Below are 57,671 nucleotides of genomic sequence, written 5' to 3' on the forward strand. Positions count from 1 at the left end.
ACTTTAAAACGATATCCTTGTGCGCCTGAAATATTTGTAGCATACATAGAAGTTGATAATCCTGATACTGTTGTTCCACATTGTGCCGCTGGCAAAGTAGAAACTATAGGTGTACATCCACCAGGTAAACCAACATTATCAACGATTCCATTACAGTCATTATCGATTCCATCGTAACAAACATCAACTGCGCCCGGATTGATTGAAGCATTAGCATCGTTGCAGTCTGTATCATTTGAAACACCACATGCTACTAATGTTGTTGAACCAAATCCGTCATTATCATTATCTAAATATTGAAGTTGATTGTCATTACAATCTGAATTATTAATTGGACCACTTGCTGCCAAAACATTGGATCCAAATCCATCAGCATCAGCATCAACGTAAGTTAACAAATTATCATTGGAATCTGAATTATTTGTTACTCCACAAGCAACTAATGTTGTTGAACCAAATCCGTCATTATCATTATCTAAATATTGAAGTTGATTGTCATTACAATCTGAATTATTACTTGGACCACTTGCTGCCAAAACATTGGATCCAAATCCATCAGCATCAGCATCAACATAGGTTAACAAATTATCATTGGAATCTGAATTATTTGTAACATAACCTATTGGCGCACCAGAACAACTAACTTGCGTTACGTTTACATTCCCAAAACCATCACCATCTAAATCTCTATAATAGGTAACATTTGGGTTTACTACAACAGTAACATTTTTGCCAGAAAAATTTGTTGAACAACTTGTGGAAGAAACAGATCCACTTACAATTGTTATAATTGCACCATTAGCAGCTAAAGGCAGTGGAGGTGTATTGAATGAGAAAGTACCTGAAGCACTTGAAGTCCCACTCACTGAATATTGTAATGGACCAGTCATTGAATTCGTGTAAAAGAAAGTTCCCGAAGTACTAGGCAATAATCCTGTCATAGTTACTGATGAAGTACCATTTTCACAAGCTGCTGTAGCTATTACAGTATTTAAAGTTGGAATCGCATTAACTGTAAAAGTGGCTTTGTAGTTAGCTCCACCATTACTTGCAAACTGAGTACCTGAACATGATGTTGATTGATCAGAATATACCTCTAGAGTGTAATTTCCGGCAGAAAGTCCAGAAAGTAAATTAACATTGTATGAAGAAGAACTCCATCGTTGATCTTTTCCTCCACAACCATTATTAAAATCTGAAGTAAAACCAATATTATTTACCACAAATGAACCAGAAGGAGATCCAGTTTGATAAATACGATAATTAATTCTTGTGCTTGAAATATCACATCCGTTACATTTATAGTTATTATGTTCAGCACCTTTAAATACAAGGCCTGTTGAACCTTGACAAAATGAACCTAGGTTTGCTCCATTAAAATCTGCATTAGCTGTACTAGCTTGAAGATCATAAAATGTATTACCTCCACCATTTACAGACAAGATTATAAAAGTTGAATTAAACCCTGCACTTTGAGAAAAAGTTGCAGATGAATAAAATAATAACATTAATAAAAATGAAATAAGACTAACTTTTTGTAATTGTTTTTTCATAATTTAATTTTAGATTTATCGTAAAATTATATAAAAAAAGTTATTTATTTTATTATCAATAAACTATAACGTTTTCGTGTTGATAAATTATCATTATTTTAGCATAAAAAAATCAATTAAGCATAAAAAACTCCTCAATTTCTTGAGGAGTTTTTTAATATTTATCTTCGGCTATTAAGCTTGACCACCTGAACCAAAATTTAATGGTATGTGTGGTTGCTCAGAATCTTTTATTTCACCGTGAGCAACTTCAAATCTATGTATATTTTCTCCAATAGCTTTAAGTAATCTTTTAGCATGTTGAGGAGTTAATATAATTCTTGATTTAACTTTAGATTTAGGAACACCAGGCATGATGGTCACAAAATCCAAAACAAATTCAGATGGAGAATGATTGATAATTGCTAAATTAGAATAAATTCCTTCAGCAGTTTTTTCATCAAGCTCAATATTTATTTGTCCTTGTTGTTGATTGTTATCGCTCATAATTAATAGATGTATTCTTCTTTATTAGCCATCATTTCGTTATAGTCATCTTTAGAACCTACAATAGTATGATCATAATCTCTCATACCTGTACCTGCAGGAATTCTATGTCCAACGATAACATTTTCTTTTAATCCTTCTAATGTATCAACTTTACCAGCTACAGCTGCTTCATTCAATACTTTAGTTGTTTCCTGGAATGATGCTGCAGAAATGAATGATTTAGTTTGAAGCGATGCTCTTGTAATACCTTGTAATACAGGAGTTGCAGTAGCAGTAATAACATCACGAGCTACAACTAAATTTTTATCATTACGTTTCAACAATGAATTTTCATCTCTCAATTCTCTTGGTGAAATGATTTGTCCTGGTTTAAGATTATCAGAATCACCAGCATCTTCAACAACTTTCATTCCATATAATTTATCATTTTCATAGATAAAATCACTTGTATGGATTAATTGTTCTTCTAAGAATAAAGTATCTCCTGGATCTTCAACTCTAACTTTTCTCATCATTTGACGAATAACAACTTCGAAGTGTTTATCATTAATTTTTACACCTTGAAGACGATAAACTTCTTGAATTTCATTAACCAAATACTGTTGAACAGCAGATGGACCTTGAATTCTTAAAATATCATCAGGAGTAATTGCACCATCAGATAAAGGAACTCCAGCTTTCACGAAGTCATTTTCTTGAACAAGAATTTGGCTTGATAATTTTACTAGATATTTCTTAATCTCACCAAATTTAGATTCGATGATGATTTCACGATTACCTCTTTTAATTTTTCCAAATGAAACAACCCCATCAATTTCAGAAACTACAGCAGGATTTGAAGGATTACGAGCTTCTAACAACTCAGTAATTCTTGGTAAACCTCCTGTAATATCACCAGCTTTAGAAGAACGACGAGGAATTTTCACAAGAATTTTACCTGCTTTAATTTTTTCTCCATCTTCTACCATAAGGTGAGCTCCAACTGGTAAGTTATAAGAACGGATTAATTCTCCATCTTTTCCATAAACCAATAATGTTGGGATTAATTTTTTATTTCTTCCTTCTGAAATTACTTTTTCTTGGAAACCTGTTTGTTCGTCGATTTCAACTTGGTATGATTGACCTTGCTCTAAATCTTCGTAAGCAATTTTTCCAGTAAATTCAGAAACAATTACTCCATTATATGGATCCCATTTACAAATAGCAGCACCTTTTTCAACTACATCACCATCTTTAACATTAATGATAGATCCGTAAGGAATGTAATGTGTACTTAAAAGGATGCCTGTTTTAACATCAATTAATTTTAATTCTGTTGAACGAGATACAACAATATCTACTTTATTACCATCTGCGTCTTCACCAATAACAGTTTTTAAATCTTCAATTTCAAGTTTACCACCAAATCTTGCAACAATACTTGATTCTTCAGAAACACCTCCTGCAACTCCACCAACGTGGAATGTACGTAAAGTTAACTGTGTTCCTGGTTCTCCAATAGACTGAGCAGCGATAACTCCAACTGCTTCACCTTTTTGAGTCATTTTTCCTGTTGCTAAATTTCTTCCATAACATTTAGCACAAATTCCTTTTTTAGCTTCACAAGTTAAAGGCGAACGAACCTCAATTTTTTCAACTGGAGACTCTTCAATTGCTTTAACAATAGCTTCAGTAATTTGCTCACCAGCGTGAACTAAAATATCAGAAGTTAAAGGATTGATTACATCTTGCAACGCAACACGTCCTAAAATTCTTTCTCCTAAAGTTTCTACAATCTCTTCATTTTTCTTTAAAGCAGAAACTTCAATTCCTCTTAAAGTACCACAATCAACAGAGTTTACAATAACATCTTGAGAAACATCATGTAATCTTCTTGTTAAATATCCAGCATCAGCTGTTTTAAGAGCGGTATCCGCAAGACCTTTACGTGCTCCGTGAGTAGAAATAAAGTACTCAAGGATAGAAAGACCTTCTTTAAAGTTAGAAAGGATAGGGTTTTCAATAATTTCACCACCACCAGCAGTTGATTTTTTTGGTTTTGCCATCAAACCACGCATACCAGTTAACTGACGAATTTGTTCTTTAGATCCACGCGCTCCAGAATCAAGCATCATGTATACTGAGTTAAAACCTTGTTGGTCTTCTCTAATATTTTTCATTGCTAATTCTGTCAATTGAGCATTTGCAGAAGTCCAAATATCAATAACTTGGTTATAACGTTCGTTATTGGTAATAAGACCCATGTTATAGTTCAATGAAATTCCTTCAACTTGTTCTCTTGCATCTGCAATTAACTTAGTTTTTTGCTCAGGAATTCTAATATCACCTAATGAGAATGACAATCCACCTTTGAAGGCAAATTTATAACCCATATCTTTCATATTATCAAGGAAAGCTGCCGTTGTAGGAACATCTGTAACTGCAAGGATTTTTCCAATAATATCACGTAAAGATTTTTTAGTTAATACTTCATTGATATATCCTGCTGCTTGAGGAACTACTTCATTAAAAAGTACTCTACCCGCAGTAGTTTGAATAATTTTATAAACTAATTCTCCATTTTCATTAAAATCTTTTGCTCTAATTTTTACACGAGCATTCAATTCTAATCTGCCTTCATTCAATGCAATATTTACTTCCTCAGCTGAGTAGAAAGTTAAATCTTGACCTAGAATTGGATGTTCAGGAGTTGACAAACGTTCTTTGGTCATGTAATAAAGACCAAGTACCATGTCTTGAGATGGAACCGTAATTGGTGCACCATTCGCTGGATTCAAGATATTATGAGAAGCTAGCATTAATAATTGTGCTTCAAGAATAGCTTCTGGTCCAAGTGGCAAGTGAACCGCCATCTGGTCACCATCAAAATCCGCGTTGAAAGCCGTACATACTAATGGGTGCAATTGTATAGCTTTTCCTTCAATTAATTTTGGTTGGAAAGCTTGAATACCAAGTCTGTGTAACGTAGGAGCACGGTTCAGTAATACTGGATGTCCTTTAATTACATTTTCAAGAATATCCCAAACTACAGGCTCTTTTTTGTCAATTATTTTCTTAGCTGATTTAACTGTTTTAACAATTCCTCTTTCGATTAATTTACGAATAACGAATGGTTTGTATAGTTCAGCAGCCATATCTTTAGGAAGACCACATTCGAACAATTTCATTTCTGGACCAACAACAATTACCGAACGAGCTGAATAATCCACACGTTTTCCAAGTAAGTTTTGACGGAAACGACCTTGTTTACCTTTTAACGAGTCTGATAAAGATTTTAATGGTCTGTTTGATTCTGTTTTAACAGCAGAAGCTTTACGAGTGTTATCAAATAATGAATCTACTGATTCTTGTAACATACGTTTTTCGTTTCTTAAGATAACTTCTGGAGCTTTAATTTCCATTAATCTTTTTAAACGATTGTTTCTGATGATAACTCTTCTATATAAGTCATTCAAATCTGAAGTTGCAAAACGACCTCCATCAAGAGGCACTAAAGGACGCAATTCTGGTGGAATAACTGGAATTACTTTAAGAATCATCCACTCTGGGCGATTTTCTCTATTCAAGTTTGAATCACGGAATGACTCAACCACTTGAAGTCTTTTTAATGCTTCAGTTTTTCTTTGTTTAGAAGTTTCATTGTTTGCACTATGTCTTAACTCGTAAGAAAGTGCATCTAAATCAGTTCTAGCTAATAAGTCCATAATACATTCAGCACCCATTTTGGCAATGAATTTATTAGGATCATTATCATCTAAATATTGATTTTCCATTGGAAGTGTATCTAAAATATTTAAATACTCTTCTTCTGTTAAGAAATCTAATCTTTGTAACGATTCGCCATCAAGATTTTTTGCGATACCTGCTTGAATAACTACATATCTTTCATAGTAGATAATCATATCTAACTTTTTAGAAGGTAGTCCAAGAATGTATCCAATTTTATTAGGAAGTGAACGGAAATACCAAATATGAGCAATAGGCACAACTAAATTAATGTGTCCCACTCTATCACGACGTACTTTTTTCTCTGTTACTTCTACACCACAACGGTCACAAACGATTCCTTTGTAGCGAATTCTTTTATATTTTCCACAAGCACACTCAAAATCCTTCACAGGACCAAAAATTCTTTCACAAAACAAACCATCACGTTCAGGTTTGTGAGTTCTATAATTGATAGTTTCTGGTTTCAAAACCTCACCACGAGATTCTGCTAAAATTGATTCTGGTGAAGCAAGTCCAATAGTGATTTTATTAAATCTTTTAATGGTGTTTTGCTTGTTGTCTTTGTTGTTTCTATTATTCATCATAGTTTTTACTATTGATTTACTACTATTAATTGAACTTAGATTTATAGTTTGAAAGTGATTAGTGAATAGTGATTAGTAATTAGTTTTTTTTTATTTTTAAATGAATTACAAATCGACAATTCATTTACAATTTTCATTTCGCTAGTTACTATTTACTCTTTACTAATTACTAAAAAACCATTAAGTTACTACCTCGAATTACTTCTCTAAACCTCAAACGTAAAATTTTGAAGTGCTAGTTATAAATAAAATTTATAAAAAATCGGAACGGTTTACGGGTATAAATCTTTAAAAACTTATTAATAATTTGTTTCAAATTCCAAGTTTCAGGTTTACGACTTTAAACCTGAAACCTGAAACAAAAAACTATTCTTCTAATCTAATATCTAATCCAAGACCTTTCAATTCATGCATTAATACATTGAATGATTCTGGTAATCCTGGTTCAGGCATAGTTTCACCCTTAACGATTGCCTCGTAAGTTTTAGCTCTACCAATTACGTCATCTGATTTAACAGTTAAGATCTCACGAAGTGTACTTGACGCTCCATAAGCTTCAAGTGCCCAAACCTCCATCTCTCCAAAACGTTGACCTCCAAATTGAGCTTTACCTCCAAGTGGTTGTTGCGTAATAAGTGAGTATGGTCCGATTGAACGTGCGTGCATCTTATCGTCAACCATGTGTCCAAGTTTTAACATATAGATAACTCCTACTGTTGCTGCTTGGTGGAAACGTTCACCTGTTCCTCCATCATATAAATATGTATGTCCAAATCTTGGTATTCCTGCTTCATCAGTCAATTCATTAATTTGGTCTAAAGTTGCTCCATCAAAAATTGGTGTAGCGAATTTTTTACCTAATTTTTGACCTGCCCATCCAAGAACAGTTTCATAAATTTGACCAATGTTCATACGAGAAGGTACACCAAGTGGATTCAATACAATATCAACTGGAGTTCCGTCTTCAAGGAAAGGCATATCTTCATGACGAACAATACGAGCAACAATACCTTTGTTACCGTGACGTCCTGCCATTTTATCACCCACTTTTAGTTTACGTTTTTTAGCGATATAAACTTTTGCTAATTTCAAGATTCCTGCTGGAAGTTCATCTCCAACAGTAATTGTGAATTTTTCTCTACGTAAAGCACCTTGCAAGTCGTTTAATTTGATTTTGTAGTTGTGAATTAAATCATTAACCAAACTGTTAGTGTCATCATCAGCAACCCATTGACCTTTAGTTAAGTGAGCAAAATCCTCAACAGATTGAAGCATTTTTTTAGAATATTTTTTGCCTTTTGGTAAAACTTCTTCACCTAGATCATTCATAACTCCTTGTGATGTTTTTCCATCAACGATTACAAATAGTTTCTCGATTAATTTGTCTTTTAATTCAACAAATTTTGTTTCGAATTCCATTTCTAATGATGTTAAAGCATCTTTATCTTGAGTTCTTTTACGTTTATCTTTTACAGCTCTAGCAAATAATTTTTTATCTAAAACTACACCATGTAATGAAGGAGAAGCTTTTAGTGAAGCATCTTTTACATCACCAGCTTTATCACCGAAGATAGCTCTTAAAAGTTTTTCTTCTGGAGTTGGATCTGATTCTCCTTTTGGTGTAATTTTCCCGATTAAGATGTCGCCAGGTTTTACTTCAGCTCCAATTCTAATCATTCCATTTTCATCTAAATCTTTAGTAGCTTCTTCAGAAACGTTAGGAATATCATTAGTTAACTCTTCGTTACCTAATTTAGTATCTCTAACTTCTAATGAATAATCATCTACGTGGATTGATGTAAATATATCATCACGCACTACTTTTTCAGAGATTACAATTGCATCCTCGAAATTATAACCTTTCCATGGCATAAATGCAACTTTAAGGTTTCTACCGATAGCTAATTCTCCGTTTTGAGTTGCGTAACCTTCACAAAGTACTTGACCTTTTGTAACTCTATCTCCTTTTCTTACGATTGGTTTTAGGTTAATAGATGTACTTTGATTTGTTTTTCTAAATTTGATTAATTGATATGTTTTTTCGTCTGTGTCAAAACTTACCATTCTTTCTTCTTCAGTTCTGTCGTATTTGATAGTAATCATGTTAGCATCAACATATTCGACAGTTCCGTTACCTTCAGCATTAATCAATACTCTTGAATCAGAAGCTACTTGTCTTTCAAGACCTGTACCCACAATTGGAGCTTCAGGACGTAATAATGGAACTGCTTGACGCATCATGTTTGATCCCATCAATGCACGGTTCGCATCATCATGTTCTAAGAAAGGAATTAATGAAGCTGAAATAGAAGCAATTTGATTAGGAGCAACGTCAGTATAATGAACTGCAGAAGGATCGACAACAGGGAAATCGCCTTCTTCACGGGCAATAACTTTATCAGCTGTAATGTTTCCTTTAGCATCCATTTCGATGTTTGCTTGAGCAATCATTTTACCTTCTTCTTCTTCAGCACTTAAATAAATTGGTTCAGAAGTTAAATCAACTTGTCCGTTAGTTACTTTACGGTAAGGAGTTTCAATGAATCCCATTCCGTTAACTTTAGCATACACACCTAGAGATGAAATCAATCCAATATTTGGCCCTTCTGGAGTTTCAATTGGACAAAGTCTTCCATAGTGCGTATAGTGAACGTCACGAACCTCGAAACCTGCTCTTTCACGAGAAAGTCCACCTGGTCCAAGTGCTGATAATCTTCTTTTATGAGTAATCTCAGCTAATGGATTTGTTTGATCCATAAATTGAGACAACTGATTAGTTCCAAAGAAAGAGTTGATAACTGAAGATAATGTTTTAGCATTAATCAAATCAATTGGTGTAAACACCTCGTTATCTCTAACGTTCATTCTCTCACGAATAGTTCTAGCCATACGTGCTAAACCAACACCAAATTGTTGAGAAAGTTGTTCACCAACTGTTCTAACACGACGATTTGATAAGTGATCAATATCATCAATATCTGCTTTCGCATTAATTAATTCAATCAAATATTTAATGATAGTAATGATATCTTCTTTAGTTAAAACTTGTTTTTCCATAGGAATATCAAGGTTCAACTTTTTGTTCATTCTGTAACGACCTACTTCACCTAAATTGTAACGTTGATCAGAGAAAAACAATTTATCAATAATACCACGAGCCGTTTCTTCATCAGGCGGTTCAGCATTACGTAATTGTCTATATATGTGTTCAACAGCCTCTTTTTCAGAGTTTGTTGGATCTTTTTGTAATGTATTATGGATAATTGCATAATCAACTTGATTGTTATCCTCTTTATGTAATAAAATTACTTTTACATCAGCGTCAAGAATTTCTTCAACATTATCTTTATCTAGGATAGTGTCACGATCTAAAATAATTTCGTTACGCTCAATAGAAACAACCTCTCCAGTATCCTCATCCACGAAATCTTCGTGCCAAGTATTTAATACTCTCGCTGCTAATTTTCTACCAACATATTTTTTAAGACCTGTTTTTGAAACTTTGATTTCCTCTGCAAGGTCAAAAATTTCAAGAATATCTTTATCTCTTTCAAATCCAATAGCACGTAAAAGAGTTGTTACAGGTAATTTTTTCTTTCTATCAATGTACGCATACATCACGTTATTGATATCTGTAGCAAATTCTATCCATGAACCTTTGAAAGGAATTACTCTGGCAGAATACAATTTAGTACCATTTGCATGGAATGATTGACCAAAGAAAACTCCTGGTGAACGGTGTAATTGCGATACCACAACACGCTCAGCTCCATTTATAACAAATGTACCGCTTGGAGTCATATATGGAATCGTTCCTAAATAAACGTCTTGAACTATAGTTTCAAAATCCTCATGTTCAGGATCAGTACAATATAATTTAAGGCGTGCTTTAAGAGGCACACTGTAAGTTAAACCTCTTTCGATACACTCTTGAATAGTGTAACGTGGTGGGTCAACAAAATAATCTAGGAATTCTAATACAAATTGGTTTCTTGTATCTGTAATTGGAAAATTTTCCATGAAGGTATTGTAAAGCCCTTCGTTGCCTCTTTCGTCAGATTTTGTTTCCAATTGGAAAAAATCTTTAAACGACTTAACCTGAACATCAAGAAAATCTGGATATTGAGGAATATTTTTAGTAGAGGCAAAATTCAATCTTTCAGTCTGATTTGTTATCATCAATGGACAAAATTTTGATTTAAAAAAGTAATTTTTTGTGTAAATACACTGTTTAATCTATACTTTTCCTTATTTTTAATCAGCACATCTTTAAAAATAAACCAGGAAAATTTAGTTCATTTCTTTCATCGTAATGATTAAAATTTTTATTCTCGTAAGTTATACAGTTTTATAATAAAACTTTATATAATATATTATACGAAAAATGGTTTAGGTCATTGAGCGATTAAACTCAAGACCTAAACCTTGTTCTAAAACTATGTTAGAGTTATTTTAACTCAACAACAGCTCCAGCTTCTTCTAAAGATTTTTTCAAACCTTCAGCTTCAGCTTTAGTAACTCCTTCTTTAATATTTGCAGGAGCACCATCTACCATATCTTTAGCCTCTTTCAATCCTAAACCAGTTAACTCTTTAACCGCTTTAACAACTGCTAATTTAGAAGCACCAGCATCTTTTAATACTACTGTGAATTCTGTTTGCTCTTCTGCAGCGCCACCGTCTCCAGCACCACCAGCAGCAACTACTACAGCAGCAGCAGCAGGCTCGATACCATACTCATCTTTTAATATTGTAGCTAAATCGTTAACTTCTTTTACTGTTAAGTTAACTAATTGTTCTGCGAATTGTTTCAAATCTGCCATTTTTTCTATCGTTTAAAATGTTTTTAAATTTATTTTTGTTTACTTGTGCGCTAATTATTCAGCTGCTTCACCTTTTTGTTCTGCATTGTTTAACAAAGCAGAAATGATTCGTTTAGCAGGAGATTGAAGTAATCCAATGATTTCTCCAATAACTTCTTCTTTAGATTTAAGTGATGCTAAACTATCTAAAAGATTTTCTCCAATATATATTTCATTATTGATGAAAGCTCCTTTAAATTGAGGCTTATCAGATTTTTTTCTAAAGTCTTTAATTATTTTTGCTGGTGCATTAGCAACATCAGAAATAAAAATTGATGAATTTCCTTTAAGAATTGAAGGTAAATCTCCAAATTCTTTATCAGAAGCTTCCATAGCTTTTTCTAATAGAGTGTTTTTAACAACTTCTAGTTTAATTCCTGCTTTAAAACAAGCTCTTCTTAAATTTGAAGTAGTGTCTGCATCTAATCCTGAAGTATCAGCAATGTATACTATGTTTGCTTCAGCCAACTTTGCAGTTAAATCCTCTATTGCGATTGATTTTTCTTCTCTAGTCATAATAAAAATTGTTTAACTACCAATTATACTGCTTTAGGATCTAAAGCGATAGCAGGACTCATAGTACTAGACAAGTGAATAGACTTGATATAAGTACCTTTAGCTGCAGTTGGTTTTAATTTAATTAATGTTTGAATAATTTCGTGAGCGTTATCTACAATTTTATCAGCTTCGAAAGAAATTCTTCCAATACCTGCATGTACGATACCTGTTTTATCAACTTTGAAATCAATTTTACCAGCTTTTACCTCAGCAACAGCTTTACCAATTTCCATAGTTACAGTTCCAGTTTTAGGATTCGGCATTAAACCTCTTGGTCCTAACACACGTCCTAATGGACCTAATTTACCCATGATAGCTGGCATAGTAATAATTACATCTACATCTGTCCAACCATCTTTAATTTTTTGAAGGTAGTCATCTAAACCTACATAGTCAGCTCCAGCAGCTTTCGCTTCAGCTTCTTTATCAGGAGTAACTAAAGCTAATACCTTAGTATCTTTTCCTGTACCATGAGGAAGAGTTACAACTCCTCTAACCATTTGATTTGCTTTTCTAGGATCAACTCCAAGCTTAACAGCAATATCTACAGACTCGTCAAATTTTGCTGAAGCAACAACTTTCAATAAAGATGAAGCATCTTTTAAAGAATAAAGTTTGTTTTTTTCAATTTTTGAAGCAGCCTCTTTTTGTTTTTTTGTCAATTTTGCCATTTCTTACCTTAATTTAGAGGAGAATCTCCAGTTACAGTTATACCCATAGATCTAGCTGTTCCAGCAATCATGCTCATCGCTTTTTCAATTGTGAAAGCATTTAAATCAACCATCTTATCTTCAGCAATAGCCTTAATTTGATCCCAAGTTACATTTGCAACTTTTTTTCTATTAGGCTGGCCTGAACCAGATTTCAATTTAGCAGCATCCAATAATTGAATTGCAGCAGGTGGAGTTTTTACAACAAAATCGAATGATTTGTCTTTATACACAGTAATTTGTACTGGTAAAACTTTGCCAGGTTGATCTTGTGTTCTAGCATTAAATTGCTTACAGAACTCCATGATGTTAACTCCAGCAGCTCCCAAAGCAGGTCCAACCGGTGGCGACGGGTTCGCAGCACCTCCCTTAACTTGTAGTTTAACTACTTTACTAATTTCTTTAGCCATTTCTTAAAATTTTTACATCTCTCAATTGGAAGCGATTGATGCGGTTTAATATATATGTAACAAAAAATTATACTTTTTCAACTTGCATAAAACTTAATTCTAATGGAGTTCTTCTTCCGAAAATTTTCACCATAACTTCAAGTTTACGCTTTTCTTCATTGATTTTTTCAATGGTCCCATTAAAACCATTAAAAGGTCCATCAATAACCTTTACAGTTTCATTAACTTTGAATGGGATAGATTGAGAATCAACATTAACAGCTAATTCATCAACTTTACCTAACATTCTATTAACTTCAGACAATCTTAAAGGAACAGGATCACCACCTTTAACTTCTCCTAAAAAACCGATTACACCAGTGATAGACTTAATAATGTGAGGTATTTCCCCTACAAGATTAGCTTCAATCATAACATAACCTGGAAAATAAACTTTATCCTTAGAGATTTTTTTACCATCTCGAACTTGTACTACCTTTTCTGTTGGCACTAAAACCTGAGAAATATAGTCATTCATTCCAAGACGATTAATTTCAGTTTCGATATAAGCTTTTACCTTATTTTCCTGTCCACTAACAGCTCTTACAACATACCACTTTTTCAAACTATTATCAGCCATAGCTTAATTATTTAATCCAATTAAAGAAACCAGCTATTGCTTTTGTAAAAAGCTCATCAACACCCCATGTTGCTAAAGCAAAAACTACTGAAAAAACAGCTACAACAATTGTATATTTTTGAACTTCAGCCCACTCTGGCCAAGTAACATTTGATTTTAATTCTTCAAACGCTTCTGAAAAATAATTAAAAACTTTTGACATATTTATATCTTTTTTTTGCACGGGCGGAGGGATTCGAACCCCCATCAACGGTTTTGGAGACCGCTATTCTACCCTTGAACTACGCCCGTATTATTAAAAACCAGTGTCGCCAAAACGACACTGGTTAAATTTATTTATTGAAATTATTCAACAATTTCTGTTACTTGACCAGCACCAACTGTTCTACCACCTTCACGGATAGCGAAACGTAAACCTACATTCATTGCGATTGGGCTTAATAAAGCTACATCAATAGTTAAGTTATCACCTGGCATTACCATCTCTACACCTGCTGGTAAAGAAATAACTCCTGTTACGTCAGTTGTACGAACGTAGAACTGTGGACGATAGTTATTATGGAATGGAGTGTGACGACCACCTTCTTCTTTTTTCAAGATATAAACCTCTGCTTTAAATTTAGCGTGTGGTTTTACAGATCCTGGCTTAACAATAACCATTCCTCTTTTGATATCCTCTTTAGCAACACCTCTTAACAAGATACCTGCATTATCTCCTGCCTCACCTCTATCAAGGATTTGACGGAACATTTCGATACCTGTAATAGTTGAAGTTAATTTTTCAGCACCCATACCAATGATTTCAACAGGATCACCTGTATTACAAACACCAGTTTCGATACGACCTGTAGCAACAGTTCCACGACCTGTAATTGTAAATACATCTTCAACTGGCATCAAGAATGGTTTTTCAGTATCACGAATCGGCTCTTCAATCCAGTTATCAACCGCTTCCATTAATTCAATAATTTTTGGAACCCAGTTTGGATCGTTATTCAATCCTCCTAAAGCTGAACCTTGAACAACAGGACCATTATCTCCATCATACTCATAGAAAGATAATAAATCTCTGATTTCCATTTCAACTAATTCTAATAATTCCGCATCATCAACCATATCCACTTTATTCATGAATACAACAATTCTTGGAATACCTACTTGACGTCCTAAAAGGATGTGCTCACGTGTTTGTGGCATAGGTCCGTCAGTTGCAGCAACAACAAGGATAGCACCATCCATTTGAGCAGCTCCTGTAACCATGTTCTTTACGTAATCCGCGTGACCAGGACAGTCAACGTGTGCGTAGTGACGATTAGCAGTTTCATATTCTACGTGAGACGTATTAATTGTAATACCTCTTTCTTTTTCTTCTGGAGCATTATCAATTTGATCAAATGATTTTGCTTGACAGTAACCTGCATCAGACAATACTTTAGTAATTGCTGCTGTTAAAGTTGTTTTACCGTGATCCACGTGTCCGATCGTACCAATATTTAAGTGTGGTTTCGAACGGTTAAAGGTTTCTTTTGCCATTTTACTTAATTTTTAATCTTAGTTATATATTTATTAGTGTTCAAATTTTCAATTTTGAGCCAACTACGGGAATTGAACCCGTGACCTCTTCCTTACCAAGGAAGCACTCTACCCCTGAGCTAAGTCGGCAGAGAATTCAATTTTAAATAAAAATAAATTTTTATTTAAAATAGTGGGGAGAGCAGGATTCGAACCTGCGAAGTTTTCACAGCAGATTTACAGTCTGCCCTCGTTGGCCGCTTGAGTATCTCCCCTAACCATTATACAATAAAAAAAGAGCCGGCGGAGGGACTCGAACCCACGACCTGCTGATTACAAATCAGCTGCTCTAGCCAACTGAGCTACGCTGGCAATATCAATAAAAAAAGTCCGCTATTTCTAACGGACTGCAAATGTAGGCATTTTATTTTTTAATCAAAATATTTTTTATAAAAAATTTAATTAAATATGAGTTCTTGTTTTTTCTTTTCTTTTTACCAACAATCTTTCTAACGATTCAGCAGATAATTCAACAGCTTCTTCAAATGTTTTACACTGTTTTTTAACTAATAAATCATCTCCTGGAACATGAATTTTAATTTCAACAATCTTATTTTCTTTGTCACTTGTGTTTTCAACTTTCAAAAAAACGTCGGATGAAACAATTTTGTCGTAATATTTCTCTAATTTATCCATTCTAAACTGAATGAAATCTACAAGTTTTCTATCAACTGTAAAATTTACTGCATTTACTTTTACCTTCATAATCAAAATACTTTAAGTTATACTTAGTTTAAATCATTTTTGACTTCTTGGATGAGCATTTCCATATACCTTTTTTAGTTCAGAAAGACTATTATGGGTATAAACTTGAGTTGATGCCAAACTAGAATGTCCTAATAATTCTTTAACAGAATTTAAATCTGCCCCATTATTTAGCATGTGAGTTGCAAACGTGTGACGTAAGATATGCGGACTCTTTTTTACCTTTTCTGAGACATTACTAAAGTAGTAATTAATTATACGATATACAAACGAATCATTCATTTTAACTCCTTTTAACATTAAAAATAAATAATCAAAATCTTTAACATTCTCTATCTGAGCCCTTTCAGACAAATAACTCTTTATTTGATTTGAAATAATTGGTAATATTGGAATAATTCTTTCTTTATTTCTCTTTCCGAGAACTTTTAACGTATTACTCGATAAATCAAGGTTTTGAAGTTTTAAATTAATTAACTCTGCCCTTCTTATTCCTGTTGTATAAAACAAATCAATTATTAACTTATCTCGAATTCCTTCGAATCCTTCTGCGTATTTTATGCAATTCAATACATTATTTAATTCTTTTTCAGAAAATGGAATTTGTATTTTTTTTGGAGTTTTTAGCGACTTATGCTTCAACAAAGGACTGAATTCAATTTTTTTGATTTTTAGGAGAAATTTATAGAAAGCCTTTAGCGATGATATTTTGCGATTAACCGAATTGTTAGAAATTCCATTATCAACCATGGATACAATCCAACTTCTAATCATACTATAGTTAACTTCAATCAAATCATCATGTTCAAACTCCGATTTAAGAAACTCCTGAAAAAAAAGCAAGTCATTTACATATGCATTAACAGTATGCAAGGAATAGTTTTTTTCCAACTTTAGATAATCACTAAAAGAATTAATTGTATTCATCGGTACAGAAAATATTGGATAAAAAAAACCGCTAGCAACAAAGTTAACAAACTTTATTTACTGGCGGTTATAATTTAATTCTAAAAAACTAATTAACTTTCTAATGAGTCTTTTAAGTTTTGAATATACGCTGCTTTTTGAACTTGTGCTCTTTTAACAACAGAAGGCTTTATGAAAGCTTGACGCGCACGCAACTGACGAACAGTTCCTGTTTTATCAAATTTTCTTTTATAGCGCTTTAATGCTCTATCGATATTTTCTCCGTCTTTAATTGGTATAATTAACATAATATAGACACCTCCTCTCGTTAAGGGCGCAAAAGTAGTGATTATTTTTTATTAAACTATAATTATTTTGTTTTTTTGCTATTTTACATTTTCAACAATAATCTTTTGATTGAAAGTTTTATTGTTTGCATCTTTTAAAGACACAATATATACACCATCACTTATAGAATTTGTGGAAAATTCATAATTAGTTTCAGTTTCTAAATTATTTTCATTAAATATCAATTTACCAGAAACATCAAAAAGCATTATTGATTTGAGATTAAGTAAATTTGGATTTGAAATAGATAAAGTTTGAATTGTATTATTTTGAACGATTGCAAATGTATTTTTTAAATTATTATCATTTGACAGTGCTTGATCTGTAAAAGTAACTTCAAATCTATTTTCATAAATACCTACAGGAAGAGTGATTTCAAAAAAATTATTTTTTATATCATGATAAATCCCTGTTAGACCATCATATAAATAGATTTCATTTGAACCTATAAAATTGATTATATTACCAACATTAATTTTGAACGTTGAAGTTCCTCCAGACTTTATTGTGAAAGGAACTCTTTTGCTTACATCAAAAGGAAGTGTCGTGATCACAAACGGATTATTATTTCCTGTAATAGAAAAATAAGCATCGTTTGGCAAACTTGAACCATTTGATACCGCATCCATTGCAACATCAAAACCATCAGTAGTATTTGGGTTAAAAGCAAGAATTACTTCTCTTGTATATTGATTATTCAATATGGTATGAATTTTAATTTGCGGAACCTCTAATTTAGAAAAAAGAGTATAATCCACACCAGCAACATTTGGTATTTCATTCCAATTATTAACATCTACAACATTAGAAACAGAAGAAACTCTTTCAAATTCAGAATTATTTAATACATCCTCTTTAACAAATGCTCTATACTTATTTCGCATAACAGCATTTCCATTTGCAAAACCCTGAACCATAAATCCTTGACCTATTGGCGTAAACATTCTTTTATACAGATTTGTTCCTGATGAAGTTCCAGACACATTAACAGAACCGTCTAAAGTATAAGTATTCCAAGGTGCATTTGCATATGTTCCAGGACTGTTTGCATTTACATTATTTGGAGCATAAATCCCATAACCTCCTACATATCCTGCTAGATTATGTGTAGTTGCAGGTTTTTGATGTTCCCAAAAGTAAGCATTACCATTAATTACATGATTTGAACCGCCCGATGAAACAACACCTGTCGTATAATTAATAGTATAACCACTATTTTCTAGTAAAAAATAATTTAAATTTATTGCTGAAGGATAAGGATTTCCTGTTAATGTACTATTAGGATATTGCGTTCCAACTGTTGGTGCTAAAACCTCAATATTTATATCACCATCATTGGGCTTACCTCTAAAATCATATCGTTGATCATCAAACAATGGTCTATTATTGAAAGTTGCTTCGCCAATTCCTGTTGTAGTATCATCACCTTCAATTCCTTTCATTGTAAAACCCAAACCAGGCTCGACAAAACCAGTAGTTCCAACATGTTCCCATGAAGAATAACTTTCTAATGCTTTATACTTGTAAATCCAGAAGCTTGAAATTTGAAGTTCCGAATTATCTGTATAACCATCATATCCTGAAACAAATGAAGGTGTTTGAAAAGCTGTTTTCGAAATTGGTCTTTTAATAACACCACTCACACCATTTACATGAAAATTATTATTGACTGAAGATGAAGAAACAGGAACACCTACAGGAGAACACCAGTAATTATATCCAAAATTATTTGCTGTACCTTCTTGAAAAACCGACAACGTACCTTGTCCTTTATTTGAACCATTCAACACAGTTCCTCCTTGCAATAATTGCGCTTCATTCCTCAAGTAAATATTACTATTTGATTGTAATTCAACATCTTGATTCACAAAAAGCAATGCTCCTTCATTATAAACATAACTATTAGAGCTAACAAACAATTGAGCATTCGCAAAATTTATTATTAAACAAAACGAAAAAACAAGCATTAAAAAAAACTTTCTCATTATCAAACATTTACAATAAACAAAAATAACAAAAAACAATTAATTCAAATAAATAAATATATTATTTTTCACAACAAATAACAAAATTTATAAAGAAAATATTATTTTGTAGAATTTTATCTACATTATTAACAATTAGAATTAAAATTTAATTTTTATTTGACATTTTTTTTATATTTTTGATAATGTTTCCAATTAATTACTGATTAAAAAATGTTTTTATATGAAAAACAATTACACAAAATCTATTTTTTATTTACAGTTAGTAATCTATTCATTTTTTTCTATACATTTAAGTTATTCTCAATGTACAGTTACAGCACCAATAGATTCAACAATTAATTGTGGTTCATCTACAACATTAAGCGCTACAACTAGTGCTGTAACCTATAGTGTAACACCAACAACTTGTACTACAATACCAATATCAGGAGCAACAGCATTTCCTGTAAATTGCGACGATTGCGTTACAGGACAAATTCCAATAGGTTTTCCATTTAATTTTTATGGCAATATTTACACAACAGCAGTTATTCAATCAAATGGAATATTAGGTTTTGGCCCATTTACATTTACTGGCTTTAGTTCATTTTCAATTCCAGCTTTAGGAACTCCTAACAATTATATTGCTGGTTTTTTTGCAGATATAGACATACGATACGGAGGCACAATTACTTATCAAAGTATTGGCACAGCACCAAATAGACAATTTGTAGTTAGTTATGATAATGTAGTTCCTTATAATTTTGGAACAGCTGCTGGAACTGGAACAGCTTCATTTCAAATAGTATTAAATGAAAACGGTTCTTTTAATGTAATAATTTCCCAATTATCAGCTGATTGGTATGCTTTTGGAACCTCACTTGAATTAGCAACATCAGGAGCTGAAAACGACACAGGAACTTATGCTTTTCCAGTACCAGGTAGAAATGCAACGGATTGGCCTGGCATTACACCAGCTGAACAAGATTGTCATCTTTTCAATCCTATTCCTTGCATATTTCAGAGATGGCAACAAGGAGCAACAGTCTTGTCAACTAACCCTAACTTGACAATTTCACCAACATCAACAACAACTTATACTGCATATTGGAACTGTGGAGGATCAATATGTACAGATGATACTGTGGTGAATATAAATTCTCCAACGATAACTAACGGAACGACAACAAATAACACCAATTGTACTACTCCAAATGGATCAATACCTTTAAACTTTAATGGATTTGCGTCAGGAACTTACACACTAAATTATTTGTTAAATGGAATTCCACAAACACAAACCGTAACTATTGGTAGCACATCAACTATAACTCAAGGTTCAGTATTCAATAGCGGTACTCTCTCTTCTACAGATTTAACATGGTTTAGAAATACTGGAGGAACAACTTGCAATGGATCGGCAGGAACATCTGAGTATTTAGATTATGTTTCCTTCACTCCTTCAACATCAGGAAGCTATACATTTAACATGTGTACACCAGGAACAGATTGGGATGGACATGCATCATTATATCAAGGTGCTTTTAACCAAGCAAATCCTTGCGGTATTCCTGGAAACTTTATAATTGCTGATGACGATTCAAATACAGGTGGAAATTGTGAAAATGATGCGTCTTTGACAGCTATCTTAACATCAGGTGTTACTTATTACTTAGTAACTACGTCATTTTCTTCGGGCGTTACAGGTAATTATGAATGGACATATACTGGACCAATTAGTGCAACAATAGCTGTTTCAAATCCAAGCAATTTTACAATTTCAAATATCAATAACGGTACTTTTAGCAATTTTTCAATGGGTTCAGGTCCATGCGGAATTGGAACATTATCTGGACCTATAACTATAACAAGTCCTAGCACATTAACAACTACAGGAGTTACTGTTTGCACAGGTGGCACTGGAACCATTTCAGCTTCACCAGCTTGCGGAACTTCTGGATCAACAATCAATCAAGGTTCTATTTTTAATTCTGGAAATTTAACAACAATAGACCCAACTTGGTATAGAAATTCTACAGGAACTATTTGCGACGCTACGGCATCTGGAAGTTATTATTATGATGTTGCCTCATTCACTGTTTCTGTTTCTGGAAGTTACTCACTAGCAATGTGCACACCAACTGCAATAGCTCCAAACTGGGATGGACACGCTTCTTTATATCAAAACGCTTTTAACCCGTCAAATCCCTGCGATGTAACAAGCAATTTCATTATCGCTGATGATGATGGAAATTCTGGAGGCGGAGGATGTAATAATGATGCATTAATTACTGCAACACTATCAACTGGTGTAACCTATTACTTAGTTACAACATCTTTTTCGACAGGAACAACAGGATATTACGAATGGTCATTTACAGGTCCAGCAAGTGCAACTATTAATTTTGGGGCAACAGGTGGAACTCTTCAATGGTACACAACTGCTACAGGTGGAAGTTCAATTAGTTCAGCAAGTCCTTTTAATCCGGTTGGCGTTAGTGGCTCTGGATTAACAAATACAAATACTCCAGGAACTTATGTTTATTATGCAGCTTGTTCGACAAATCCAACATGCAGAACAGCAACAAGTTTTATAATTTCCTCAGGTCCAACTGCTACAATCTCAGGTAGTGGAACTATTTGTAATACAAGTACAACAATAAGCGTGGCTTTAACAGGAACACAACCATGGAGTATAACTTATACAAACGGATCGACACCAACAACAGTTACAGGAATAACTTCATCTCCATACACTTTTACCGTTTCACCAACCACAACAACAACTTATACACTGACTGCAGCATCAGATAGCTCATGTTCTGCGATTCCAGCAGCATTAAGTGGTTCTGTAACTATTAGTGGCAAAATTTGGCTTGGCGGAAGTAGCAACTGGAATACTGCAACAAATTGGAGTGGAGGAATCATCCCAAACAATAGCGATTGTGTAATTATTCCTGTCACTGCAAACAATCCAATAATTTCAGGCGTTAGTTATAACGGTTTAGCAGGAACTTTAACCGTAAATAATGGAGCAACATTAACTGTTAACTCAGGAAATAATTTATCAGTTACTAATGGTATAACAATTATTACTGGTGGAAATTTAATCATTCAAGACGATGCAAATTTAATCCAAGTTACAAATACTGGAATAACAAATACTGGAAACATAACTTTTCAAAGAACAACAACAATTCGCGAATTAGATTATGTGTATTGGTCAGCGCCTGTAAAATTAACAAACACTCCAACCTACTTTCCTGTTGCGCAAATTTCTCCTGCAACACCTTTGAGTGTTATTTGGAAATGGAATCCAACTCATAATGGAAATGATTATGGCATATGGGAAAATGCTAATGAAGGAATGTTAATTGGAAAAGGATACATAGTTCGTGGACCAAACGGATATCCTGCAACAGTTCCAACAGATTATACTGCAACGTTTGTTGGAATACCAAATAATGGTTTAACAACTACCAATGTTTCAAGAGGCACAAGAACTAACTCATATGCTTCACCTGGCGGAACAGCAACAGCTGATGATGACAATTGGAATTTAATTGGAAATCCATATCCTTCCTCCATTGATGCATTGGCATTTTTAAGTTCATCGGTAAATCCAAATCTTGATGGAAGTGTAAGATTATGGACTCATGGATTACTTCCAAGTGCTGCCTATCCTGATCCATTTTATCAAGATTTTATTTATAATTATTCAGTAAATGATTATGTAAATTTCAATTCTCTTGGTTCAACTCCTCCAGGATTTTTAGGGAAAATTGCAGCTGGGCAATCATTTTTTGTATTATTAAATCATAGTGCATCAACTCCTGGAACTGTCACTTTTAACAACAACATGAGATATAATGCTTCTTTTGTTCCTTATAGCAATAATCAATTCTACAGAAGTAATTCAACTAGCCATTCTACTTCAACAGAAACTGAACCTGATATTGAAAAACATAGAATTTGGATAAACATAACCGACTCGAATGGTATTGCCTCAAACACATTAATTGGATATACAACTGGAGCAACTTTAGAAAAAGATCGAAATTTCGACGCAATACATAAAGTAACAAATCAACTTGGTTTGTATTCATTAATCGATGATAAACAATATATTATTCAAGGAAGACCTGTACCATTTAATCAAAACGACATTGTACCATTAGGAGTTTCTATTCCTGCAAATGGAACTTATAATATTGCTATTAATATGGTAGATGGATTATTTAACAATGCAGGACAAAATATCTTTTTAGAGGATACACTGCTTGGAATCATTCACAACATTAAAGAATTACCATATACATTTACAACTGTAGCAGGAATTGATGAAAACAGATTCTTTGTAAGATACTTAAATCCTTCCTTAAACACTAATGATTTGAATTCTGAAAATACAACTAAAGTAATTACCAATGAATTCATATCATTAAATTCAACAAACAACATTATGGATTCAATACTTGTATATGATGTATTAGGAAGATTGCTAGCAAACTATAAAAATGTAGATTCAAATAATTTTACGATAAAAGAATTGCAAAAAAACAATGCTCCTTTACTACTAAAAATCAAACTTGATAATGGAGTTGAAAAAATTCAAAAAGTTATTTATTAATTTTTGATATACTTTAAAAACATCCAAAAAGACCTTTGCTCTAAATAGTTAAGGTCTTTTTCATTAGCATAAGCTTCTCTTTCAAAAGAAATGTTATAATAAGCTTTCTTTCTATTTTTATATTGAATTAATCGAAGCAAATATTCTGTAAAATACCATAGATAAAAAGGTAAAATAAGTAATTCTATCTGTTGTCTAATATGGATTCGTTCATGATTAATAAATACTTTATTCAACTTATCATCCTTATCTGCAAGAAATACAAACGGATAAAATGTCAAACCTCGAAATCCTCTTGGCGTTAAATATTTAAAAACTATTAGAATCATATGATGCAAAGTTGCTAAATTTCTTCTTTTAAATTATATTTTGCCAAAGGAAAGAAGTAATCTTGATTAAAAATATTTAATTTTGAAGAAAATTAAAAATAAAATATTTTTAAGTCGATTTGTACTTATGAATGAAGAATTAAATCCAAATAATTTAAAAGAAGGAGAAGATTATTACATCACACCTGAAGGCTATCGCTGTTTTACCGAAAAATACCATTTAAAACGCGGTTACTGTTGCAAAAGTGGATGCCGACATTGCCCTTACGGATTTGATAAAAAAACGGGAACAATTAAAAAATAAACAGTATTCATTTTGTCACACTGAGCGCAGTCGAAGTGCTATAAATTAAAAACAAACTACAAACCATAAACTCAAAATGACTTTTCAAGAACAAATACTACAAGGAATTCCATCGGTTTTACCGAATCCAAAACCTTATGAAGCAGAAATAAATCACGCTCCAAAACGAAAAGAAATTCTTTCAGATGACGAAAAAAAGTTAGCCTTGAAAAATGCTTTGCGCTATTTTGAGCCAAAACATCATGCCGAACTACTTCCTGAATTCAAAGCCGAATTAGAAACCTACGGAAGAATTTACATGTACCGTTTGCGTCCTGATTACAAAATGTATGCACGGCCAATTTCGGAATATCCGGGAAAATCGGAACAAGCAAAAGCCATTATGCTAATGATTCAAAATAATTTGGATTACGCAGTAGCACAACATCCACATGAATTAATTACCTATGGAGGAAATGGAGCTGTTTTTCAAAATTGGGCACAATATTTATTGACCATGAAATATTTGGCAGAAATGACCGATGAGCAAACTCTAGCTATGTATTCTGGTCATCCAATGGGATTATTTCCATCTCATAAAGAAGCACCAAGAGTAGTTGTTACTAACGGAATGGTTATTCCAAATTATTCCAAACCAGATGATTGGGAAAAAATGAATGCTTTAGGCGTTTCACAATACGGACAAATGACTGCTGGAAGTTATATGTACATTGGTCCGCAAGGAATTGTTCACGGAACCACAATCACTGTTTTAAATGGTTTCAGAAAAATTAAAAAATCTCCAAAAGGCGGATTATTTGTAACCTCAGGACTTGGCGGAATGTCTGGCGCACAACCAAAAGCAGGAAATATCGCAGGTTGCGTTACCGTTTGTGCCGAAGTAAATCCTAAAATTACACACATTCGTCATTCACAAGGTTGGATAAATGAAGTAATTGAAAATATTGATGAATTAGTTCCAAGAGTTAAAAACGCATTATCAAATAACGAAGTCGTTTCTATTGCTTATCTCGGAAATGTAGTTGATGTTTGGGAACGTTTCGACCAAGAGAATTTGCATATCGATTTAGGTTCTGATCAAACTTCACTACACAATCCTTGGGCTGGAGGTTATTATCCAATTGGTTATACTTTCGAAGAATCTAACGATTTAATGGCTAATAATCCTGAAAAATTCAAGGAAGAAGTTCAAAAAACATTGCGTCGTCATGCGAACGCAATCAACAAACATACCGAAAAAGGAACGTATTTCTTCGATTATGGAAATGCCTTTTTACTAGAAGCTTCTCGAGCTGGAGCCGATGTTTTTGCAGAAAATCACATCGATTTCAAATACAACAGTTACGTTCAAGATATTATGGGACCAATGTGTTTCGATTACGGATTTGGACCATTCCGTTGGGTTTGTGCTTCTGGAAATCCGGAAGATTTAGCAAAAACTGATAAAATTGCCTGTGATGTTCTTGAAGAAATGATGAAAAATTCTCCAGAAGAAATCCAACAACAAATGGCAGATAATATCCAATGGATAAAAGGCGCGCAAGAAAATAAATTGGTAGTAGGTTCGCAAGCTAGAATACTTTATGCTGATGCTGAAGGTAGAATCAAAATCGCAGAAGCTTTCAATCAAGCGATTGCAAAAGGAGAAATTGGATATGTAATTTTAGGACGTGATCATCACGATGTTTCCGGAACAGATTCACCCTATAGAGAAACTTCTAATATTTATGATGGTTCTCGATTTACTGCCGATATGGCCATCCAAAACGTAATTGGTGACAGTTTCCGTGGTGCAACTTGGGTTTCCATTCATAATGGTGGAGGCGTTGGTTGGGGCGAAGTAATTAATGGTGGTTTTGGTATGGTTCTTGATGGAACTAAAGAAGCATCAAAACGTTTAGAATCAATGCTTTTTTGGGATGTAAACAACGGAATTTCAAGAAGAAGTTGGGCAAGAAACGAAGGCGCAATTTTTGCAATAAAAAGAGCGATGGAGACGCAACCTTTATTGAAAGTTACCATCCCTAATATAGTGGACGAAAATTTACTTTAAAGTTCGAAGCTGGGAGAAGGAAGTTTGAAGATTGAAGCAAATTAAAATCACGTTTTGTCACACTGTCCCGAAACTTCGGGAGTTCGAAGTGTTTTTTCAATAATTACATTAAATAAAATTGATATGAAAACAACAAAATTTTTACCGTTACTCCTACTCTTCGTTCTTGCTTCGTGCGGTTCAGTAAGAGTATATTCTGATTACGACAAAAAAGCCAATTTCGAAAGCTACAAAACCTATGCGTATTCAAAAAGCGCCATAGATAAAGTAGAAATCTCCGATTTGGATAAAAAACGAATTTTACGTTCCATTGATGAAGCGTTAGCTGCAAAAGGTTTTTCTAAAAGCGAAACTCCCGATTTGCTAATTAGTATTTTCACTAAAGAAACAGAGCGTATTGACGTATACAACAACAACGGTTTTGGTTGGGGTTGGAATCCATATTGGGGAATGGGATTGACTTATACTAACATTTCAAGAACTCCAGAAGGCACTTTATTCATTGACTTAATCGATGCTAAAACAAAAGAATTAGTTTGGCAAGGCGAAGGAAATGGTTATTTAACAAAAGACGCCGAAAAGAAAGACGCAAGAATCAAAGAATTTGTAGATAAAATTCTAGCGCAATATCCACCGCAAAAGAAGTAAACAGTGATCTGTTTTTCATTCTGACGAAGGAAGAATCTCATCAACCACAACGATAATGTTGTGGTTTTTTTTATGATTTATGCTGATGAAAATCAGTAGCGAATAGCTTCTGTATTCTTGGCTTCCATTTTCCTGCTCTCGTCAGTCGCTTTGCCTTGTTATCAAAAGACAAGAGCTCCAACAATGACGAGATCAGGGCTAGATTGGTTTTTGTATGGAATAGAGGTAGAATTTTTAATAAACTATATTTATAAAGCACTATCCTGCAAGGTTTAATCAAATATTATAATAACTAAATACTCTAGCCCAGATTGCAGAGGAAATCCTTTTAAGACCTGACAGGTTTCAAAAACCTGTCAGGTCTTAAAAGATTGCAACGGAAAGCTGGAAATAGCTCCAAAAACTAGCGGCAACTCATGAAATAAATTCTAAGTTACCGCTAGTTTTTTTTTAATTATTGTCTAAACAATTTCGACGTGGAATTTTATTGCTGGAGTTCCATCACTTCGAAGTAATTTGTTGTTTTCGTTACCCGATAACAATCCGCTGTGGCCTTTTACTTCAACTTCAACATTGCTAGATAAACTTTCTAATCCGCCTTTCAATTGGTAATTTTCAGAAATTGGTAATTTGAAAAAAGCTTTGGCTTCAATGTGTGTTTGACAATTTGCGCAGTATTTAGAATTCCATCTGCTAAGCACGGCTTCAGTTCCTAAATGCTGACGTTTTCCATCAATTACAGCATAAGCAGAAATCATAAACGAACCTCTGATTGGCGCACGATTAATATGTGAAACTTTAATTACTTTAGACTCAACATCGTCTTGCGCAAGTAATAATTTTGAATCAAAATCATCTAACGAACCTTTGCTGTAAGTGTATCCTAATTGGCGTTCAATATTGATGGAATCCATTGATGTATAAGTTCTTTGCGCTCCATTTTCTTCTAATGTAAATGGATTTAAAGGACTTTCAAGTGTTAGCCATGTATTTGGTGCCATTCCTGGTGTTGGTCCTTGATTATCAACAGTATTTGTTCCTGGATATTCTGGAATAATTTCTAAATAATCTGTGCAATTGTTCTTTTTTTGCCACAACCAAAAAACTCGGTCTATATTACAATGGTGAAAAAAGAAAATTGGATCTAATCCTGCGGTATCATTTTCGCCCATATCACCATTAGCGCCATCAATTGGTGAGCGATCGTAAGTTGGCAAGTCGCATCCGCCAACAGCAAGGTGAATACTGTTATGTGGTGACTCTAAAGCTACAACTGGATTTTCACCTGGATTTAAATTAATGTTCCATTCAGCTGCCGAAGTTGTATTTGAAAAAACAGTATAATTTGGTGCATCTAAACAATCTTTGAACTTTTGATGCACATTGGTTGGAATTACTTTTCCATTAACTACAATCTGTGAGTTTAGCCAATTGTTGATATTGTCGTTTAAAATCTTGACATTTTCGTCGTAATTTGGATATTTTTCATTGTGAGCTTTTGTTGCAGCAATAGCTTCGTCATTTCCAACTAAACCTGAAAGCGGATATCTAACTGTTTCATAACCTTTTGGTTTTGTATATAAATTATTATCTCCTTGTACATTATCTTGAATGTTTACTGGAAAAACAAAAGAACGTAATGGATTATCAATTTGAACTCCATCTAATGTAAAATATTGATTGGTTAACGACCACGGAATTCCGTTTGTTAATGAATCTTGGCTGGTTTCATCCCAATAAGGCAACATAACATCGCTGCAACCTTCAATACTTTGTAATGCTAATTCTAATTTATATAAATATACTCTGTGCCATGTTGGAAATAAAACATTTCCGTGGTTGCAATATCCGCCCCAATAAGCATTGCTTCCCCAACCTGCACCTCTAAAAGGTTCGCCGTGAAATCCTCCTAATTTAAAAAATGAATTAGGATCACTTGCTGGTAATTCTTTAATTCCTTTCCAAGCGCGCATTAAATCTTCTAAAGGTTTTTTATTTCCAGATGTGTATGCATCTTGTAAATCTATTATAGAAACTCTGGTTTTTACTTGATTTGTTGTCATAATTTTAAAATATTAGTTAGTGTGTTTTTGTTTTAAGATTGGAAATTGAAATGATGAAAAGCTAGAAATTAACGATCCCGAAATAATAAAAAGCATTCCTAAAATGATTATTTTGTTGTTTTCAGGAAGAAAAGAACGTCCGATAAGTAGAAAAATTACTCCAATGGTGCTTACATAAAAAGGTGTGAAATTGTGGTTTTTTTTACTTTTTTTAAATTGCATAAAAAGATGAAGTCCTAAAAACCCAAGTAATATTGGAAACAACCAACCCATGTATGGAAGTTGTGATAAACCTAAACTGCCAAACATACTCATGTAAACTGCCCAACAAACGGGACACTTTGGAAAAAAAGCTATTAGAATACTTAAAACTGAAGTTCTAATTATTTTAAAAGTTGAATTGAGTTTTGAGTTTTCTTCTTTCTTTTGTGGCTGATTATTTTCTTTGCAGCAACAACAATCTTGTGTTTGTGAATTTGAATTGCTCATAGTTTTATTTTTTAAGGTTGTTGTACAGCATAAAACGAACAAACAACACCTGCAGGACTTGTTCCTCCTTGTCCATCGGGATGCGAAATTGCTCTTGTGACTGTTCCAACTAATGTTGGAATTTGATTTTCACCATTTGGAATAAAAGGCGTGACATAACATAAGTAATCGTATATCCACAGCGAACCATTTACGATTCCTTTACCTTCAAACCAAAGTGTTGCTGGATTTCCATTTTGGATTGATCCTTTCAAAACAAGTTCCCAACCGGTATCGTAGATTTTACCAGTTAATGAACCATCTGAATGAGTTTCGATACTGAGATTTCCTCTTCCAAATTCGAGTGAATTGAAATCAACTGTTAAATCGGGAGAATTAAGTAAACTCCTGTAAGTCCATATACCCGAACCAAGGTTTTTAGCATTTTGTTTCATATAAATTTGGGTTTTAATTATACTAATTTTTCAACAGCTTGAACCATCACTTGAGTGTATTCCATTCCAGATTCAGTAAGTTCTTTTGTAATATTTTCGGGCGCATGAGCTGGATCACCAGAATTTGTTGATGGTTTTGGTTGGTATTGAATGAAAAGCTGAGTCATTTCGGCCACTTCTTTTCCTTTGATTTTCCGAACAATTTCCAATGATAAATCTATAGAAGATGAAATTCCTCCTCCAGTGAAAATTTTATTTTTATCATCAAATAAAAAACGTGGATAACCTTCTGGAATTTTTAAATTATAGGATGAAGCCAACAGTTTTAATGTTGGAATTTGCGACCAATAAGTAGTTGCTAAAGAGTTTTTTAAAATTCCGGCTGCTGCTAAAATAAAAGCACCAGTACAAACAGAACCATTCCACAAAGTTGTTTTAGAAGTTTTGAAAATAAAGTCTAATAATTCTTTATTTTGCATTGCTGCAGGAACACCATCTAAAGTTGAATTTAAGGAAGATTGAGCGCTTCCGCCAGGAATAAAAAGAATGTCAACTGGAGGACAATTTTTAAAATTGTAGTTAGGAATTACAGTAACACCTTCACTAGTTACAATTTTTTCTTCGTTAGAAATCCAAATAGGTTGAAATCCAAATGGTGCACCAAAGACCTGAGTTGCTCCGGCAAAATCCATCAATGTACATTGTTGATATAACGGAATACCTACAATTAAGTTTGCTTCTGATGACATAATTACTTTATAATTACTTGAATCTTAGTTGATTTCAATAAAACAAAGTAAATTATTCTGTCTTGAATGGTTTAGCGTAAATATACCTGATTTTGTAAAAAAACTAATTTATCGATGAACTACATCATTTGAACAAAAAGAAGTATCATCCATGAAAAAAGCAAGTTTAACTAATCAAAAGATTAAATAGTTAAACTTGCTTTTCAATAAAGATTAGTATCTAATAAATTAAAAATTTGATTTATTTCTAATAATTCAAAAGTTCCTCCATCTTAGCTTTCACTTTATCCACATTCGGAATCATTGTAAACTCCAATGTACTATTCAATGGAATTGCTGGCATATTTTCTGAACCAATTACCATTACTGGAGCATCAAGATATTTGAAGCTATTTTCTTGAATCAATCCGGCCAAACTTCTTGCGAAAGAATTGTTAGTTGGTTCTTCGGTTACAACAAGACATTTTTTAGCTTTTTTTACCGATTTGAAAATCGCCTCTTCATCTAATGGATATAACGTTCGCAAATCAATAATTTCAACTTGATTTTTCATCGTTACTGAAGCATTCAAAGCCCAATGAACTCCCATTCCGTATGTTATAACGGTTATGGTTTCATCGGTTTCTTGTTCCCAAATTTCTTGAACAATATTGGCTTTTCCGAAAGGTAAAATGTATTCTTCACTCGGTTCGTTAACTCTTGCAGCATCTGTTCCTTTTACTTTGCTCCAATACAAACCTTTATGCTCTAAAATCACTATTGGATTTGGGTCGTAATAAGCAGCTTTCAACAATCCTTTTAAGTCGGCACCATTACTTGGATAGGCAATTTTTATTCCTCGAATATTAGTCAGAACACTTTCTACAGACGACGAATGATATGGTCCACCACTTCCGTAAGCACCAATTGGAACACGCAAAATCATGCTCACAGGCCATTTTCCGTTAGACAAATAACAGGAGCGACTGACTTCGGTAAACAACTGGTTCAATCCTGGCCAAATGTAATCGGCAAACTGCACTTCAACAATTGGTTTTAAACCAACAGCCGACATTCCTACAGTAGAACCAACAATAAATGCTTCTTGAATTGGTGTATTAAAAACACGTTCGTCTCCAAATTTTTGTGCTAACGTTGCTGCTTCACGGAAAACGCCACCTAATCTTCCACCAACGTCTTGTCCGTACAACAAACATTCTTGGTGCTTTTTCATTAATTCTTCTACAGCAAAAAGTGCGCAATCCACCATTACGACTTTATCTTCACGTTCCGGATTTCGTTCGCCAACTTCTTCAATGATTGGAGTTGGAGCAAAATCGTGAGTGAATAAATCTTCTGGAGTTGGATCTTCTGCTAATTGTGCTTTATCAAAGTCGGCTTGCACTTTGGCTACAGCCGTATTTTCTATAGTTTGAATTTCTTCTTTGGTAAATCCAGCTTCCAATAATTGTTCTATCAAAACTGGAAATGGATCACGTGATTGCGCTTCTTCCAAATCGTCACGATACCATTCCATTCGAACTCCAGATGTGTGATGATTCAATAACGGAACTTTTGCGTGAACTAGAAACGGACGACGTTCTTCACGAATGGTTTTTACCACTTTTTGAACCGCTAAATAACTTTCTGTAAAATTCGCGCCATCGATAGAAATAGCTTCAATTCCGTGAAAACCTTTAGCGTATTCAAACGCATTTTGAGCACGAGTTTCCGCCGCATTTGCCGAAATATCCCAACCGTTATCTTGCACTAAATACAAAATTGGAAGTTGTTTCAACGCTGCCATTTGCAAGGCTTCAGCAATTTCTCCTTCGGTAACTGAAGCGTCACCAAGCGAACAAACTACGATTGGTTTCTCTTGATTGTTATCTTGAATTCCAATATTTTCTTTATACCAAAATCCCATCGCTGCGCCAGTTGCTGGAATAGCTTGCATACCTGTAGCCGATGATTGATGTGGGATTTTAGGTTTATCATCATCTTTCAAACTCGGATGACAATAATACGTTCGTCCGCCTGAAAACGGATCGTCTTTTTTTGCCATTAATTGCAACATCAAATCGTAAGGTTGCATCCCGATTCCAAGCATCATAGCATCATCACGATAATACGGAAACGCATAATCTTGTGGTAACAATTGCATCGCCATCGCAATTTGAATCGCTTCATGTCCGCGTGAAGTTGCATGTACGTATTTGGAAACTATTTTAAAATTATCTTCATACAAGGTTGCCATAGCTTTGGCAGTTGCCATTGTTGAAAATGCTTTTTCTAGTGTTTTTTTGTCTAACATTTATTTAGAAAAATTTAGTCTTTATACTTTTTTACATTGTACTTGAAAGCTTTTCTGGAGTCAAATTTATTTTCAATTGAAATTAATTTTCCTTTTTTCCATCTTTCTAGTTTATTTGGAGTTCCATCATCGTTATAAAACAACTGTATAAAAACTGGTTTGTCATATTCAAAACATCCAACTTGTTTTACATTTCCATTTTCATAATATTCATAGCAAATTCCATGTTTATTTCCATCAATTAAAATTTGTACTGTTTTTAAAAAACCATTTGGATAATATTCTTTATAACTTTCATACTCATGACCATCTTCTTTTTCTTCAACAACTGTTTCACTTTTATAGTTCCCATCTTCGTGAAATTCAACTGTTCTTATAGTTTTATATCGTTTTCCTTTGATGATTTTTTTGTCGTAATAAATAATTTGTTGAAGAGTTTTATTTTCAGTGTATTCCTGAGATATATTCAAATCTCCTGCATCATAAAAATCTATAGTTGAAATTGTACCATTCTCAAAATAGTAATAAAAATTTCCTTGTTCAATTCCACAAAAATAATTAGTTGTGCTTTTTAACTTACCATCTTCGTAATAGTTTTTCCATTCACCATTTCTTTTTCCAAAACTGATACTATCTTTTTTGCTTCCCACACCACAACCAAGTCTAAAAACAGATCTATTATTAAATTTATAATCGCAATTCTTATAGTATCCTTCTCCTTTTAAAATACCATTTGCATAATATTCTTTATAAAGACTATCAAAAGTATTATTAACAACAAATCCCTCATATTGAATATTACCATTATCATATCTTTTCACAATTCTTTCTTGAGAAAAGACATGATAAAATGACATAACAAATACTATTAAAAATATTCTTTTCATTGAATTACTTTGCTTCTACAATCCAACCGAATTCGTCTTTAATATCTTGAACTTTAATTGCATTCAATGTATCATTTACCATTACCGAAACGGGATTTTTATCTGGAAATTGAATTGATAAATCATTGTTTCCAATTTCTTCTATCATGGCAATTCCTACTGCTGTTCCTGTTCCGAATGCTTCTTCTAAAGTTCCGATTTTTGCCGCATCTATAATTTCTGAAATACTAACTGGTCTTTCGGTTACTTCAAAACCTTTACTTCTTAATAAATCGATTACACTCATTCGGGTAATTCCAGATAAAATTGAACCCGTCAGACTTGGAGTAATGAATTTTCCATCAATTTTGAAGAAAATATTCATTGTTCCCACTTCTTGAATGTATTTAAAATCTTGAGCATCTAACCATAAAACTTGATCAAAACCTTTCGCTTTAGCATATTCTGTTGGACGAATGGCTGCTGCATAATTTCCGGCCGCTTTGGCTTCTCCAGTTCCACCATTTACGGCACGAACGTACTTTTTCTCGGCATACAACTTGATTTTTCTGCTAAAAAATGGTCCAGCTGGCGATGCCATAACGATGAATTTAAAACTAGTTGCTGCACGCATTCCAATAAACGCTTCATCAGCATACATAAACGGACGTAAGTACAAAGCGCTTCCAGTTGATTTTGGAATCCAATTTTTCTCTAAAGCGGTGAATTGTTTCAAAGCCTCTACAAATAAATCTTCTGGAAATAATGGCATTCCCATTCTGTCTGCGCTAAAATTCATTCGCTTTGCATTTTCATCAGGGCGAAATAATAATGGCGTTCCATCTTTCCCTAAAGTTGCTTTCATTCCTTCAAAAATTGCTTGACCGTAATGTAAAGCCATTGCTGCAGGATGCGTTGGAATTAATGCCAAAGGTTCAATTCTTGGATTTTGCCATTCGCCATTTTCATAATCACAAATAAACATATGATCGGTGAAATTGGTTCCCATTGTGATGTTTTCAAGATTCACTTCTGAAACTCTTGATTGTGAAACTTTAGTTATTTTAATTGTTTGTGTCATTACTGTTTCCATAATGTTATATAGTTGTGTTTGCGTCAAATTGTTCTAAATAATCGCCTACTTTTCGTAAGAATGAACCACCTAAAAATCCGTCCACTACTCTATGGTCGAAGGATAAAGAAAGATACATCATACTTCTGATTGCGATTTCGTCACCTTTTTCTGTTGTAATGACTTCAGGACGTTTTTTAATAATTCCGATTGCTAAAATGGCAACTTCAGGTTGGTTGATAATTGGTGTTCCCATCAAACTTCCAAAAGTTCCTACGTTAGAAATCGTAAACGTACTTCCTTGAATTTGTTCGGGTTTTAATTTGTTATTTCTAGAAGCTTCCGCCAAAGTATTTACATCTTTTGCTAAAGCGACCAAATCTTTTTCGTTGGCATTTTTCACTACAGGAACGATTAAATTTCCTGATGGTAATGCGGTTGCCATTCCGATATTGATGTCGTTGTGAACGATAATATTTTTCTCATCTACTGAAACATTAATCATTGGGAAATCAGCTACGGCTTTTGCTACAGCTTGAACAAAAACTGGTGTAAACGTTAATTTCTCGTTGTGTTTTTGTTGAAATTTGTCTTTATTTTCGTTTCTCCAATTCACTAAATTTGTAACATCTACTTCAATATAAGAAGTTACGTGAGGTGAAGTTTGCTTAGAATACACCATATGATCGGCAATCATCTTGCGCATTCTGTCCATTTCTACAATTCGGTCTTTTCCTTCTACGAAATTGATTTTTGGTTTTGGATAAGAAGAAGGTTGCGAGTTGTGAGTTTCGAGTTTCGGGTTACTTTTCAAAGGATATTTCCGATTTTTTAAATAATTGAAAACATCGCTTTTTTGTAATCTTCCTTCTGCTCCAGAACCCGGAATGGTTTGTAATTCTTCAATTGAAAGGTTTTCTTTTTGAGCGATAGAAATGATTAAAGGACTTAAAAAGTTGTCGGTTGTAAGTTGTCGGTTGTTGATTTTTGGTTGTTGTACTTCGACTGTACTCGGTTTTACAATACTTTTTTCAACAACTTCTTGCTTCTGACTTCTTGCTTCTTGAACTCCTTCGGAATCTATCAAAGCCAAAACGGTTCCAACTTCAACGACGTCATCTTTCTGAAAACGAATTTCAGTGATTATTCCAGAAACAGGCGCAGGAACATCACTATCGACTTTATCGGTAGCGACTTCTAGAATGGTTTCTTCAGCTTCCACAAAATCACCTACGTTTTTCAACCAACTGATTATTGTTGCTTCGGAAATACTCTCACCCATTTTGGGCATTTTGAATTCTGTTATCATTTTAATATTTTTTTGCCACGAAGACGCAAAGTCTCAAAGTTTTTATTTTTTTATTTCTTTTTAAATTCATTTAACGTAGCATAAAACGCTTCTTGTGTTGGACGATTATCTGGAATTTCTCTTAATGGCTCAACTGCTTTAAATGTTTCGTAACATTCCTTTGGCAATTGTTGGTACAAAGCAGTTCCTTTTGTTTTCCAATCAATCATTTCATCAGAAACATCTTTTATAATTGTGGCTGGATTTCCAACGACCATTTTACGATTCGGGATTTGTATTCCGGCTTTTATGAAACTTAATGCACCGATAATACATTCGTCACCAACAGTTACATCATCCATAATTACAGCGTTCATTCCGACTAAACAATTTTTACCAATATTTGCGCCGTGAATAATTGCGCCGTGACCTATGTGCGCTCCAGCTTTCAATACCATTGATTTCCCAGGAAACATATGAATCGTGCAATTTTCTTGAACATTACAGCCGTCTTCAATAATGATTTCGCCCCAATCTCCACGAATAGCAGCTCCTGGACCAACGTAAACATTTTTTCCAATAATCACATTACCCGTAACCGCTGCTTGCGGATGGATGAAACTACTTTCGTGTATTACTGGGATGAACCCTTTGAATTCGTAAATCATTTATTTAGGTTTTAGGTAGGTGGCTTTAGGTGGTAGGATGGGGATTTAACCTAATACCTATCACCTAAGGCCTACCTCCTTATTTAAACTTTTTTAGTGTTTCTTTTGTAAAATCTGACAATACTAATCGTCCGCTTATTGCTGCTCTTTCGGCTAGTAAATTATCCCAATCTTCGGTGCCTCGCCAAAAGACTTTTTTCATTTCGAGCATGGCTTCTGGATTGTAGGTACACAAATGTTCGGCGAATTTCTGAATGGCTTCGTCCATTTCTTCGATATTTTCAAATACTTGTGCAAACAATCCTTTTTCTTTTGCCCACGTTGCTTCATAAAATGTATTGGCGTCGATTGCGATTTGTGACATTGCTGAAACTCCGATTTTTCTTTCGATGGCTGGCGAAACTACAAATGGTCCAATTCCGACGTTTAGTTCGGATAATTTTATGGCTGCAAATTTTGTTGCCATACAATAATCGGTTGATGCTGCAATTCCTACTCCGCCACCAACGGTTTTTCCTTGAATTCTTCCGATGATGAATTTTGGACATTTTCTCATGGCGTTGATTACGTTTGCAAATCCAGAGAAAAATACTTTTCCGGTTGATGCATCGTTAATAGAAATTAATTCTTGAAAACTCGCTCCAGCACAAAAGGTTCGGTCGCCACCACTTTTTAGGATGATTACTTTTACTTCGTTATTATTTCCAACTTCTGTTATTGTGTTGGCTAATTGTGCTAGAATATTACCAGGTAAAGAGTTTTGCTCGGGATGAAAAAACTCGATGGTGGCGATGTTGTTTTGTATATTTTGTTTTACGTATGCTTCCATATTTTTATTTAACCGCAAAGTCGCGAGGTTTTCGCAAGGTTCGCTATGTTTGTTTCTCGCAAAGACGCTAAGGCGCAAAGCTTTAGTTATTTTTAATATATTTTTTCTTTGTTACTACTTATTCCTAGCCCCGATAGTAGCGGCATCCTTTTTCTTTTTTCTTTAAAAAGAAAAAGATATAGCGGATAGCGGGATTAGCTTCTAATCATTATTTTACAAAATATTAAACTGTTCAAAATGATGATTTAAGTGCTTTCTTTCTAATAGATAAGAAGCGTATTTATTCATTTCTCCGAAAACCATATTCTTTAAAATGGCTTCTGGATTTTCTTTGAAAAAGGTTTTATATTGTTCTCTAGCTTCATAAAATTTGGCCTTGGCAGTTTCAAAATCAGGATGAATTAAATATTCCAATTCGTCTTTTTTCATCGTTGGAAACTTGGTTCCCATTGGGAATTTATCGTAATTATATAACGAATTATGAACCTTGTCCAAAATCTTTTCGGGAGTTGCAATTTCGAAATCTTGAATTTCACCTGACATAATTCTGTAACCTTGCTCCAAATGTTCTAACAAATGCTGTGGCGTTAGAATTCCCCAATTTGGTTTTGCATTTTCGGTTAATTTATTGATGCATTCGGCTACTTTTTCATCAGTCATTTCTACGAAAACCTCTTGTTTTTTCTGAACCATTGTTAGAATTGTTGCTACAGCAACTAACTCATCATTCGTATCAAAAACTTCAACGAACCATTTTACGATTCCGCTTGGATGTTCGGCAGAAGCTACGTCTCTATCGACTTTTTGTTTGCACGTTAATCGCACATAAACCGTGTCGTTGTGGTAAATGGGACGTAAGAAACGACATTCTTCCAATCCGTAATTTGCAGCAACTGGACCTTTATTTGGATACACGAACAAACCTGCTGCTGCTGCTAAAATAAAGTAGCCGTGAGCGGTTCGTTTTTTGAAAATACTTCCGTCAAGCGAAGTGATATCGGTGTGTGCATAGAAATGATCCCAAGTGATGTTGGCAAAATTGATGATGTCAGTATCGGTAACAGTTCTGTTATGTGTTCGCAATGACATTCCGGGTTGAATATCTTCCCAATGGTATTGGAAAGGATGTTGCGTGATTTCTTTGTAAGCCGAATTCGCTTGATAAATTCCTGTGATTTCCGTTAAAGTTGTTGGCGAACCTTGAATGGCGCAACGTTGCATATAATGTTTGATTCCGCGAACGCCACCCATTTCTTCTCCGCCACCAGCACGACCTGGACCACCATGAACCAATAATGGCAATGGCGAACCGTGACCCGTACTTTGTTTGGCGTTTTCACGATTTAAAACTAAAATTCTACCGTGGTGTGATGCTGCGTTTACTACATATTCTTTAGCGATTTCATCTGAATTGGTTACAATTGATGACACTAACGAACCTTTACCCATTTGGGCTAATTCAATAGCTTCGCCAAGATTTTTATAAGGCATAATAGTTGAAACTGGTCCAAAAGCTTCGGTTTCGTGAACGGCTACATTTTGGAATGGATTGTCTTCGCGAAGTAAAATAGGACTCACGAAAGCACCTTTTTCGTCGGCTCCGATGATGTTAGTTTTTTCTAAATCGCCATAAACTATTTTGGCTGATTTTGATAATTCTTGAACACGTCCTTTTAGTACATCGACTTGATCTTTACTTACTAAAGCACCCATTCGGACTTCTTTTAATCTTGGGTCACCAATAGCAACTTTGTCTAACGATGTTGAAAGAGCAGCTTGAACATCGTCCATCAATTTTTCTGGGACAATCATACGGCGAATTGCAGTACATTTTTGTCCGGCTTTTACAGTGATTTCGCTTCGAGCTTGGTTTATGAATAAATCAAACTCTGGAGTTCCTGGAACGGCATCTTCTCCTAAAATAGAAGCATTCAAACTGTCAGCTTCCATCGTAAACGGAACCGATTCTTGTATTAATCTTGGATGTGATTTTAGCAGTCTTCCTGTTGTTGCAGAACCCGTAAACGTAATTACATCTTGGCTTTCAACCGTATCAAAAATGTTTTTAGCAGTTCCTGAAATCAATTGTAATGCGCCTTCTGGCAATAAATTGGATGCAATGATTTCTCTTACTACAGCTTCTGTCAAATAAGCGGTAACTGGTGCTGGCAATACAACAGCTGGCATTCCTGCCATCCAATTACACGCACATTTTTCTAACATTCCCCAAATTGGGAAGTTGAACGCATTGATATGAATGGCAACTCCATTTTTCGGAACCAAAATATGATGCGCCATAAATCGGCCACCTTTGGACAAATCGATTGGATCGCCTTCTACGTGATACGACTGGTTTGGGAATAATTTTCGTAAGGAAGCATTGGCATATAAATTTCCAAATCCGCCTTCTATGTCAATCCACGAATCGACGCGAGTAGCACCAGTTCTGTAACTAATTTCGTAAAAAGCTTCTTTGCGTTTGGTTAAATACATTGCCAAACTTTTAATCATATTGCCTCGTTCTTGGAAGGTCATTTTGCGGAGTTTTTCACCGCCTTTGGTTCTTCCGTAGTGTAAAATGGCTGGAATGTCCAGTCCTTCAACCGAAGTTTCTGCAATGAATTCTCCAGTGACTGCATTAAAAGAAGGTTTTCCTTCTCCAATTGCTGAAGTCCATTTTCCGAGTACGTAATGTTGTGTTTTGTTCATGTTACCAATATGTCGCTCCTACAGAGCTTTTATATTAAAATAAAAATCTTTTCCATTTTTTTCCATTGACTAAAGTCAACGGCTATTCAGCTACACGTTCTATAATTGCGGCGTACCCTTGACCAACGCCAATGCACATTGTTATTAATGCGTATCTTTTTCCTGTTAGTTGTAACTCTAGTGCTGCTGAATAGGCAATTCGTGCTCCGGTTACTCCTAGTGGATGACCAATTGCGATGGCACCACCGTTTGGATTTATTCTTGGATCGTTATCTTTTAATCCTAATTCACGAATGCAAGCGATACTTTGAGCTGCGAAGGCTTCGTTTAATTCTATAATATCGATTTGGTCTAATGTTAAGCCTGCTTTTTCTAATGCTTTTTTAGTAGCTTCTACTGGACCAATTCCCATGATTCTTGGTTCTACTCCTACTACTGATGAACTTACAATTCGAGCCAATGGTTTTAGATTGTATTTTTTTACTGCTTCTTCTGATGCTATAATTGTTGCACAAGCTCCGTCATTTAATCCTGATGCGTTTCCTGCTGTTACACTTCCGTCTTTTTTGAAGGCTGGACGTAATTTTGATAAACCTTCCATTGACGTACTTGGTTTTATGAATTCGTCTTTTGAAAACTGAATTGGATCTCCTTTTCGTTGTGGAATTTCAACCATTACAATTTCTTTGGCTAATCTTCCCGAAGTTTGTGCAGCAGTTGCTTTTTGTTGGCTATTTAAAGCAAACGCATCTTGATCTTCACGAGTAATATTATATTTTTCTACTAGATTTTCGGCTGTTTCACCCATGGCGTCTGTGCCGTACATGGCATGTAGTTTTGGATTGATAAAACGCCATCCGAAACTGGTGTCGTACATTTTAGAATCGGTTCCATAAGCTGATGATGGTTTGGAAACTACTAATGGTCCACGGGTCATGTTTTCTATTCCGCCTGCTATAAAGATGTGTCCGTCGCCTGCTTTAATGGCTCTGTTGGCGTGGATTATAGCTGATAATCCTGAACTACACAAACGATTTACAGTTTCGCCTGGAACGGTGTATGGTAATCCTGCTAATAAAAGTGACATTCTCGCTACATTGCGATTGTCTTCACCGGCTTGATTGGCACAACCCATGATTACGTCGTCGTAGGCATCGGTTGGGATGTTTGGATTTTTTTCTACTACGGATTTGATAACCAAAGCTCCTAAATCATCTGGACGAACCGATGCTAGTGTTCCTTGGTAACTTCCGATTGGAGTTCTTACTCCGTCTATGATGTATGCTTCCATATTTCAGTTGGCAGTTGGCAGTTGGCAGTTTTCAGTTGCTCAACTTTGAACTTATTTTTGTTTTTTATTTTGTTTAACCGCAAAGAGCGCAAAAGATTACGCAAGATTTGCTAAGTTTTATTTTCTCGCTAAGACGCTAAGGCGCAAAGCTTTTTTATACTTATTATTTATTTTATTTTCTATTCAATACATTTACTTTTTAGCCCTGATGCAAGGGAAAAGCCTCGCTTCTTTAGCGAGCTTTGGAAAGGTAGCAGGAATTGCCATTATTGAAAATGCCCGAGCCTTTCGCTCCTACTCCTCCCAATCTTTTTGGGTGCGGTAAACGACACCTTTGAAAAGCGCTACCAATTCGTCACCTCGTTTTACTTCTATAATATTGAATCCTAGTTTGTTATTTACTTTTTCTATTACTGATTCGGCTGTTAGATAATCGCCTTCGTTTACGGCTTCTATGTGATTTATTGACGTTTCGATGGAAACTGAAAATTTACCGTGTGTATTGGCTGCGAATCCGAAAGCGGTGTCAGCTAACGAATAGGTGATTCCTCCGTGGGCTTTGAACATACTGTTGAGCATCTCTTTGCGAACCGTCATTGCTACTTTGCAACGACCGATTTCACATTCGAGAATTTCGATACCGAGCCATTGGCTGTAAGCATCTTGACTTAACATTTTGTATGGTATTTTTGTTCCTTCCATTTTTTAAACCATTAAGGTATTAAGATTCATTAAGTTTTCTCTCACAAAGACGCAGAGTCGCAAAGTTTTTGGTTAATAAAAATTTTTATTTTCTTTAGACATTCTTCTTAAAATTGGACTACAACGGTAACGGTCTTCGTGGTATTCGTTGTATAGTTCATCTAGTTTTTCTACGCACCTATTTATTCCGAGTTCGTCTGCCCATGCTAGTAATCCTTTTGGGTAATTTACTCCTTTGGTCATGGCGTTGTCAATATCTTTGGCAGACGCGATGTTTAAAAATAACGTGTCAGCTGCTTCGTTGATTAGCATTACGATTACTCTTTCAAAAATTGATTTTGCTAAAACAGTATCTTCTGTTGGTGCTGGTAATTCTTGATTGTAATTGTAAAATCCTCGTCCTGATTTTCTTCCTAAAAACCCAGCTTCCAACAAACGTTTTTGTGTGAATGAAGGCTTGAATTTTGGGTCGAAATAGAAGGCTGTGAATACGGTTTCTGTTACAACATAATTTACATCGTGACCTATCATATCCATTAATTCGAATGGTCCCATTCTGAATCCGCCGATGGTTTTTAAAGCCCAATCTATTGTTGCAAAATCGGCGACACCTTCGTCATAAATTCGTAAACTTTCACTGTAAAATGGTCTTGCGACACGGTTTACTATAAATCCTGGTGTATCTTTAGCAACAGCAACTACTTTCTTCCAATCGGAGATAATTTGCACAGATTTTTGGAGTACTTCTTCGCTGGTTTGAACCGCTGGAATTACCTCAACCAGTTGCATTAATGGTGCTGGATTAAAAAAGTGAATTCCAATGACGCGTTCTGGTTTTTGGCAAGAAGCAGCAATTGAAGCTATTGATAATGAAGATGTATTGGATGCTAAAATGGTTTCGGGCGAGACATAATTTTCTAGTTCAGAGAACAATTTTCGCTTGATTTCCATATTTTCAATTATGGCCTCGATAACTAAATCGGAATGTGATAATTCTCCTAATGTGTGTGCGTAGGAAATATTATTTTCGATTCGGGATTTTTCGTGCTCGTCTATTTTTTCTTTTTCAACTAATTTTGATAGCGTATTTTCGAGATTGGATTTGCTTTTGGCAAGCGCATCAAGATTGGTGTCGTAAATTTTTACTTCACAACCTGCTGTTGCGGCTACCTGTGCGATGCCACTTCCCATTGTTCCTGAACCTATTATTGCGATTTTCATGCTACCTCTATGTTGTTCCTACGGAACTTTAATTTCCTTTGAATACGGGTTTTCTTTTTTCTACGAATGCTGTAACTCCTTCTTTGTAATCGTTGGATGAACTTGCTTCGATTTGTAAATCTGATTCTAATGCCAATTGTTGTTCGAGATTATTGATCATGGATTGATTTAATAATCTTTTAGTTAAACCGATTGCTTTTGTTGGCATTTGAGCTAAGGTTTTTGCCAATGTCATTACTTCCTCTTCAAAGAATGAACTAGGATAAATTTTATAAATCATTCCCATATTTAAGGCTTCTTCAACTGATACTTTATCACCTAACATCATTAAGGCAGATGCTTTTTGGAATCCAATTAAACGTGGTAAGAAGAAAGTTCCTGCACTGTCTGGGATTAATCCGATTTTACTAAATGCTTGTATAAAACTAGCGTGTTCAGAAGCTACAACAATATCACAAGCTAAAGCAATATTAGCACCAGCGCCAGCAGCAACTCCATTTACAGCTCCAATAATTGGTTTTTCGATGTTGCGAATTTTTTGAATAATTGGATTGTAATGTTCTTCCAATATTTTTCTGAAACCCGGATTTAATTCTGGGTCGGTTACTTCTTTAAGGTCTTGTCCAGCACAGAATGCTTTTCCGTTTCCGGTAATGACTATCGCACGAACATTTGAATCGTTTGCACAATTATCTAAAGTTTCTTGTAACAGAAACGCCATTTCACGATTGAAACTATTGAAAACTTCTGGTCTGTTGAGTGAAATCCACGCGACATTGTTTTCAATTTTTAGTTCTATTGAATTATTGCTCATACCTATTTTATTTTTAAACCATTAAGGAAGTTAAGTTTCATTAAGGGTTTGATTCTCGCAAAGTCGCAGAGTCGCAAAGACTATTTTGCTGCAAATTCGCTAACTTTATTATTAAATTAAAACCTACAAGGTTTTGGAAACCTTGCAGGTTACTTTAAACATTTAAAATAGTCGAATGGTTCTAAGCAATCTTCGCATTGGAAAAATGCCTTGCATGCTGTGGAACCAAATTGACTTACTAATTTTGTGTTCAATGAACCACATTGGGGACATTTAACAACTTTTTTATTTCCAAGAAGTGCTTCCTTATCAGCTGATTCTGACAGTGGTGAAGCAATTCCGTATTTTTCTAATGCTGCTCTGCCTTTTTGAGTAATCCAATCGGTTGTCCATGCTGGCGATAGGATTAGTTCTACTTTGGCTTCGTAACCTTTTTGTTTGAATGCTAATATTATATCATCACCAATCACGTCCATTGCTGGGCAACCGCTGTATGTTGGTGTGATTTGAACTTTAACAATTCCATTTATTATTTTAGCAGAACGCACTACTCCCATTTCCATTATTGATAATACTGGAATTTCTGGATCGGATACTGTTTCTAGTATTTCGAAGAGTTTTTGATCGATATGTTCTGTTACTTCTATCATTTTAACTAAAATTTCTTTTTTTAAACCATTATGTTATTAAGGTTCATTAAGGTTTTATTTTATTGAAATTTCTTGTTTTATTTTTTTCTCGCAAAGACGTTAAGGCGCAAAGCTTTTTATCTTCTACCAATTCATGTTTGGATAAGCTAATTGCATGTATTGCATTTGTGCTAAAAGATATCCCATGTGTTCGCTGTGAATTCCTTGTTTTCCTCCTTTTTGGAAGTATTCTATTGTTGGAATTTGCAATGTTGCCTCTTCTAAAATTTCGTTTACTTTTTTAAAGTAATTTGCTTTTAAAATGGTTACATCCACTCCAATTCCTTCGGTTACCATTGCTTTATCTGCATCAGTTTGATGAAATAATTCGTCGGTGAAAATCCATAAATCGTTAATTGCAGTTTGGATTTTGTTATGACTTTCCTCTGTTCCGTCGCCTAATCTTCTTATCCAATCAGAAGAAAATCTTGTGTGATAGGAAACTTCTTTGATGCTTTTTTTAGCAATAGCAGATAATGTTTCGTCTTTACTATTTTGTAATTCTTCTAAAACCAACAAATGATAGACATCAAAAAGAAATTGTCTAGCTATGGAATAAGCAAAATCTTGATTGGGTTGTTCAACCAACAATACGTTTTTATATTCCCTTTCTTTTCTTAAAAAGGCGATGGTATCTTCTGTTGTATCACCTCCGATTAATTTGGCTGCATATTGAAAATAACTTCGTACTTGACCGAATAAATCTAGAGAAATATTGGTCATTGCAATATCGGTTTCTAGACTTGGTCCGTGACCGCAAAGTTCACCGAGACGTTGTCCTAGAATTAGAGAATTATCTGCAATTCCGTAGATGTATTGAATTAAATTGTTGTTCATAATTTGTTATTTCTCGCAAAGACGCAGAGTCGCAAAGACAATTTTACCGCAAATTCGCAAATTATATTAAAAACCTACAAAGATTTGGAAACCTTTCAGGTTGTTACATGTGTTTTAATTCATCAGGCAATTCATAGAATGTTGGATGACGGTAGGCTTTGTCCTTTGCTGGTTCGAAAAGTTCAGCGCTATCGTCTGGATTTGATGCTGTGATTTGTGCTGATGGAACAACCCAAATACTAACGCCTTCCATTCGTCGAGTGTAAACATCACGTGCATTTTCTAATGCCATTGTTGCATCGCTTGCGTGTAAACTTCCGCAGTGGCGGTGTTCTAATCCGTTTTTACTTCTTATAAATACTTCCCAAAGTGGCCAGTTTTTCATAGTGTTCAGTGTTCAGTGTTCAGTGTTCAGTGTTAAAACTTCGACTGAAAACTATAATTTATATTGCTTGTTTTACATCTTTGTTTGCCTGTTTTTCGGCATAAGCCATTGCGGCATCACGTACCCATTTTCCTTTTTCCCAAGCGTTTACTCTTGCTGAGATTCGTTCTTTATTACATGGTCCGTGGCCTTTTACTACTTGCCAAAATTCGTCCCAATTCATTTCACCAAAATCGTAAGATTGTTTTTCTTCGTTCCATTTTAAATCTGGATCTGGAATAGTTAGACCAATCATTTTTGCTTGAGGAACGGTTTGGTCTACAAACTGTTGACGCAAATCGTCGTTACTTTTACGTTTTAGTTTCCATTTCATGGATTGCTCCGTGTGAACCGATTCGGCATCTAATGGTCCGAGCATCATTAACGCTGGCCACCACCAACGGTTCAATGCATCTTGTGCCATTTCTTTTTGTTCTGGAGTTCCTTCTGCTAAGGTCATCATAATTTGAAAACCTTGACGTTGGTGAAAACTTTCTTCTTTACAAACACGAACCATTGCTCTTGCATATGGTCCGAAAGAAGTGGAACATAAAGGCACTTGATTAATAATGGCCGCACCATCAACTAGCCAACCAATTGCGCCCATATCAGCCCAAGTTAGCGTTGGATAATTGAAAATACTAGAATATTTTGCTTTTCCTGAATGCAATTGTTCATATAATTCCTCGCGAGATACGCCTAAGGTTTCACAAGCAGAATATAGGTATAATCCGTGTCCAGCTTCGTCTTGAATTTTAGCCAAAAGCGCTACTTTTCGTTTTAACGATGGCGCTCGTGTTATCCAATTTCCTTCCGGTAGCATTCCTACGATTTCGGAATGTGCGTGTTGTGAAATTTGACGAATATGGGTTTGACGGTATTTTTCGGGCATCCAATCTTTGGGCTCGATTTTTTCGTCTCTTGCAATTCGTGCATCGAAAATTGCTTCTAAATTTTTTACTTCTTTTTCTGACATACTTTTTTGAATTAGTGTTCAGTGTTCAGTCGCCGTAATATTTTACTTTGCAGTAACTTTGAACGATTATTATTTTTTCTTTTGAACCATTAAGATATTTAAGGTTCATTTAGCTCTTTTATTTCTCGCAAAGTCGCAGAGTCGCAAAGACCTTTTTTACCGCAAATTTGCAAATTATATTTTTTTCTTTTGAACCATTAAGATATTTAAGGTTCATTAAGATTTTGTTGTTTTTATATTTTATTTTTATTCAATTCGTTTACTTTCTAGCCCTGATTGGAGCAAGCATCCTTTTTTTGCAAAAAAAGATACTGCGGAAAGCAGGAACATGGATTGCAAAAACTCACTAGCCATTCGCTCCTGACTTCGACAAGCTCAGCCTGACATTACACGCCAAAATCAACTACAACTTTGTCGGTTGTTGGAACAGCTTGACAACTCAAAACCAATCCTTTTGCAACTTCGTGTGCATCGAGAGCGTAATTGACTTTCATTTCGACTTCGCCTTCTAAAACTTTGCATTTGCATGTACTACATACACCGCCTTTGCAGGCAAATGGTAAATCGGCTCCGGCAGCTAATGCGCCATCGAGAATGTTGTCGTAGGCTTCGTCTATCACGAAATGGAATTCTTTTCCGCCGTCGATGATGGTGATGTCGGTTCCATTTACTTTATTTTCTACAATTCTTTGAATACGTTTTTTGTCTTCTTCGGAAATTCCGGAAGTAAACAACTCGTAATGTATTTTATCGCTATCCAATCCAGCAGCTGTTAATTCGTCGCGTAAGAGGAAAATCATATCTTCTGGTCCGCAAATGAAACAATCGTCGGTTGCTGGAATGTCGATTATTTTTTCGGTCAACACCTGAATTTTTTCTTTCGTAAATCTTCCGTTAAACAATTCGGATGCTCGATGTTCTTTGGTTAGGAAATGAAAAATTTCGAAACGATTGAAATACAAATTTTTAAGCTGTTCAATTTCTTCTTTAAAGATAATGGATTTTACGGAACGATTTAAATAAAATAATTTAAATGTGCTGTTTGGCTCTGATTTTAAATGTGTTTTTATGATTGACAGAATTGGCGTGATGCCGCTTCCTGCTGCAAATGCTATGTAATTTTTGGTTTTTTGTGTATCGATTTCAACATTGAACTTTCCGCTTGGCGGCATTATTTCTAGAATATCACCACTTTTTAGTGTTTCGTTTACGTAGGTTGAAAACAATCCGCCATTGATTTTTTTAACGGCTACTTTCCATTTATTTTCGATTGGAGACGAACATAACGAATAAGAACGACGGACATCTTCTCCTTCAATAGTTGCCTTTAGTGTGAGATGTTGTCCTGGTTTGTATTGAAATTCTTGCTTTAATTCTTGTGGAATTTCAAAAGAAAGTACAGAACAATCTTTGGTTTCCTTGTAAATATCGGCAATTTTTATGCTATGAAATTTTGACATAACCACTGAATAATTTTTAACTAACACTTGTTAGTTTGTTATGCAAATTTAGTGAAAATTTTGATATGTTACGAAAACGTTATAATTTTTTTTGCCACGAAGACGCTAAGGCGCAAAGTCTTTTTTTAATCATAAGGTATTCTAGTTCTTTAGGATTGGTTTAGAACATAGATTGGAGCCCTTCGGCAAAGCTCAGGGTAAAAAAAATTAAATAATTCCGTTAAGAAGTACTTGAATCATAGTTGCTTTTAGGACTTCAGGCTTTATATTCTTTTTCTTACCGTACCAAATATAAAGTGTTCTTAATGTTGATAGCGTTGAGAAAATTATAACTTCGATGTTTAGGTTTTTTATCTCGCCATTAGCGATTCCAGCTTTGATTATTTGTCGGAAACTTTCTTCGTAGTCGTTTCTCATTTTGATGAAATAAATTAAATCATCATCGGTCAGGTGCATCCAATCGTTGTTTAGGCAAGCTAGAGCATCGGAATTTCTTAATGTAATGTCGATGTGAAGTTGAATAACTCGTTCGATTTTTTGAATAGTTGTATCACTAGAAGCAAGAATTTCATCTATTACGGAAGTAAATTCTTCGGCGATTTCGATGATGATTAAAACTAAAATTTCTTGCTTGGATTTGATGTGATTGTATAAACTTGCTGCTTTGATATCCATAGCTTGAGCAATGTCACGCATGGTTACAGCACTGTATCCTTTTTCTTTAAAAAGTCGTGCAGCTACGTTTATAATTTCGGTTTTTCTATCGGTAATCTTCATTGGTGTCAAATATATAGAATATTTTTAGTTGGGTAACTTTTGTTACAAATTTGTGTTTGAGATTAGATTAGTTTTGTCGTGTTGTTAAGTTTCAAAAAATCTAATAATAAATTAAAGCCCTTCGACTGTGCTTCGACTTCGATCTGCATAAACTAGGGTGACAAACTATTAAAAAAAACAATTATGGGATTATTAAGTATGTTAGGTTTTGGTGGGAAATCGGAAAGTATTAAAGAATTTGTGGACAAAGGTGCTGTTATTATTGACGTTAGAACACCTGGAGAATTTCAAGGTGGTCATATTAAAGGTGCGAAAAATATTCCGTTGAATACTCTTGGAAATCAAATTGAAAGTATAAAAAAAATGAACAAACCTGTGATTGCTTGTTGCGCAAGTGGTATGCGAAGTGCTCAAGCAACATCTATTTTGAAAAATAATGGAATTGATGCAATGAATGGTGGCGGATGGAGTAGCTTGGAAAATAAATTGTAGTTTTTTTAATTTTTGGAAAATAAAAAAACCATCCCGAATTAACGAGATGGTTTCAAAAAACTTAACTATAAAAAACTACTTACTTTTTAATTACTTTGAAAGTTTTAATTTTATCTTCTACAAATACCCTAATAATATAGGAACCTGAGGAATATCTTGTCATATCAATATTTGTTTCAACTTCTTTTATAGTTTGTGAAGAAACTGTTTGACCTAACATATTAATTATTTCAATTTTAGACATTATATCAGTTGAAATAATCGTTACAAAATCAACTACTGGATTTGGAAATAATTTAATTGAATTTATTACGAACTCTTCATTTCCTAAACATCCACCTAAAGTCATCGTAACAGCTAATCTTGTTGGGCTTTCGCAACCGGTAACTGTTTGAGATGCATAGTAAGTTGTTCCCGAAACTAAAGTTGTACCTGATGGGATGACATTTCCGCTTGACGGAGCATCATACCAAACAATATTTGAACCTGTAACCGAAATTAATCCAACTGTTTCTCCCGCGCAAAAAGTTTGATTTGCAAAACCTGTTGGCGCTGCTGTTGGATTTATTGTAGCAGTTACTGCAACTCTAGAAGTAGTACAAACTCCATTATTTGCCTCAACATAATAAGTTGTTGTTGTTGAAATATTAGGCGTTATAAAACTTGTTCCAGAACCTAACAAAGTTCCTCCAGACGGTGCATCATACCAACTCAATGTCCCAACATTTGAAGTTGCATTTAGTGTTAAACTACCTGCATCACATCTGCTCGCTGGTGTTGTTGAAGTGATTGTTGCTACTGCAAATACAGTTGCGTTTACAGCAGTTCTCGCCGAATTACATCCACCATTTACAACTTCAACATAATAAATTGTTGTTGTGCCTAAAACTGGAGTGGTAAAACTTCCACCTGTGGCAACTAATGTCCCACCTGTTGGAGCATTGTACCAATTAATAGTTCCGATACTTGCTGTTGCTTGTAGTATTACACTTCCATCGCCACATCTACTTGCTGGTGTTGTTGAAGTTATTGCTGGAATTTCATTAATTGTTGCCGTAACCGATGTTCTCACCAATGAAGTACAAACTCCGTTAGTCGCTTCTGCATAATACGAAGTGGTTGCAGATAAACTTGGCGTTGTAAAATTAGAACCTGTTCCAACTAAAGTTCCACCAACTGGTGCATCATACCAGTTTACAGTTCCAGATGAGAAAGTTGCCGATAAAGTTACTGAACCATTTCCGCATCTTGAAGCTGGCACTGAGGATGTATTTGTTGGTCTATTTGTAACTGTAACCTCTACAGGAGTTCTTACAGATGAACAACTTCCGTCAATTGCTTGAGCATAAAAAATTGTTGTAACACTCAAACTTGACAATGAATAATTACTTCCTGTTGCTAATAAAGTTCCACCAGTTGGTAAATTATACCAGTTAATTGTTCCTGAACTTGCTACAGCTGATATATTAAACGAATCGCCACTACAAATACTTGCTGGAGTTGTTCCTGTTATTGTTGGACTTGCGTTTACGGTTGCTACAACCGATGTTCTCACAGAAGTACAAGATCCATTAACTGCTTCAACATAATAAGTTGTAGTTGTAGAAATACTTGGTGTTGTAAAACTTGTTCCAGTTCCAACTAATGTTCCACCACTTGGCGCATTGTACCAATTTAACGTTCCAGCATTTGCGGAAGCAAAAAGAGTAATGCTACCCGAATCACATCTACTTCCTGGAGTTGTCGATGTTATACTTGGTGTAACATTCACTGTTGCTGTGACTGCAGTTCTTGCAGAAGTACAACTTCCATTTGATGCTTCTACGTAATAAGTTGTAGAAACCGAAATGCTTGGAGTTGTAAAACTTGTTCCAGTTCCAACTAAATTTCCAGCTGTTGGTGCATCATACCAATTTAACGTTCCACTTGAAGCTGTTGCTTGTAACGTAACAGTTCCTGCATCACATCTACTTGCTGGAGTTGTTCCTGTTATTGTTGGTGTAGTATTTACTGTTACAACCACCGCTATTCTTGGCGAAGTACAACCATTTAAAGTTGTTTCAACATAATAAGTTGTAGTTATAGCCACATTTGGCGAAAAACTAGTTCCTGAAGCAAGTAATGTTCCTGCTGTTGAAGCATCATACCACAAAATTGTTCCTGCACTTGCTGTTGCAGAAATTGTAACAGATCCTGAACCGCATCGTGTTGCTGGCGTTGTTGATGTTATAGTTGGTGTAGTATTTACTGTTGCCACTACAGCACTTCTTGACGAAGAACAAACTCCATTTAATGATTCAACATAATAAGTTGTAGTTGAAGATAAACTTGGTGTTGTAAAACTTGTTCCAGTTCCAACTAAAGTTCCACCAGTTGCTGCATCATACCAATTTAAAGTTCCAACATTTGTTGACGCTTGTAAAGTTAGAGTTCCTGAATCACATCTACTGACTGGAGTTGTTGAAGTAATTATTGGATAAGCATAAACTATTATTTGGTCTGTTGCAACTACGGTATTTGTTCCATTATAATTTGCAGCCATTAAAGTTACATCATAAACTCCTGGAGTATTGTAAGTAATTACTGGATTTTGAATAGTTGATGTAGCTGAAGTTCCTCCTTCAAAAGTCCATGTCCAAGCTGATGGAATGTTGGTTGAAGTATCTGTAAATGTCACCGTTTGTCCAACACAAATTTCGGTAAGCGAAGCTGTAAAACTTGCTACTGGTGGTTCTGTTGGACAAATTGGAGCTGTTTTATCTAATGTAAAACCATCTCCGTTACCACCAAAATATGCATAGAACTGCGGTGGGAATGCACAAACATTCGCCTCGAAAGTTTCTACGCCTGCACCATCATTATTTCCTCCCATATAAGCGAAGAAAGATGGCGGAATGCCACATACCGTAGAACTTAGCTCTTCTGTAGCTGCACCATCTGAAGTTCCACCCATATAGGCAAACTGAAAAGCTGCAGTTCCACAGGAAGTTGTGCTTAACTCTTCAACACTTGAACCATCGTTATTTCCTCCAAAATAAGCATAAAAATGCGCTGGAATTGTACAACTTGTGTTACTTAACTCATTTGCTGTAGAACCGTTAGAGTTTCCTCCGTTGTATTGAGCAAAAGCGTTAAACTGTGTCAAAATAAATGTTAAGCAAACAACTAAATATATTTTTGTTGTTTTCATCTAATTTGATTTTTTTAAATTATTATAATTCATTGTATTACAAGCAAAAAATCACTTGCAAATCAAATTGGATTACTATCTTACTCCTCTTCCTCCATAAGTGTAACTTCTTGCTGCATCAGTTGAACCTGCAAATGTTCTATCAGATGTTCTAACATAAGTAGAAGGACTTACATATTCTCCACCTCTTTGACCAATTCCTGTTGCTGTTGAAATTGAAGGCCATGTAGCCTGATTAGCATTTCCAATTGCTGTTAAAGTTCCATCACCTAATGTTCCATTAAAAGCAACTCCAGATGCATTTGCTACTGTAACTGTTCTTTCAACCACATTTCCTCCCATTTCCATTGCTCCATAATAAGAAGCACCAGCAGATGATCTACCAGATGTAGCAGTTGCAAAAACACCAACTTTTAATGGTCCATAAATACTACTACTTGTCCCTACTCCATAAGCACATCTTCCGTTTACAACTGCATTAGCAACTTCTGTTGGTTGTAATCCGTTTAAAACAGTATAACTAAAAAATGCATTAATATTGGTATCACCCCAAGGATACTCTCCAGCAACTCTTGGCATTGTGCCACGACATACTTTTTCAAATTCTAATTCAGTCATTGGTCTTAATGCAGACCAATCTAAATAAGCTGCAACATCTGCCCATGATAAATTGTTCATTGCACCACTTTGCCCATCATTCACATTATTTACTACACCATTTGTTGCATCACATCCAAATACTGCCGGAATAGCCGCATTGTTTCCAGGTGTTTCAATTACGATTCCATTTCTGTATGCATAACTTCCAAAAGTCGCATAAGTTCCTGCAACAGATGTTGGATCACTTGCAATTCTTGTTTGTTGTTGTGAAAAAGTCAATGAGTTTAAAAATTCAACATATTGTAATTGAGAGATTTCATATTTCATACAATAAAACGAGTTATAACCCATTGGAAATGTTGCAGGAACTGTTGGTCCACCACCACCAATTGCAGCAGATGTAATTCCGCCTGATTGAGAAGTTGCTGTTACGTTTATACTATTGAAAGTTGAAACACTTGTGCCATCACCAATTTCAAAATTTCCTTGAGGAACATTTACCATTTCGATACCGAAAACTTTGAAATTATATGGACCAGCACCAAGACCAGTCATTCTTAATGTTATTGATGTTGCAGAAATATTTCCGCCACCAAGAGCACTTCTTCTGATAAAAACACCTTTACCATCGGCAACTGGATCAACTTGCAAAGGAGAAGCTGCTGAGTGATCTCCGGCTACTGTACTTAAACTAGTATGTGCCCACAAACGTGTGTTACAATCTTGAAATTTTACGAATACCCAAACAGCATCCCAATTAGCAGGAGCAACATTGGCATTCCAACTGTTTTCCCAAGAAATATTAAAAGTAATATCATTTCCAGAAACTGATGTTCCTGTAATTTCTACATTATTTGCATTAGCATTAAAAGCAAATAAAAAAAATAGTGCCGAAGCAATTTTAGTAAAATAATTTTTTGATTTCATCGTATTGATTGTTAAAAGTTATAAGGCAAACTTAGCTTACAACAAAGCATAAAAAAATACGCTAAAATGCGTATTTTTAAAAATTTAATAATATGAATATCAAATATTTATATCAATTTATTGCTTTTTGCTTTTTGAATTGCTTCTAATTTATTGTGAACTTTCAATTTATTATAAATATTCTCAACATGCTTACGAATTGTTCCAACAGATAGAAATAAATTATCTGCAATGGCATTGTATTTCAATCCTTTACTTAATTGTTCTAAGACTTCTACTTCTCTGTTGGTTAGATTGATTTCTTCACATGGTTCGCAATTTTCAAAAACCATTGGTTCACGCAATAATTTTAAAGTTTTTAATGCTATTGAAGGCGTCATTGCTGCGCCTCCATTTAAAGTTTCAACAATGGCATTATATAAGTCTTGTGGGCTTACCTCTTTAAGAAAATAACCATCTGCACCAGCTTTTATTGATTTGAAAATGTTCTCATCATTATCAAAAACGGTTAGCATAATGATCTTGATTTGTGGATATTTATTTTTTACTGCTTCTGTAGCTTCAATACCATTCATCATTGGCATTTCGATATCCATTAGAATCAAATCAATATTATGACTTTTTTCAAGTTTTTCTAATAAATCTTGACCATGATTTGCTTTAAATTTTACTTCTATGTCTTTAAAAAAAAGTAATTTTTCTTGGATTGCTTTTTGAAGAAAAGTATTATCATCTACTATGGCTATTTTTATCATAATTACGTGTTTTTTGGAATTTCAAATCTTATTTTTGTCCCTTTATCAAGCAGTGAATTGATTTCAAAGGTTCCTTCAATTTCTTCAATTCGTTTTTTCATATTATATAACCCATTTCCGAAGTCAGTGTTTTCTATATCAAATCCTTTTCCGTTATCTAGAACTTCTATTTGGATTTTATTAGAAACATTTTTTACCTCAACTACTATTTCATTTGCATCAGCATATTTAATGGCGTTATTTACTGATTCTTGAATGGTTCTGTAAAGATTTATTCCTATCAAGGAAGAAAATTTTAAATCCTGTAAAGATTCATCAACATTGAATTTGAAATCAATATTTTCTTTGGCAGATTTTGCTTTTTCTATGAAATTAAAAATTCTGGATCGCAAATCTTCAAATGTAAATTCGTTGTTGTTCATTGCCCATATTGTATCTCTAAGATCAATAATTGTGGACTTGGTGAAATCGCTAATTTTAGTAAGTTGATTTACGATTTTGCTATCTGATATTTGATTTCCATACTTCAAATTATCTACCGACGAAATAACAAATGTTAATTGTGCTCCAATGTTATCGTGCAAATCTCTTGAAATTGAAAGTCGCTGTTCATGAAGTTGGTTTTGAGTTTCAATTTGAGCAATTGCTGATTTTAATTGAAATTCTTGTTCTTGTTGTTTGTTTTTTAATTTTTGTTGGCGGTAAATTAAAAATCCTATTAAACCGATAAATAAAGCTAATGATGAAACAGCTATTAATTTATTTCTAGTGTTTTTTACTTCAATCTCTTTTTCAAGTAAAAGTTTTTCTTTTTTGGCAGATTGGTATTTTGATTCAAATTCGTTTGTTTGAGTTTGCACAGTTTTTTCAATTATTTCATCTTGTAATTTCATTGATGAGTTGATGTAATAGTTAACACTGTCGGGAGCATTTGTATAAGCGTGCACTTGACTCAAGTATAAATAAGTTTGCGACAATTTAGTTCTAAAAGTTTCATTTTTAGAATACTGTGTTTTCAACTTATAAAGTGTTTGTTTTGCTTTTTCAAAATTGCCTTTGGAAATATCTTGCGTAACCGTATTTAAAAGCAAACCAGTTTGGTCAGAATTAGGATTTAGTTTTTCTATTAAAGCTCCAGACTTTTCTATTAATTTAGATGCTTCTTCTTGTTTATTTTGGCTAATTTTAATGTTTGAAATATTATTTAAAGCACTTGATAACGCCACATTATTACCTGATTTTTTTGAAGAAATAGTACTTTTTTTATAAAATTTTAAAGCATTAATTGTGTCTTTCAAGCTTAGATAAATGTTGCCCATAGTTAAATAGGAAGTTGACAAACCGGCATCCTGATTGTTGAGTTCTTGATATTCAATGGCTTTCTTGGTGTAGGTCATCGATTTATTATAGTTTTTCAAATCCATAAATAAGGAACCGATATTTGCATTTGTTATTGCTGCAGCTTCAAGATTATTGGTTTTTTGAAAAAAATCAACTGATTCTAAATAAGATTTTAATGCTAATGTTTTTTTGTTTTCTTTATTATATATGTTGGCCAAATTAGCTGCGATTTTAGCCATACCCATTTTATCATTTCTTAATTTTCTAATTTGATATCCTTTTAAATAATTTTCTTTTGAAGACTCATAATCGGCTCTTCTAAAATATACAATACCCAAATCACTGTAAACTTGAGACAACAAAACAGAATCTTTAAGTTTTGTTGATTCAGTAATTGCTTTTTTTCCATAGACAAGTGCAGAATCTGTAGAAATATTGGAATAATACCAAGTCAAATCGGAGTATATTGTAGCTCTTTGTTTTTGATCGGGATTATTATTTAAGTCGTTTTTTAATTTGTTTATTAAATCTTGGGCATTTTGTGAAAACCCTAAAACTGAAAATAAAATGAAAATTATAAGTACTATTCTTTTCATAATAAATTAAATAAAAATTGATATTCTTGTTCCTTTTTCTACTATAGAATTAACTTCAAATTCACCATCAATTTCTTCTATTCTTTTTTTCATATTACGCAATCCATTACCAAAATCTATATTTTCTATATCGAATCCTTTTCC

Annotated in this window: 47 protein-coding genes and 4 tRNA genes (1 of these 51 running past the window's edge); 5 read left to right on the plus strand and 46 right to left on the minus strand. The window is 34.3% G+C overall.

Features of this window, described 5'->3' with window-relative positions; genetic code table 11:
- The 19 genes from Q0049_RS12510 to Q0049_RS12600 all read right to left on the minus strand — a co-directional run.
- On the minus strand, positions 1-1,553 hold a 1,553-nt coding region (locus tag Q0049_RS12510), incomplete at its 3' end, for a putative metal-binding motif-containing protein (RefSeq protein WP_298120305.1).
- 174 nt (positions 1,554-1,727) lie between these two features.
- Positions 1,728-2,039 carry a DUF3467 domain-containing protein gene (locus tag Q0049_RS12515; protein WP_298120307.1) on the minus strand — a complete coding sequence of 104 codons (312 nt, stop codon included), beginning with the start codon at positions 2,037-2,039 and terminating at the stop codon, positions 1,728-1,730.
- 2 nt (positions 2,040-2,041) lie between these two features.
- On the minus strand, positions 2,042-6,355 hold the full coding sequence (gene rpoC, locus Q0049_RS12520) for a DNA-directed RNA polymerase subunit beta' (RefSeq protein ID WP_298120309.1): 4,314 nt from the start codon (positions 6,353-6,355) through the stop codon (positions 2,042-2,044).
- Positions 6,356-6,721: 366 nt separating this feature from the next.
- Entirely contained in the window at positions 6,722-10,534 is a 3,813-nt protein-coding gene (rpoB, locus tag Q0049_RS12525; RefSeq protein WP_298120312.1) for a DNA-directed RNA polymerase subunit beta, read from the minus strand.
- Positions 10,535-10,802: 268 nt separating this feature from the next.
- Entirely contained in the window at positions 10,803-11,177 is a 375-nt protein-coding gene (gene rplL / locus Q0049_RS12530; RefSeq protein WP_298120314.1) for a 50S ribosomal protein L7/L12, read from the minus strand.
- Positions 11,178-11,231: 54 nt separating this feature from the next.
- Positions 11,232-11,732 carry a 50S ribosomal protein L10 gene (rplJ, locus tag Q0049_RS12535; protein ID WP_298120317.1) on the minus strand — a complete coding sequence of 167 codons (501 nt, stop codon included), beginning with the start codon at positions 11,730-11,732 and terminating at the stop codon, positions 11,232-11,234.
- 23 nt (positions 11,733-11,755) lie between these two features.
- Positions 11,756-12,445 carry a 50S ribosomal protein L1 gene (rplA, locus tag Q0049_RS12540; RefSeq protein ID WP_298120320.1) on the minus strand — a complete coding sequence of 230 codons (690 nt, stop codon included), beginning with the start codon at positions 12,443-12,445 and terminating at the stop codon, positions 11,756-11,758.
- A gap of 8 nt (positions 12,446-12,453) precedes the next feature.
- Positions 12,454-12,894, minus strand: coding sequence for a 50S ribosomal protein L11 (rplK, locus tag Q0049_RS12545; protein WP_274782332.1), 441 nt, complete (start codon positions 12,892-12,894; stop codon positions 12,454-12,456).
- A 67-nt stretch (positions 12,895-12,961) separates the two neighbouring features.
- Positions 12,962-13,513: a transcription termination/antitermination protein NusG gene (gene nusG, locus Q0049_RS12550; RefSeq protein ID WP_298120322.1), complete on the minus strand. Its 552-nt coding sequence runs from the start codon at positions 13,511-13,513 to the stop codon at positions 12,962-12,964.
- A gap of 7 nt (positions 13,514-13,520) precedes the next feature.
- The gene (gene secE, locus Q0049_RS12555; RefSeq protein WP_298120324.1) at positions 13,521-13,715 is read right to left on the minus strand and encodes a preprotein translocase subunit SecE; all 195 of its coding nucleotides are present in this window, start codon (positions 13,713-13,715) and stop codon (positions 13,521-13,523) included.
- Between the two features lie 18 nt (positions 13,716-13,733).
- A tRNA-Trp gene (locus tag Q0049_RS12560) sits at positions 13,734-13,804 on the minus strand.
- Positions 13,805-13,858: 54 nt separating this feature from the next.
- Complete coding sequence (gene tuf, locus Q0049_RS12565; RefSeq protein WP_298120327.1) at positions 13,859-15,046, minus strand: elongation factor Tu; 1,188 nt, start codon at positions 15,044-15,046, stop codon at positions 13,859-13,861.
- Positions 15,047-15,103: 57 nt separating this feature from the next.
- Positions 15,104-15,175 (minus strand) — tRNA-Thr (locus Q0049_RS12570).
- 44 nt (positions 15,176-15,219) lie between these two features.
- Positions 15,220-15,300: transfer RNA gene (locus Q0049_RS12575), tRNA-Tyr, on the minus strand.
- 23 nt (positions 15,301-15,323) lie between these two features.
- Positions 15,324-15,397: transfer RNA gene (locus tag Q0049_RS12580), tRNA-Thr, on the minus strand.
- A gap of 90 nt (positions 15,398-15,487) precedes the next feature.
- On the minus strand, positions 15,488-15,790 hold the full coding sequence (gene raiA / locus Q0049_RS12585; RefSeq protein WP_298120328.1) for a ribosome-associated translation inhibitor RaiA: 303 nt from the start codon (positions 15,788-15,790) through the stop codon (positions 15,488-15,490).
- A 33-nt stretch (positions 15,791-15,823) separates the two neighbouring features.
- Positions 15,824-16,717 (minus strand): tyrosine-type recombinase/integrase, encoded by an 894-nt coding sequence (locus Q0049_RS12590; protein ID WP_298120330.1) that lies wholly within the window; start codon positions 16,715-16,717, stop codon positions 15,824-15,826.
- Positions 16,718-16,809: 92 nt separating this feature from the next.
- Complete coding sequence (gene rpsU / locus Q0049_RS12595) at positions 16,810-17,004, minus strand: 30S ribosomal protein S21 (RefSeq protein WP_298120332.1); 195 nt, start codon at positions 17,002-17,004, stop codon at positions 16,810-16,812.
- Positions 17,005-17,082: 78 nt separating this feature from the next.
- Positions 17,083-19,029 carry a T9SS type A sorting domain-containing protein gene (locus Q0049_RS12600; RefSeq protein WP_298120334.1) on the minus strand — a complete coding sequence of 649 codons (1,947 nt, stop codon included), beginning with the start codon at positions 19,027-19,029 and terminating at the stop codon, positions 17,083-17,085.
- 223 nt (positions 19,030-19,252) lie between these two features.
- On the opposite strand from Q0049_RS12600, the gene Q0049_RS12605 reads away from it, so the two are divergent.
- Positions 19,253-23,641, plus strand: a complete 4,389-nt coding sequence (locus Q0049_RS12605; protein ID WP_298120337.1) for a hypothetical protein — start codon at positions 19,253-19,255, stop codon at positions 23,639-23,641.
- On the opposite strand, the gene Q0049_RS12610 is transcribed toward Q0049_RS12605, so the two are convergent.
- Positions 23,638-23,970 carry a hypothetical protein gene (locus Q0049_RS12610; protein WP_298120339.1) on the minus strand — a complete coding sequence of 111 codons (333 nt, stop codon included), beginning with the start codon at positions 23,968-23,970 and terminating at the stop codon, positions 23,638-23,640. The genes Q0049_RS12605 and Q0049_RS12610 overlap by 4 nt on opposite strands.
- Positions 23,971-24,097: 127 nt before the next feature.
- On the opposite strand from Q0049_RS12610, the gene Q0049_RS12615 reads away from it, so the two are divergent.
- The 3 genes from Q0049_RS12615 to Q0049_RS12625 all read left to right on the plus strand — a co-directional run bounded on the left by Q0049_RS12615 (position 24,098) and on the right by Q0049_RS12625 (position 26,975).
- Positions 24,098-24,274 carry a DUF5522 domain-containing protein gene (locus tag Q0049_RS12615; protein ID WP_298120906.1) on the plus strand — a complete coding sequence of 59 codons (177 nt, stop codon included), beginning with the start codon at positions 24,098-24,100 and terminating at the stop codon, positions 24,272-24,274.
- 76 nt (positions 24,275-24,350) lie between these two features.
- A complete protein-coding gene (locus Q0049_RS12620) occupies positions 24,351-26,327 on the plus strand; it encodes a urocanate hydratase (protein ID WP_298120342.1) in 1,977 nt (658 codons plus the stop codon).
- Between the two features lie 123 nt (positions 26,328-26,450).
- On the plus strand, positions 26,451-26,975 hold the full coding sequence (locus tag Q0049_RS12625; RefSeq protein WP_298120345.1) for a DUF4136 domain-containing protein: 525 nt from the start codon (positions 26,451-26,453) through the stop codon (positions 26,973-26,975).
- 461 nt (positions 26,976-27,436) lie between these two features.
- Here the strand turns inward: Q0049_RS12625 and Q0049_RS12630 are convergent, their stop codons facing one another.
- The 21 genes from Q0049_RS12630 to Q0049_RS12730 form a co-directional block, all read right to left on the minus strand.
- Entirely contained in the window at positions 27,437-29,038 is a 1,602-nt protein-coding gene (locus Q0049_RS12630) for a tyrosinase family protein (RefSeq protein WP_298120347.1), read from the minus strand.
- A 12-nt stretch (positions 29,039-29,050) separates the two neighbouring features.
- Positions 29,051-29,527 (minus strand): hypothetical protein, encoded by a 477-nt coding sequence (locus tag Q0049_RS12635; RefSeq protein WP_298120349.1) that lies wholly within the window; start codon positions 29,525-29,527, stop codon positions 29,051-29,053.
- A gap of 11 nt (positions 29,528-29,538) precedes the next feature.
- The gene (locus tag Q0049_RS12640) at positions 29,539-29,961 is read right to left on the minus strand and encodes a hypothetical protein (protein ID WP_298120352.1); all 423 of its coding nucleotides are present in this window, start codon (positions 29,959-29,961) and stop codon (positions 29,539-29,541) included.
- Positions 29,962-29,978: 17 nt separating this feature from the next.
- Positions 29,979-30,710, minus strand: a complete 732-nt coding sequence (locus Q0049_RS12645) for a DJ-1/PfpI family protein (protein ID WP_298120355.1) — start codon at positions 30,708-30,710, stop codon at positions 29,979-29,981.
- A gap of 247 nt (positions 30,711-30,957) precedes the next feature.
- Positions 30,958-33,003: a thiamine pyrophosphate-dependent enzyme gene (locus Q0049_RS12650; protein WP_298120357.1), complete on the minus strand. Its 2,046-nt coding sequence runs from the start codon at positions 33,001-33,003 to the stop codon at positions 30,958-30,960.
- 14 nt (positions 33,004-33,017) lie between these two features.
- Positions 33,018-33,890 carry a hypothetical protein gene (locus tag Q0049_RS12655; RefSeq protein WP_298120360.1) on the minus strand — a complete coding sequence of 291 codons (873 nt, stop codon included), beginning with the start codon at positions 33,888-33,890 and terminating at the stop codon, positions 33,018-33,020.
- A gap of 4 nt (positions 33,891-33,894) precedes the next feature.
- The gene (locus Q0049_RS12660) at positions 33,895-34,962 is read right to left on the minus strand and encodes a branched-chain amino acid aminotransferase (protein ID WP_366941676.1); all 1,068 of its coding nucleotides are present in this window, start codon (positions 34,960-34,962) and stop codon (positions 33,895-33,897) included.
- Between the two features lie 4 nt (positions 34,963-34,966).
- Entirely contained in the window at positions 34,967-36,250 is a 1,284-nt protein-coding gene (locus Q0049_RS12665; protein WP_298120361.1) for a dihydrolipoamide acetyltransferase family protein, read from the minus strand.
- Between the two features lie 50 nt (positions 36,251-36,300).
- Positions 36,301-36,897 carry a transferase hexapeptide repeat family protein gene (locus Q0049_RS12670; protein ID WP_298120362.1) on the minus strand — a complete coding sequence of 199 codons (597 nt, stop codon included), beginning with the start codon at positions 36,895-36,897 and terminating at the stop codon, positions 36,301-36,303.
- 79 nt (positions 36,898-36,976) lie between these two features.
- On the minus strand, positions 36,977-37,726 hold the full coding sequence (locus tag Q0049_RS12675; protein WP_298120363.1) for an enoyl-CoA hydratase/isomerase family protein: 750 nt from the start codon (positions 37,724-37,726) through the stop codon (positions 36,977-36,979).
- Positions 37,727-37,939: 213 nt separating this feature from the next.
- Complete coding sequence (gene paaZ / locus Q0049_RS12680) at positions 37,940-40,435, minus strand: phenylacetic acid degradation bifunctional protein PaaZ (protein WP_298120364.1); 2,496 nt, start codon at positions 40,433-40,435, stop codon at positions 37,940-37,942.
- 82 nt (positions 40,436-40,517) lie between these two features.
- Positions 40,518-41,726 (minus strand): 3-oxoadipyl-CoA thiolase, encoded by a 1,209-nt coding sequence (gene pcaF / locus Q0049_RS12685; RefSeq protein ID WP_298120365.1) that lies wholly within the window; start codon positions 41,724-41,726, stop codon positions 40,518-40,520.
- Positions 41,727-42,020: 294 nt separating this feature from the next.
- The gene (locus Q0049_RS12690) at positions 42,021-42,428 is read right to left on the minus strand and encodes a hotdog fold thioesterase (protein WP_298120367.1); all 408 of its coding nucleotides are present in this window, start codon (positions 42,426-42,428) and stop codon (positions 42,021-42,023) included.
- A gap of 72 nt (positions 42,429-42,500) precedes the next feature.
- Complete coding sequence (locus Q0049_RS12695; protein WP_298120369.1) at positions 42,501-43,649, minus strand: 3-hydroxyacyl-CoA dehydrogenase NAD-binding domain-containing protein; 1,149 nt, start codon at positions 43,647-43,649, stop codon at positions 42,501-42,503.
- A 28-nt stretch (positions 43,650-43,677) separates the two neighbouring features.
- Entirely contained in the window at positions 43,678-44,463 is a 786-nt protein-coding gene (locus Q0049_RS12700) for an enoyl-CoA hydratase-related protein (RefSeq protein WP_298120371.1), read from the minus strand.
- Positions 44,464-44,612: 149 nt separating this feature from the next.
- On the minus strand, positions 44,613-45,113 hold the full coding sequence (gene paaD / locus Q0049_RS12705) for a 1,2-phenylacetyl-CoA epoxidase subunit PaaD (RefSeq protein WP_298120373.1): 501 nt from the start codon (positions 45,111-45,113) through the stop codon (positions 44,613-44,615).
- 123 nt (positions 45,114-45,236) lie between these two features.
- Positions 45,237-45,989, minus strand: a complete 753-nt coding sequence (gene paaC, locus Q0049_RS12710; protein WP_298120375.1) for a 1,2-phenylacetyl-CoA epoxidase subunit PaaC — start codon at positions 45,987-45,989, stop codon at positions 45,237-45,239.
- A gap of 103 nt (positions 45,990-46,092) precedes the next feature.
- Positions 46,093-46,374 carry a 1,2-phenylacetyl-CoA epoxidase subunit PaaB gene (paaB, locus tag Q0049_RS12715; RefSeq protein WP_298120377.1) on the minus strand — a complete coding sequence of 94 codons (282 nt, stop codon included), beginning with the start codon at positions 46,372-46,374 and terminating at the stop codon, positions 46,093-46,095.
- 58 nt (positions 46,375-46,432) lie between these two features.
- Positions 46,433-47,389, minus strand: coding sequence for a 1,2-phenylacetyl-CoA epoxidase subunit PaaA (gene paaA / locus Q0049_RS12720; RefSeq protein ID WP_298120379.1), 957 nt, complete (start codon positions 47,387-47,389; stop codon positions 46,433-46,435).
- Positions 47,390-47,775: 386 nt separating this feature from the next.
- Entirely contained in the window at positions 47,776-48,849 is a 1,074-nt protein-coding gene (gene paaE, locus Q0049_RS12725; RefSeq protein WP_298120381.1) for a 1,2-phenylacetyl-CoA epoxidase subunit PaaE, read from the minus strand.
- A gap of 207 nt (positions 48,850-49,056) precedes the next feature.
- Entirely contained in the window at positions 49,057-49,626 is a 570-nt protein-coding gene (locus tag Q0049_RS12730) for a TetR/AcrR family transcriptional regulator (RefSeq protein ID WP_298120383.1), read from the minus strand.
- Between the two features lie 183 nt (positions 49,627-49,809).
- On the opposite strand from Q0049_RS12730, the gene Q0049_RS12735 reads away from it, so the two are divergent.
- On the plus strand, positions 49,810-50,118 hold the full coding sequence (locus tag Q0049_RS12735; RefSeq protein WP_298120384.1) for a rhodanese-like domain-containing protein: 309 nt from the start codon (positions 49,810-49,812) through the stop codon (positions 50,116-50,118).
- A 79-nt stretch (positions 50,119-50,197) separates the two neighbouring features.
- Here Q0049_RS12735 and Q0049_RS12740 read toward each other — a convergent pair whose 3' ends face one another.
- The 5 genes from Q0049_RS12740 to Q0049_RS12760 form a co-directional block, all read right to left on the minus strand.
- A complete protein-coding gene (locus tag Q0049_RS12740) occupies positions 50,198-53,308 on the minus strand; it encodes a T9SS type A sorting domain-containing protein (protein WP_298120386.1) in 3,111 nt (1,036 codons plus the stop codon).
- 75 nt (positions 53,309-53,383) lie between these two features.
- Positions 53,384-54,835, minus strand: a complete 1,452-nt coding sequence (locus Q0049_RS12745) for an SUMF1/EgtB/PvdO family nonheme iron enzyme (protein ID WP_298120387.1) — start codon at positions 54,833-54,835, stop codon at positions 53,384-53,386.
- A 107-nt stretch (positions 54,836-54,942) separates the two neighbouring features.
- Entirely contained in the window at positions 54,943-55,593 is a 651-nt protein-coding gene (locus Q0049_RS12750; protein WP_298120921.1) for a response regulator transcription factor, read from the minus strand.
- Positions 55,593-57,527, minus strand: coding sequence for a sensor histidine kinase (locus tag Q0049_RS12755; protein WP_298120390.1), 1,935 nt, complete (start codon positions 57,525-57,527; stop codon positions 55,593-55,595). The genes Q0049_RS12750 and Q0049_RS12755 overlap by 1 nt, the downstream gene beginning before the upstream one ends.
- 6 nt (positions 57,528-57,533) lie before the next feature.
- Positions 57,534-57,671, minus strand: the 3' end of a protein-coding gene (locus Q0049_RS12760) for an ATP-binding protein (protein WP_298120393.1). It continues 1,782 nt past the right edge of the window; the window shows 138 of its 1,920 coding nt (coding positions 1,783-1,920); its start codon lies off the right edge, out of view; its stop codon occupies positions 57,534-57,536.

The sequence above is a fragment of the Flavobacterium sp. genome (genome assembly GCF_027484205.1).
GTDB lineage: Bacteria > Bacteroidota > Bacteroidia > Flavobacteriales > Flavobacteriaceae > Flavobacterium.

Coding starts and splice junctions, on each gene's coding strand:
- Q0049_RS12515 (WP_298120307.1), bottom strand. CDS start 2,039: ATGAGCGATAACAATCAACAACAAGGACAAATAAATATTGAGCTTGAT.
- rpoC (WP_298120309.1), bottom strand. CDS start 6,355: ATGATGAATAATAGAAACAACAAAGACAACAAGCAAAACACCATTAAA.
- rpoB (WP_298120312.1), bottom strand. CDS start 10,534: ATGATAACAAATCAGACTGAAAGATTGAATTTTGCCTCTACTAAAAAT.
- rplL (WP_298120314.1), bottom strand. CDS start 11,177: ATGGCAGATTTGAAACAATTCGCAGAACAATTAGTTAACTTAACAGTA.
- rplJ (WP_298120317.1), bottom strand. CDS start 11,732: ATGACTAGAGAAGAAAAATCAATCGCAATAGAGGATTTAACTGCAAAG.
- rplA (WP_298120320.1), bottom strand. CDS start 12,445: ATGGCAAAATTGACAAAAAAACAAAAAGAGGCTGCTTCAAAAATTGAA.
- rplK (WP_274782332.1), bottom strand. CDS start 12,894: ATGGCTAAAGAAATTAGTAAAGTAGTTAAACTACAAGTTAAGGGAGGT.
- nusG (WP_298120322.1), bottom strand. CDS start 13,513: ATGGCTGATAATAGTTTGAAAAAGTGGTATGTTGTAAGAGCTGTTAGT.
- secE (WP_298120324.1), bottom strand. CDS start 13,715: ATGTCAAAAGTTTTTAATTATTTTTCAGAAGCGTTTGAAGAATTAAAA.
- tuf (WP_298120327.1), bottom strand. CDS start 15,046: ATGGCAAAAGAAACCTTTAACCGTTCGAAACCACACTTAAATATTGGT.
- raiA (WP_298120328.1), bottom strand. CDS start 15,790: ATGAAGGTAAAAGTAAATGCAGTAAATTTTACAGTTGATAGAAAACTT.
- Q0049_RS12590 (WP_298120330.1), bottom strand. CDS start 16,717: ATGAATACAATTAATTCTTTTAGTGATTATCTAAAGTTGGAAAAAAAC.
- rpsU (WP_298120332.1), bottom strand. CDS start 17,004: ATGTTAATTATACCAATTAAAGACGGAGAAAATATCGATAGAGCATTA.
- Q0049_RS12600 (WP_298120334.1), bottom strand. CDS start 19,029: ATGAGAAAGTTTTTTTTAATGCTTGTTTTTTCGTTTTGTTTAATAATA.
- Q0049_RS12605 (WP_298120337.1), top strand. CDS start 19,253: ATGAAAAACAATTACACAAAATCTATTTTTTATTTACAGTTAGTAATC.
- Q0049_RS12610 (WP_298120339.1), bottom strand. CDS start 23,970: ATGATTCTAATAGTTTTTAAATATTTAACGCCAAGAGGATTTCGAGGT.
- Q0049_RS12615 (WP_298120906.1), top strand. CDS start 24,098: ATGAATGAAGAATTAAATCCAAATAATTTAAAAGAAGGAGAAGATTAT.
- Q0049_RS12620 (WP_298120342.1), top strand. CDS start 24,351: ATGACTTTTCAAGAACAAATACTACAAGGAATTCCATCGGTTTTACCG.
- Q0049_RS12625 (WP_298120345.1), top strand. CDS start 26,451: ATGAAAACAACAAAATTTTTACCGTTACTCCTACTCTTCGTTCTTGCT.
- Q0049_RS12630 (WP_298120347.1), bottom strand. CDS start 29,038: ATGACAACAAATCAAGTAAAAACCAGAGTTTCTATAATAGATTTACAA.
- Q0049_RS12635 (WP_298120349.1), bottom strand. CDS start 29,527: ATGAGCAATTCAAATTCACAAACACAAGATTGTTGTTGCTGCAAAGAA.
- Q0049_RS12640 (WP_298120352.1), bottom strand. CDS start 29,961: ATGAAACAAAATGCTAAAAACCTTGGTTCGGGTATATGGACTTACAGG.
- Q0049_RS12645 (WP_298120355.1), bottom strand. CDS start 30,710: ATGTCATCAGAAGCAAACTTAATTGTAGGTATTCCGTTATATCAACAA.
- Q0049_RS12650 (WP_298120357.1), bottom strand. CDS start 33,003: ATGTTAGACAAAAAAACACTAGAAAAAGCATTTTCAACAATGGCAACT.
- Q0049_RS12655 (WP_298120360.1), bottom strand. CDS start 33,890: ATGAAAAGAATATTTTTAATAGTATTTGTTATGTCATTTTATCATGTC.
- Q0049_RS12660 (WP_366941676.1), bottom strand. CDS start 34,962: ATGGAAACAGTAATGACACAAACAATTAAAATAACTAAAGTTTCACAA.
- Q0049_RS12665 (WP_298120361.1), bottom strand. CDS start 36,250: ATGATAACAGAATTCAAAATGCCCAAAATGGGTGAGAGTATTTCCGAA.
- Q0049_RS12670 (WP_298120362.1), bottom strand. CDS start 36,897: ATGATTTACGAATTCAAAGGGTTCATCCCAGTAATACACGAAAGTAGT.
- Q0049_RS12675 (WP_298120363.1), bottom strand. CDS start 37,726: ATGGAAGCATACGTAAAACAAAATATACAAAACAACATCGCCACCATC.
- paaZ (WP_298120364.1), bottom strand. CDS start 40,435: ATGAACAAAACACAACATTACGTACTCGGAAAATGGACTTCAGCAATT.
- pcaF (WP_298120365.1), bottom strand. CDS start 41,726: ATGGAAGCATACATCATAGACGGAGTAAGAACTCCAATCGGAAGTTAC.
- Q0049_RS12690 (WP_298120367.1), bottom strand. CDS start 42,428: ATGGAAGGAACAAAAATACCATACAAAATGTTAAGTCAAGATGCTTAC.
- Q0049_RS12695 (WP_298120369.1), bottom strand. CDS start 43,649: ATGAAAATCGCAATAATAGGTTCAGGAACAATGGGAAGTGGCATCGCA.
- Q0049_RS12700 (WP_298120371.1), bottom strand. CDS start 44,463: ATGAGCAATAATTCAATAGAACTAAAAATTGAAAACAATGTCGCGTGG.
- paaD (WP_298120373.1), bottom strand. CDS start 45,113: ATGATAGAAGTAACAGAACATATCGATCAAAAACTCTTCGAAATACTA.
- paaC (WP_298120375.1), bottom strand. CDS start 45,989: ATGAACAACAATTTAATTCAATACATCTACGGAATTGCAGATAATTCT.
- paaB (WP_298120377.1), bottom strand. CDS start 46,374: ATGAAAAACTGGCCACTTTGGGAAGTATTTATAAGAAGTAAAAACGGA.
- paaA (WP_298120379.1), bottom strand. CDS start 47,389: ATGTCAGAAAAAGAAGTAAAAAATTTAGAAGCAATTTTCGATGCACGA.
- paaE (WP_298120381.1), bottom strand. CDS start 48,849: ATGTCAAAATTTCATAGCATAAAAATTGCCGATATTTACAAGGAAACC.
- Q0049_RS12730 (WP_298120383.1), bottom strand. CDS start 49,626: ATGAAGATTACCGATAGAAAAACCGAAATTATAAACGTAGCTGCACGA.
- Q0049_RS12735 (WP_298120384.1), top strand. CDS start 49,810: ATGGGATTATTAAGTATGTTAGGTTTTGGTGGGAAATCGGAAAGTATT.
- Q0049_RS12740 (WP_298120386.1), bottom strand. CDS start 53,308: ATGAAAACAACAAAAATATATTTAGTTGTTTGCTTAACATTTATTTTG.
- Q0049_RS12745 (WP_298120387.1), bottom strand. CDS start 54,835: ATGAAATCAAAAAATTATTTTACTAAAATTGCTTCGGCACTATTTTTT.
- Q0049_RS12755 (WP_298120390.1), bottom strand. CDS start 57,527: ATGAAAAGAATAGTACTTATAATTTTCATTTTATTTTCAGTTTTAGGG.